This window comes from Inquilinus sp. OTU3971 (assembly GCF_038440215.1).
On record NZ_JASATH010000034.1, the window covers coordinates 1 to 49,687 of the forward strand.

Annotated in this window: 33 protein-coding genes; 15 read left to right on the forward strand and 18 right to left on the reverse strand. The window is 70.6% G+C overall.

Annotation, left to right across the window (positions count from 1 at the left end):
* Positions 1–155: 155 nt before the first annotated feature.
* The 5 genes from glgB to AAHM41_RS11345 all read right to left on the reverse strand — a co-directional run bounded on the left by glgB (position 156) and on the right by AAHM41_RS11345 (position 11,316).
* A complete protein-coding gene (glgB, locus tag AAHM41_RS11320) occupies positions 156–2,348 on the reverse strand; it encodes a 1,4-alpha-glucan branching protein GlgB (RefSeq protein WP_342236639.1) in 2,193 nt (730 codons plus the stop codon).
* On the reverse strand, positions 2,341–5,631 hold the full coding sequence (gene treS, locus AAHM41_RS11325; protein WP_342236640.1) for a maltose alpha-D-glucosyltransferase: 3,291 nt from the start codon (positions 5,629–5,631) through the stop codon (positions 2,341–2,343). Before treS ends, glgB begins: the two co-directional genes overlap by 8 nt.
* Position 5,632: 1 nt before the next feature.
* Entirely contained in the window at positions 5,633–8,824 is a 3,192-nt protein-coding gene (locus AAHM41_RS11330) for an alpha-1,4-glucan--maltose-1-phosphate maltosyltransferase (protein WP_342236641.1), read from the reverse strand.
* Positions 8,825–9,102: 278 nt separating this feature from the next.
* Positions 9,103–10,308 (reverse strand): (R)-mandelonitrile lyase, encoded by a 1,206-nt coding sequence (locus AAHM41_RS40600; RefSeq protein ID WP_446719442.1) that lies wholly within the window; start codon positions 10,306–10,308, stop codon positions 9,103–9,105.
* Positions 10,309–10,407: 99 nt separating this feature from the next.
* Positions 10,408–11,316 carry a LysR family transcriptional regulator gene (locus AAHM41_RS11345; protein ID WP_342236642.1) on the reverse strand — a complete coding sequence of 303 codons (909 nt, stop codon included), beginning with the start codon at positions 11,314–11,316 and terminating at the stop codon, positions 10,408–10,410.
* A gap of 125 nt (positions 11,317–11,441) precedes the next feature.
* On the opposite strand from AAHM41_RS11345, the gene AAHM41_RS11350 reads away from it, so the two are divergent.
* Genes AAHM41_RS11350 through AAHM41_RS11360 form a run of 3 tightly spaced genes read left to right on the forward strand, consistent with a single transcriptional unit; the run spans position 11,442 to position 14,297 of the window.
* Positions 11,442–12,509: an alpha/beta hydrolase gene (locus AAHM41_RS11350; protein WP_342236643.1), complete on the forward strand. Its 1,068-nt coding sequence runs from the start codon at positions 11,442–11,444 to the stop codon at positions 12,507–12,509.
* A 32-nt stretch (positions 12,510–12,541) separates the two neighbouring features.
* On the forward strand, positions 12,542–13,282 hold the full coding sequence (locus tag AAHM41_RS11355; RefSeq protein ID WP_342236644.1) for an SDR family oxidoreductase: 741 nt from the start codon (positions 12,542–12,544) through the stop codon (positions 13,280–13,282).
* A gap of 31 nt (positions 13,283–13,313) precedes the next feature.
* Positions 13,314–14,297 (forward strand): aldo/keto reductase, encoded by a 984-nt coding sequence (locus AAHM41_RS11360; RefSeq protein ID WP_342236645.1) that lies wholly within the window; start codon positions 13,314–13,316, stop codon positions 14,295–14,297.
* A gap of 7 nt (positions 14,298–14,304) precedes the next feature.
* Here AAHM41_RS11360 and AAHM41_RS11365 read toward each other — a convergent pair whose 3' ends face one another.
* From AAHM41_RS11365 to AAHM41_RS11375, 3 genes are read right to left on the reverse strand one after another with little or no spacing between them, the layout of a single operon-like run.
* The gene (locus AAHM41_RS11365) at positions 14,305–14,874 is read right to left on the reverse strand and encodes a PqiC family protein (protein ID WP_342236646.1); all 570 of its coding nucleotides are present in this window, start codon (positions 14,872–14,874) and stop codon (positions 14,305–14,307) included.
* Entirely contained in the window at positions 14,874–16,556 is a 1,683-nt protein-coding gene (locus AAHM41_RS11370) for a PqiB family protein (protein WP_342236647.1), read from the reverse strand. The genes AAHM41_RS11365 and AAHM41_RS11370 overlap by 1 nt, the downstream gene beginning before the upstream one ends.
* Entirely contained in the window at positions 16,549–17,769 is a 1,221-nt protein-coding gene (locus AAHM41_RS11375; RefSeq protein ID WP_342236648.1) for a paraquat-inducible protein A, read from the reverse strand. Before AAHM41_RS11375 ends, AAHM41_RS11370 begins: the two co-directional genes overlap by 8 nt.
* 401 nt (positions 17,770–18,170) lie before the next feature.
* Here AAHM41_RS11375 and AAHM41_RS11380 point away from each other — a divergent pair, with 401 nt between their 5' ends.
* The gene (locus AAHM41_RS11380; protein ID WP_342236649.1) at positions 18,171–18,659 is read left to right on the forward strand and encodes a hypothetical protein; all 489 of its coding nucleotides are present in this window, start codon (positions 18,171–18,173) and stop codon (positions 18,657–18,659) included.
* Positions 18,660–18,725: 66 nt separating this feature from the next.
* On the opposite strand, the gene AAHM41_RS11385 is transcribed toward AAHM41_RS11380, so the two are convergent.
* The gene (locus tag AAHM41_RS11385) at positions 18,726–19,310 is read right to left on the reverse strand and encodes a Crp/Fnr family transcriptional regulator (protein ID WP_342236671.1); all 585 of its coding nucleotides are present in this window, start codon (positions 19,308–19,310) and stop codon (positions 18,726–18,728) included.
* 88 nt (positions 19,311–19,398) lie between these two features.
* Here AAHM41_RS11385 and AAHM41_RS11390 point away from each other — a divergent pair, with 88 nt between their 5' ends.
* Positions 19,399–19,824 (forward strand): DUF3574 domain-containing protein, encoded by a 426-nt coding sequence (locus tag AAHM41_RS11390; RefSeq protein ID WP_342236650.1) that lies wholly within the window; start codon positions 19,399–19,401, stop codon positions 19,822–19,824.
* A gap of 8 nt (positions 19,825–19,832) precedes the next feature.
* Positions 19,833–20,522 carry a DUF924 family protein gene (locus AAHM41_RS11395; RefSeq protein ID WP_342236651.1) on the forward strand — a complete coding sequence of 230 codons (690 nt, stop codon included), beginning with the start codon at positions 19,833–19,835 and terminating at the stop codon, positions 20,520–20,522.
* A gap of 323 nt (positions 20,523–20,845) precedes the next feature.
* Here AAHM41_RS11395 and AAHM41_RS11400 read toward each other — a convergent pair whose 3' ends face one another.
* Positions 20,846–21,256 (reverse strand): hypothetical protein, encoded by a 411-nt coding sequence (locus AAHM41_RS11400; protein WP_342236652.1) that lies wholly within the window; start codon positions 21,254–21,256, stop codon positions 20,846–20,848.
* 441 nt (positions 21,257–21,697) lie between these two features.
* Here AAHM41_RS11400 and AAHM41_RS11405 point away from each other — a divergent pair, with 441 nt between their 5' ends.
* Positions 21,698–22,573 carry a hypothetical protein gene (locus AAHM41_RS11405; protein WP_342236653.1) on the forward strand — a complete coding sequence of 292 codons (876 nt, stop codon included), beginning with the start codon at positions 21,698–21,700 and terminating at the stop codon, positions 22,571–22,573.
* Between the two features lie 3 nt (positions 22,574–22,576).
* Here the strand turns inward: AAHM41_RS11405 and chrA are convergent, their stop codons facing one another.
* The 6 genes from chrA to AAHM41_RS11435 all read right to left on the reverse strand — a co-directional run bounded on the left by chrA (position 22,577) and on the right by AAHM41_RS11435 (position 33,134).
* Positions 22,577–23,809: a chromate efflux transporter gene (gene chrA / locus AAHM41_RS11410; protein ID WP_342236654.1), complete on the reverse strand. Its 1,233-nt coding sequence runs from the start codon at positions 23,807–23,809 to the stop codon at positions 22,577–22,579.
* Positions 23,810–23,896: 87 nt separating this feature from the next.
* On the reverse strand, positions 23,897–28,012 hold the full coding sequence (locus AAHM41_RS11415; protein ID WP_342236655.1) for an NAD-dependent epimerase/dehydratase family protein: 4,116 nt from the start codon (positions 28,010–28,012) through the stop codon (positions 23,897–23,899).
* 414 nt (positions 28,013–28,426) lie between these two features.
* Entirely contained in the window at positions 28,427–29,371 is a 945-nt protein-coding gene (locus AAHM41_RS11420) for an NAD-dependent epimerase/dehydratase family protein (protein WP_342236656.1), read from the reverse strand.
* A 425-nt stretch (positions 29,372–29,796) separates the two neighbouring features.
* Positions 29,797–30,813 carry a fumarylacetoacetate hydrolase family protein gene (locus AAHM41_RS11425; RefSeq protein WP_342236657.1) on the reverse strand — a complete coding sequence of 339 codons (1,017 nt, stop codon included), beginning with the start codon at positions 30,811–30,813 and terminating at the stop codon, positions 29,797–29,799.
* Positions 30,810–32,120: a homogentisate 1,2-dioxygenase gene (hmgA, locus tag AAHM41_RS11430; protein ID WP_342236658.1), complete on the reverse strand. Its 1,311-nt coding sequence runs from the start codon at positions 32,118–32,120 to the stop codon at positions 30,810–30,812. Before hmgA ends, AAHM41_RS11425 begins: the two co-directional genes overlap by 4 nt.
* Positions 32,121–32,195: 75 nt before the next feature.
* Positions 32,196–33,134, reverse strand: coding sequence for a LysR family transcriptional regulator (locus AAHM41_RS11435; protein ID WP_342236659.1), 939 nt, complete (start codon positions 33,132–33,134; stop codon positions 32,196–32,198).
* Positions 33,135–33,226: 92 nt separating this feature from the next.
* Here AAHM41_RS11435 and AAHM41_RS11440 point away from each other — a divergent pair, with 92 nt between their 5' ends.
* Complete coding sequence (locus AAHM41_RS11440) at positions 33,227–34,033, forward strand: NAD(P)H-dependent oxidoreductase (protein WP_342236660.1); 807 nt, start codon at positions 33,227–33,229, stop codon at positions 34,031–34,033.
* Here AAHM41_RS11440 and AAHM41_RS11445 read toward each other — a convergent pair.
* Positions 34,030–35,373, reverse strand: coding sequence for a lysine N(6)-hydroxylase/L-ornithine N(5)-oxygenase family protein (locus AAHM41_RS11445; RefSeq protein ID WP_342236661.1), 1,344 nt, complete (start codon positions 35,371–35,373; stop codon positions 34,030–34,032). The genes AAHM41_RS11440 and AAHM41_RS11445 overlap by 4 nt on opposite strands.
* Positions 35,370–36,440 carry a GNAT family N-acetyltransferase gene (locus AAHM41_RS11450; RefSeq protein WP_342236662.1) on the reverse strand — a complete coding sequence of 357 codons (1,071 nt, stop codon included), beginning with the start codon at positions 36,438–36,440 and terminating at the stop codon, positions 35,370–35,372. The genes AAHM41_RS11445 and AAHM41_RS11450 overlap by 4 nt, the downstream gene beginning before the upstream one ends.
* Before the next feature lie 359 nt (positions 36,441–36,799).
* Between AAHM41_RS11450 and AAHM41_RS11455 the strand changes: the two genes are divergently transcribed.
* From AAHM41_RS11455 to AAHM41_RS11485, 7 genes are all read left to right on the forward strand, one after another.
* Entirely contained in the window at positions 36,800–37,042 is a 243-nt protein-coding gene (locus tag AAHM41_RS11455) for an MbtH family protein (protein WP_342236663.1), read from the forward strand.
* Between the two features lie 4 nt (positions 37,043–37,046).
* Positions 37,047–37,814: a thioesterase II family protein gene (locus AAHM41_RS11460; RefSeq protein WP_342236664.1), complete on the forward strand. Its 768-nt coding sequence runs from the start codon at positions 37,047–37,049 to the stop codon at positions 37,812–37,814.
* The gene (locus AAHM41_RS11465) at positions 37,811–38,809 is read left to right on the forward strand and encodes a TauD/TfdA family dioxygenase (protein ID WP_342236665.1); all 999 of its coding nucleotides are present in this window, start codon (positions 37,811–37,813) and stop codon (positions 38,807–38,809) included. Before AAHM41_RS11460 ends, AAHM41_RS11465 begins: the two co-directional genes overlap by 4 nt.
* 21 nt (positions 38,810–38,830) lie before the next feature.
* The gene (locus AAHM41_RS11470; protein WP_342236666.1) at positions 38,831–40,507 is read left to right on the forward strand and encodes a cyclic peptide export ABC transporter; all 1,677 of its coding nucleotides are present in this window, start codon (positions 38,831–38,833) and stop codon (positions 40,505–40,507) included.
* Between the two features lie 8 nt (positions 40,508–40,515).
* On the forward strand, positions 40,516–45,042 hold the full coding sequence (locus tag AAHM41_RS11475; protein ID WP_342236667.1) for a condensation domain-containing protein: 4,527 nt from the start codon (positions 40,516–40,518) through the stop codon (positions 45,040–45,042).
* A complete protein-coding gene (locus AAHM41_RS11480) occupies positions 45,039–48,212 on the forward strand; it encodes a non-ribosomal peptide synthetase (RefSeq protein WP_342236668.1) in 3,174 nt (1,057 codons plus the stop codon). Before AAHM41_RS11475 ends, AAHM41_RS11480 begins: the two co-directional genes overlap by 4 nt.
* Before the next feature lie 5 nt (positions 48,213–48,217).
* The coding region (locus AAHM41_RS11485; RefSeq protein WP_342236669.1) for a condensation domain-containing protein at positions 48,218–49,687 on the forward strand (1,470 nt) is incomplete at its 3' end.

The window sequence follows — 49,687 nt, forward strand, 5'->3', positions numbered from 1 at the left end:
AAGGGCTCATACCAAGGGCTGTCAATATTGACCCGTCATGGCGAGCCCCGCAGGGGCGTGGCCATCCAGCGGTACCGGCCCCTGGATGGCCACGGCGCTTCGCGCCTCGCCATGACGGGGAAGGGACCGGAGAGCCAATCTCAAAGACCGCCGCTTCACTCCCCGCGCAGCACGGTGGTGGAGAGCGGCGGCAGGGAGATCATCAGCCGGTCGCGGCCGTCCGCCTCGCGGATCGCCACCGGGGGCCGCTCGGCGGCGATGCCGCCGCCGCCATAGATCCGCGCATCGGTGCTCAGGATCTCCCGCCACTGCCCGGCGCGCGGCACCCGGATGCCGTAGTCCGGCCGCGCCACCGGGGTGAAGTTGCACACGACCAGGATCGGCGGGTCGCCCTCCGCGCCCAGCCGCAGATAGGCGAAGACGCTGGCCTCGGCGTCGTCGGCCACGGTCCAGGCGAAGCCGGCGGGCTCGGCATCGCGCCGGTGCAGCGCCGGCTCGGCCCGGTAGATCCGGTTGAGGTCGCGGACCAGGCGCTGCATGCCGCGATGCAGCGGGTCGTCGAGCAGGTGCCAGTCCAGCTGGGCGTCGTGGTTCCACTCCCGCTCCTGGCCGAACTCTCCGCCCATGAACAGCAGCTTCTTGCCCGGCGAGCTCCACATGAAGCCGAAATAGGCGCGCAGATTGGCGAAGCGCTGCCAGGTGTCCCCCGGCATGCGGCCCAGCAGCGAGCCTTTGCCGTAGACCACCTCGTCATGCGACAGCGGCAGCATGAAGCGCTCGCTGAAGGCGTAGAGCAGGCCGAAGGTCATCGCGTTGTGGTGGTATTTGCGATGGATCGGGTCTTGCGCCATGTAGCCGAGCGTATCGTGCATCCAGCCCATGTTCCATTTGAAGGAGAAGCCGAGGCCGCCCTCCGACACCGGCGCGGTGACGCCCGGCCAGGCGGTCGATTCCTCGGCGATCACCACGGCCCCGGGGTGGCGCTCGGCCACCAGCGCGTTCAGCCGGCGCAGGAAGGCGATCGCCTCCAGGTTCTCGCGCCCGCCATGGGCGTTGGGGATCCATTCGCCCGGGTTGCGGCTGTAGTCGCGGTACAGCAGCGAGGCCACGGCATCCACCCGCAGCCCGTCGAGATGGTAGCGGTCCAGCCATTCCAGCGCGCTGGCCAGCAGGAAGGCGACCACCTCGGTGCGGCCGAGATTGTAGATCCAGGTGTTCCAGTCGCGGTGGAAGCCCTCGCGCTCATCCTCGTGCTCATAGAGGGCAGTGCCGTCGAAACGGTGCAGGCCGTGGGCGTCGCCGGGGAAATGCGCCGGCACCCAGTCCAGCAGCACGCCGACGCCGGCCCGGTGGCAGGAATCGACGAAGCGGGCGAAGGCCTCCGGCGGGCCGAAGCGGGCGGTTGGCGCGAACAGGCCGAGTGGCTGGTAGCCCCAGCTGCCGGTGAACGGGTGCTCGGTGATCGGCATCAGTTCGAGATGGGTGAAGCCCATGCCGGCGACATAGGGCACCAGCCGCTCCGCCAGCCCGTCCCAGCCGAGCGGCCGGCCGTCCTCGCCGTGCAGCCAGGAGCCGGCATGCAGCTCGTAGATCGAGACCGGGGCGGAGGCGGCCTGCCGCTCGGCCCGGCCCTGCATCCACTCCGCGTCGGTCCAGCGGAAGGGCAGCGGCAGCGGCACCACCGAGGCGGTGCGCGGCGGCTTCTCGGTCTCGCGCGCCAGCGGGTCGGCCCGCTGCGGCAGCGCATGGCCATGCCGGTCCACCAGTTCGAACTTGTAGAGATCGCCGTCGGCGACGCGGGGGATGAACATCTCCCACACCCCGCCGTGATGACGCAGCCGCATCGGGTGGCGCCGCCCGTCCCAGCTGTTGAACTCGCCGACCACCGAGGCGCGGCTGGCATTCGGTGCCCAGACGGCGAAGCGGGTGCCCTCGACCCCGTCGATCGTCACCACCCGGCTGCCCAGGCAGCGCCGCACCGCCTCCGGGTCTCCCGCGGCCAGGGCGTGTAGGTCCGCATCGCCCAGCAGCACGCCGAAGCCATAGGGATCCTCGGCCTCCTGCACCGCGCCGCCGGGCCAGGTGATGCGCAGCAGATAGGGCTCGTCCTCGTTCAGCACGCCGGCGAACACCCCGGCCGGGTGGACAGGCTTCAGCCTCGCCAGGCGGCGGCCGTCCGCTCGCGCCACCGCCTCGACCCTGTCGGCATTCGGCAGGCAGGCGCGGACCGCGATGCCGTCCCCGGTCGGATGGGGACCGAGCACCGCGAAGGGATCGCCATGGCGCCCCGCCGCGATCGCGTCGATGGCGGCGGGATCGAGGCCGGTCGGCAGCGCGATATCAGGCATGGGTCAGAACCTTCGCTTCGACGGCGAGCTGGTCGAGAAGGGCGGCCAGGCCGCGGATCGGCAGTCCGATCCAGCCGGGGCGGTTCGCCGCCTCGTAGCGGATCTCGTAGGCCGCCTTCTGCAGCGAGAACAGGGCGATCAGCGCCGCCTCCGCCTCCGGCGTCGCCCAGGGATGCGGCGCCGCTCGGGCGACCGCGCGATAAGCCTCCAGGAAGGCCTGGGAGGCTTCGGCCCGGTACCGCTGCAGCAGGGCGGAGCGCTGCTCCCGCATCGCCTCGGGGATGGAGTCGTGGGTGGCGTCGTCGGCCGTGGCGGCGGCGTAGTCGATCGAGCGCAGCAGGCCGGCGACGTCGCGCAGCGGGCTCGATTTGTGCCGGCGCTCGGCGATCGGCCGGGTCGGCTCGCCCTCGAAATCGATCAGATAGGCGTCGCCCTGCGCCACCAGCACCTGGCCGAGATGGAAGTCGCCATGGACCCGGCTCTGCAACGACCCCCGCCCGGCGCCGGCCAGGCCCTCGACCAGCCGGGCCAGCCCGTCCTGGCCGGCCAGCAGCCGCTTCGCCGCCGCCTCGGTCGCGCCATCCGGCCAGTCGGGCATCGCCGCGATCGTGGCGATGGCACCGTCGATCTCGACCCGCGCCTCCTCGATCCAGCCGCGGACCGTCTCGGCATCCACCGGTTCGGGTGCGAAGGCGGGGTCATCGGAAGGCTGGGCCAGCACGGTGTGGATCTCGGCCAGCCGCCGGCCGATCGCCGCGGCGAAGCCGGCCTCGTCGGCAAAACCGTCACCGTCGGCGGCGCCTTCGGTCAGCGTCATCTCGTCGACCGTTCGGCGCAGATTGTCCAGGCTCCAGCTCCAGCCATCGCCCTGGTTGCGAACGAAGCCCTGGACGATCGCCAGCGTCCGCGGCTCGCCATCGGCGCCGATCCGCACCACCTCGCCGAATAGCGGGGCGATGTTGGCGGCGCCGTGCTCGGTCAGGTACCGTCCCATCTCGGCTTCGGGGTGGATGCCGGGGCGGATCCGCCGGATCACCTTGAGCACCAGCTTGTCGCCGAGGACCAGCGAGCTGTTCGACTGCTCGGCGGCCAGCCACTGGATCTCGATATCAGGCTGCAGTTCGAATCCTTCCATCCGCGTCGTCGGCCGGAACCGGATCTCGCCATCGTCGGTGGGCAGGGTGCGATCGGTCCGCAGCCCGTCGATCAGGGCCAGCGGCAGGTCGCGCAGGGAGAAGGCGTCGGTCAGGAAGCCGACGCGGCGGCCGCGCCGCACCCGGGCGACGGCCAGCTGCTGCTGCAGCGCCGGCAGGCCATTATCCTCCCAGGCGATGCCGAGCGGCACCTGATAGCAATCGGTCGTGCCGCCGGCGGTCGCCTCCACCTGGGCCAGCATCAGATCGGTCCCGGGCAGCGGCGTCGCCTTGGCGATGCGGACCTCGTCGATGCGCCGGTCCTTGGCCGCGAACCAGCGGCGCTTCGGCAGATAGGCTGGCAGGCTCTCGCTCTCCAGGATCTGCCGCGACGCCGAGGACAGCACGTCGGCCAGCCCATCGCGCAGCACCAGGGTGACGAATTCCGGCATCTGCTCCGGCGGCTCCTGATGCCAGCGCGGAGCGGTGGCATCGGCGTGCAGGTGGAACCAGTAGAAGCCGTAGGGGGGCAGGGTCAGCAGATAGGTCAGCTGGCCGATCGGCGGGAACACGGTGTCGCCGGTCAGCTCGACCGGCGACCGGCCCTCGAAATCGGCGAGGTCGAGCTCGACCGCCTGCGGTGCGCGCGACAGGTTGGCGACGCACAGGATGGTCTCGTCTTCGAAGCTGCGCAGATAGGCCAGGATCTTGCGGTTGCCGGGATAGAGGAAGCGCAGCGTGCCGCGGCCGAAGGCGCGGTGCCGACGGCGCAGCGCCAGCATCCGGCGGGTCCAGTTCAGCAGCGAATGCGGGTCGCGGGCCTGGGATTCGACGTTCACCGCCGGAAAGCCGTAGAGCGCATCCATGATCGCCGGCAGCACCAGCTTCTCCGGATCGGCGCGGGAGAAGCCGCCGTTGCGGTCGGGCGACCATTGCATCGGCGTGCGCACCCCGTCGCGGTCGCCGAGATGGATGTTGTCGCCCATGCCGATCTCGTCGCCGTAGTAGAGGACGGGCGTCCCCGGCATCGACAGCAGCAGGCTGTCCATCAGCTCCATGCGCCGGCGGTCGCGTTCCAGCAGCGGCGACAGGCGGCGGCGGATGCCGAGATTGATCCGGGCGCGCCGGTCGGCGGCGTAGGTTTCCCACAGATAATCGCGCTCGCTGTCGGTCACCATCTCGAGCGTCAGCTCGTCATGGTTGCGCAGGAAGATCGCCCATTGGCAGGTCTCCGGGATTTCCGGCGTCTGGCGCAGGATGTCGGTGATCGGGAACCGGTCCTCACGCGCGATCGCCATGTACATCCGCGGCATCAGCGGGAAGTGGAACGCCATGTGGCATTCGTCGCCGCGGCCGAAATACTCCTGCGTGTCCTCCGGCCACTGATTGGCCTCGGCCAGCAGCATGCGGCCCGGGTAATGCGCGTCGAGATAGGCCCGGATCTGCTTCAGCACTGCGTGGGTCTCCGGCAGGTTCTCGTTCGAGGTGCCCTCGCGCTCGACCAGATAGGGGATGGCGTCGAGGCGCAGCCCGTCGACGCCGAGGTCGAGCCAGAACCGCATCACCCGCAGCACCGACGCCAGCACCCGCGGATTGTCGAAGTTCAAATCCGGCTGGTGCGAGTAGAAGCGGTGCCAGAAATAGGCTCCGGCCACCGGGTCCCAGGTCCAGTTCGACGTCTCGGTGTCGCAGAAGATCACCCTGGTGCCGGCATAGGCCTGGTCGGTGTCGGACCAGACGTAGAAGTTCCGGGCGGCGGAGCCGGGCTTGGCCCGCCGCGCCCGCTGGAACCAGGGGTGCTGGTCGGAGGTGTGGTTGATCACCACTTCGGTGATCACCCGCAGGCCGCGGCGGTGTGCCTCGGCGATGAAGCGGCGCGCATCGGCCAGGGTGCCGTAATCCGGATGCACCTCGGTGTAGGCGGCGATGTCGTAGCCGTCGTCGCGCCGCGGCGAGGGGTAGAAGGGCAGCAGCCACAGCGTGTCGACGCCCAGGCTGGCGATGTAGTCCAGCTTCGAGACCAGCCCCTTGAAGTCGCCGATCCCGTCGTCGTTGGCATCGAAGAACGACTTCACATGCAGCTGGTAGATGACCGCGTCCTTGTACCAGGTCGGGTCGTCGAAGCCGGGGGCGGGCGAACGCTTGAGCATGTCACACCTCCTGCGCCGGTCGGACGCGCCAGATCGCGAAGGGAAGGGCAGGGTCGAGGCGGATGTGCTGGATCTTGCCGTGCCAGGTGAACGCCTCGCCGGTCATCAGGTTCTCGGCCGCCAGGGCGCCGTGGTCCGGCAGGCCCCATTCCCACAGGGGGATCTCGATATCGGCCTCCTGCGGCCGGTGCGGGTCGAGATTGACCGCGATCAGCAGGACGTTGCCGCGGTCCGGCGTCGCCTTGCCGTAGTACAGGATGCTGTCGTTGAAGGCGTTGTAGAAGGTCAGGCCGAGATGGCTCTGCAGCGCCGGGTTGGCGTGGCGGATCCGGTTCAGCCGGGTGATCTCGGCGATGATGTTGCCGGGCCGGTCCCAGTCCCAGGCGCGCAGCTGGTACTTCTCGCTGTCGAGATACTCCTCCTTGCCCGGGACGGCCTGCGCCTCGCACAGCTCGAAGCCGTTGTACATGCCCCACAGCCCGGACAGCGTGGTCGCCAGCGCGGCGCGAATGAGAAATCCGGAGCGGCCGCTGGTCTGCAGGAACTGCGGGTTGATGTCCGGCGTGTTGACGAAGAAATGCGGCCGGAAGAAATCCTTCGGCGCCGTGGTGGTCAGCTCGGTCAGGTAGCTGGTCAGGTCCGCCTTGCTGTTGCGCCAGGTGAAGTAGGTGTAGGACTGCGAGAAGCCGATCTTGGCCAGCCGGTACATCACCTTCGGCCGGGTGAAGGCCTCGGCCAGGAACACGACACCCGGGTCGCGGCTGCGGATGTCGGCGATCAGCCACTCCCAGAACGGGAAGGGCTTGGTGTGCGGGTTGTCGACCCGGAACAGCCGCACGCCCTCGCCGACCCAGAAGGCGACGATGTCGCGCAGGGCCCGCCACAGCTCGGGCAGCGCCGCCTCGGCGTAGAACTCGACATTGACGATGTCCTCGTACTTCTTCGGCGGGTTCTCGGCGTAGCGGATGGTCCCGTCCGGCCGCCAGCCGAACCAGCCGGGATGCTCGCGCAGCCAGGGATGGTCGGGGGAGCATTGGATGGCGAAGTCCAGCGCCAGCTCCAGCCCGTGCTCCGCCGCCGCGTCGCGCAGCCGGCGGAAATCCTCGATGGTGCCGAGCTCGGGGTGGATCGCATCATGGCCGCCCTCGGCCGCGCCGATGGCATAGGGGCTGCCGGGATCGTCCGGCCCGGCGGTCAGGCTGTTGTTGCGGCCCTTGCGGTTCTTCCGGCCGATGGGGTGGATCGGCAGCAGGTACAGCACGTCGAAGCCCATGGCGCGGATCGCCGGCAGCCGCGGGATCACGTCGTCGAAGGTGCCGTGCCGGTTCGGGTCGCCGCTCTGCGACCGCGGGAACAGCTCGTACCAGCTGGCGAAGCCGGCGGCGCGGCGCTCGGCATCCACCGCCTGCGGCGGGTCCTGGCGGATGGCGAAGGGCCGCCGGTCGGCCCTGGCCATCAGCGCCGCCGTCTCCGGCGCCTGCAGCAGCGCCAACCGATCCGCGGGCACGGCACCGGCGAAGCCGGCCAGCAACGCGTCCAGCTCGGCCCGGATCCGGCCGCGGGCGGCGTCCTTGGCCCGTTCGACCAGCAGCCGGCCTTCCTCGATCTCGACGGTCAGGTCCAGCCCGGCCAGCTGCTTCTTGCGCAAATCGGACAGGTAGGTGCCGAACACGTCGCGCCAGGCCTCGACGGCGAACAGATAGCGCCCGACCCGCTCCAGCGGGAACTCACCGGCCCAGCGGTCGTTGCCGGCCGGCGCCATGCGCTGCTCGCGCCAAGCCCGCTCGTCCTCCGGCCGCCACAGCAGGGCGACGGCGGTGATCTCGTGCCCGTCGGTGATCACGTCGGCCTCGACCCGTAGGCTCTCGCCGGCCGTGCGCCTGACCGGGAAGCGGGGATGGCCGGGGGAGGGGGAGACAGCCTCGATCGCCACCCGCGGCGCGCGGACCGCCCGGCCCAGGTCCAGCTCGGCAACGCGCGACGGGGCGGCGGCGACCGGCGCGGCGCGCGGCGCCTCCAGCACCCGGGTCTCGCCGGCATCGAGCGTGACCGGGCCGTCCAGCCCGGCGGGCGAATCGCCCAGCTTGTCCGTGAACGGGCCGAATTCGCCGCCGACGCCGCGCAGCACCGGCGCCGGCTGCAGCGTGGCGGGGCGGTGCAGGTCGGTATTGGCCAGGATCAGCTCGGCCCGGTCCGGCGCTCCGCCGGCCTCGGTCCGCAGCAGGGCGACCACCGTGGCCTCCGGGCCGCTCAGGCTGCGCAGTGCGGCGGCCTTGCCGTCGGACCGGCCCAGGGCCGCGACCGTGGCCGCGATCTCCTCGCTCAGGTCGAATGGCGCCGTCTCGCGCGCCCAGCGCAGCTCGGCTTCGGCCGTGCCGATCGGGGTCTCGCGGGCGGCGAGCTCGAAGCCCATCGGCAGCAGCAGCCCGTCGCCCGCGGCGGCGGCCAGCCGCAGCGATCGCCGGTAGGCGCGGCGCAGCAGCGCCGGGTGCCGGACGATGGCGGCCAGGCGCGGGCCGGCGGCCGGCTCGGGATAAGTGATGACCGGCAGCACTGGTGCCGCCAGGTCGGGCGGCGACCGGCGCCAGGTGTCGATCAGCCCGCCGGCGGAGAGTGTGGCGTCGAAGCCGTTGTCCCGCAGCAGGGCCTGATCCACGGCAGGATCGGCCCAGGCGCCGAACCAGATCTCGGCGGCCTCCTGGCGGGTCCCGGCGATGACGCCCGCCCATTGCCGAGCCTCGGCCGCGTCGGAGACGCCGCAGACGAATCCGCCGATGCCCGCCTTCACCAGGGCCGCCAGCGCGCGCGCCAGCCCGGCATCCTTGCGCAGCACGACATCGCCCCGCTCCGGCACCCGGCGCGGGTCCGGCGGCTCATCGTCCGGGGTCGTGTGTCCGCCTCTCGCGGCCGCGGGCAGGATCCGGCCGGCGAGGTCGAGGACGACGCCCAGCCCATGGCCGCGGCAGGCCGCGACGACGGCATCCAGCCCGGCCGATCCCCAGGACTCCGGCGACGCCGTGATCATGACGTGGCCGAACCCCATCCGCGCGACATGCGGAAGAATGGCGCTCAGGAAGCTGGACGGGATCGCCTCGGGCCCGGTCGGGACGGCGTAGAGGTGGCGCGGCTGGCGTCGCGGTCCGGGCGGGCTGTCGTGGATTTGCCGACGCGACCGAAGTGCCTGTGCGGGCATTGCCCACCCTCCCGACAGTGGCTTCTGTCGTGGTGAACGGGAGTCGCGTCGTAGGGGTTCCTGTCTTTCCGGGACCGCCGCGCCTGCCATGGCGGAGTGGCTGGTTAACGGTGACGGAAAACAGCGAGTCGCTCTTGCGGGCTGTGATTCTATTTTTAATTGTCATGCCCGGGCTCGACCCGGGCATCCAGGAGATATCGAGGCCATGCTGGCCCCTGGATCGCCGGGTCAAGCCCGGCGATGACAAGAAATGAATGGCCGGGCCACCGCCGCGGCGGTCAGCGGGCCCGGTACTGCGCGTCGGTGACGTGCTCCAGCCAGTCGACGCTCTTGCCGTCGAGCGACTCCGAGACGGCGACATGGGTCATGGCCGTGGTCGCCGTGGCGCCGTGCCAGTGCTTCTCGCCGGGCGGGATCCAGACCACATCGCCGGCGCGGATCTCCTCGACCGGGCCGCCCTCGCGCTGCCCCCAGCCCTGGCCGGCGGTGACGATCAGCGTCTGGCCCAGCGGATGGGTGTGCCAGGCGGTGCGGGCGCCGGGCTCGAAGCTGACGATCGCGCCGCCGACCCGTGCCGGATCGGTGCGCTGGAACCGGGAGGCGATCCGCACCGTGCCGGTGAAATACTCCGCCGGGCCGGGCTGGGCGGGGGTCGAATCGTGGCGAACGATGTCCAATGTCGTGCTCCCTTGCGTCTCGGGACCCTCGCCCGGCGGCAGCCCGCGCGCCTCGAACACCGATTTGGCGACCGGGATCGCGGACATCGCCCTGGGCCAGCCGGCATAGAAGGCGAGATGGGTGATGACCTCAGACAACTGCGCCCGGGTCAAGCCGTTGTCCATCCCCCGGTTCATATGGAAGGTCAGCTGCTCGGCCTGGCCGGCCGCGATCAGGGCGGCGATCGTCGCCAGGCTGCGGTCCCGCGGCGTCAGGTCGTCGCGCCGCCACAGGTCGCCGAACAACACGCCGTTGGTGTAGCCGGCGAGGGCCGGGGCGACGGTGCCGGCCATGGCCTCGACGGCGGCGGCGCGCCGCGCTTCCGCGGCCTCGTCGATCGGCAGCGGCTCGTCCGAAGGCGGTGTAAGCTGGTCGGGCCCGATGCCGCGCTTTTCGAACACCTCCTTGGCGACGCCGACCGCCGACATCGCGTTCGGCCAGCCGGAATAGAACGCCAGATGGGTGATGATCCCGGTGATCTCGCGCCGCGTCACGCCGTTGGTCAGCGCCCGGTTGAAATGGCCCGTCATCTGGCGGGTGTGGCCGCCGGCGACCAGCGCCGCGACGGTGACGATGCTGCGGTCGCGGGGGGCGAGATCGGGCCGCGCCCAGAGATCCGCGAACAGGATCTCGTCGGTGTAGTCGGCCAGAGCCGGGGCGACGGCCCGGACATCGGCCGGGGCCACACGCGGGGCCGGTTTCCGCTGCTCCGCCTGGGCCGAGGCGGCCAGGGACAGCATGGCGAGCGTGGCGGCGAACAGCTTCATCGGTCACCCCTCTTCAGACGTTCGGTCGTCCCGGAGATGGGCGGGACGGCGCTTGGTGATTAGGGGCCGGAAGCTGCAAGGTGCTATCGATCGGGCTCATCAATGCGGGCGTGGCTGGCCCCGATAGCGCAACGTGTCGATCAGCAGGGACAGAGCCGGGGAGCATTGCCGGCGGCTCGTGTAGTACAGGTGATAGCCGGGGAAGGGCGCGCACCAGTCCTCCAGCACATGGATCAGCCGCCCCGCCGCGATGTGGTCCCGCACCTGGTCCTCGGGCAGATAGGCCAAGCCGAGCCCGTCCAGCACGGCGTTCAGCCGCAGGGTGCCGGTATTGAACACCAGTTGTCCTTCGACCCGCACCTTCAACTCGCGCCCGTCGCGCTCGAACTCCCAGGCGTACAGCCCGCCATAGGTGGGAAGGCGCATATTGATGCAGTTGTGGGCCGTCAGGTCCTGTGGCGTGCGTGGCGGCGGCCGCCGCGCGAAATAGGCCGGCGACCCGACCACCGCCATGCGCATGTCCGGGCCGATGCGCACCGCGATCATGTCCTTCGCCACCTGCTCGCCGAGGCGGACGCCGGCGTCGTAGCGCTCGGCGACGATATCGGTCAGTCCGTAATCGACGATGATCTCGACCCGGACGTCCGGATAGTCCGGCAGCAGCTTCGCCACCGCCGGCCACAGGATCGTATCGGCCGAATGCTCGCCCGCGGTAATGCGCACGGTGCCGGCCGGCTTGTCGCGCAGCGCGCTCAGCGCCGCCAGCTCGGCCTCGATCTCCTCGAAGCGCGGGCCGAGGGCCTGGATCAGGCGCTCCCCCGCCTCGGTCGGGGCGACGCTGCGCGTGGTGCGGGTCAGCAGCCGCAGGCCGAGACGCTCCTCCAGCCCGCGGATGGTGTGGCTCAGCGCCGACTGCGACACGCCCAGCTGCGCCGCGGCCCGGGTGAAGCTGCGCTCGCGCGCGACCGCCAGGAAGGCGAGGAGGTCATTGAGGTTCTCGCGCGGCATTCATGAGCTCCCTTCATAGGTTCATGCCAATTCTACCATCTAATCGCATACCGCTGCGCTTCCCAGATTCCCAACGAACGCAGCGGGATTGACGGGATGAGCCTATGATATCGAAGCCTTGGATCTTGTTCGCCGCCCTCCTGTCCGTGTCCATCGGCGTCGTTCCGTCGCTGAGCGCCATGGCTCTCGCAGACGAGAAGCCCGTGCCCCTTGTCATTCAGGAGCAAGGCAGCTTCGCCGTCGGCGGAACCACGATCAGCGCTCCGGGCACCTATGATCCCTATAAGCCCTCGCCTGCCGGGCAGACGTTTCACGGCGATCATGCCTATGTGTTCTATCAAGTCCCGGTCGGCGCGCGGCCGCTCCCTCTCGTGCTCTGGCACGGCGCCGGCCAGTTCTCGAAGACCTGGGAGACCACGCCGGATGGTCGCGAGGGTTACCAGACTATCTTTTTGCGCCGCGGCTTCGGCGTCTATGTGATCGATCAGCCCCGGCGCGGCGATGCGGGGCGCAGCACCCAGCCGGTCACGATCGCGCCCACGCCCGACGAGCAGAGATGGTTCGACATCTTTCGCGTCGGCATGTGGCCGAACCTCTTTCCCGGCGTCCAATTTCCACGCGATCCGGAGTCGCTGAATCAGTATTTGCGCCAGATGACGCCGAACACGGGTCCGTTCGACGTCGAGGTGGTCTCGGACGCGACCGCGGCCCTGTTCGACAGGATCGGACCCGGGGTTCTCGTCACCCACTCGCAGGCCGGCGGACCGGGCTGGCGCACCGCGATCAAAAGCAGGAACGTGCGTGCGATCGTGGCTTACGAACCGGGCAGCGGCTTCGTCTTCCCGGACGGCGAAGCGCCTTCGCCGATGCAGAGCGCCAACGGTCCGCTGCAGGCGGAGAGCATCTCGCTGTCGGAGTTCCAGCGGCTGACGGAGATCCCGATCATCGTCTTCTACGGCGACAACATCCCCGACAAGCCTGTGGCCGAGCCGGGGCAGGACCAGTGGCGCGTGCGTCTGGAGATGGCGCGGCTCTGGCGGGATGCCGTCAATCGCCACGGCGGTGACGTGACCGTGGTGCACCTGCCCGAGATCGGCATTCGCGGCAACACGCATTTCCCGTTCTCGGACCTGAACAATCTCGAAATCGCAGACCAGATGTCGAAGTTCCTCGAACAGAAGGACCTGGACTGATCTGCCTCTCGAAGCACTGGAGAGAGAGACCGATGACAGAAGGCATCGCAGGCAAGGTGGTCGTCATCACCGGGGCCAGCAGCGGGTTGGGGGAAGCCACGGCCCGCCGCTTGGCCCGTGATGGCGCCAAGCTGGTGCTGGGCGCGCGGCGCCTGGAGCGGCTGCAGGCGCTCGCGGACGAGCTTTCGCTGGGCCGCGACGCCGCCGTGCAGACCGACGTCACCAAGTTCGAGCAGGTCCAGCATCTCGTGGACCGGGCGGTGCAACTGCATGGGCGGATCGACGTGATCGTCAACAACGCCGGGCTGATGCCGCACTCGCCGCTGGAGCGCGGCAAGGTGCAGGACTGGGAGCGCATGATCGATGTGAACCTCAAGGGGGTGCTCTACGGCATCGCTGCCGCACTGCCGCACATGAAGGCGCAGCGCAGCGGCCACATCATCAACGTCTCGTCGGTCGCCGGCCATAAGGTGCGCCCCGGCAGCGCCGTCTACGCCGCGACCAAGACCGCGGTGCGGGTGATCTCCGAGGGGCTGCGGCAGGAGGTCAAGCCCTACGACATCCGGACCACCGTGATCTCGCCGGGCGCGGTCCAAAGCGAGCTGCCCGGCAGCATCACCGAACCGGACGTCGCCGAGGGCATTCGCTCGTTCTACGAGAGCACCGCCATCCCCGCCGACTCCTTCGCCAACATGGTGGCCTTCGCCATGAGCCAGCCGGACGACGTCGACATCAACGAGATCCTGTTCCGGCCGACCCGGCAGGAGATCTGACCGGTCGCAGGCCGATCCAATGGAGAAAGACATGCAGAAGCGCAAACTGGGCCGCGGCGGCCTCGAAGTGTCGGCCCTCGGCCTCGGCTGCATGGGGCTCAGCTTCGGCTACGGCCCGGCGGTCGAGACGGCGGCGGGGATCGCGCTGATCCGCAAGGCCGTCGACCTCGGCGTCACCTTCTTCGACACCGCTGAGGCCTACGGCCCCTTCGCCAATGAGGAGCTGGTCGGCGAGGCGCTCGCCCCGGTGCGGCACCAGGTGGTGATCGCCACCAAATTCGGCTTCAAGGACGGCAGCGCTCCGGCCGGCCCGGACAGCCGGCCGGAACGCATCCGGCAGGTCGCGGAGGCTTCGCTCAAGCGGCTGAAGACCGACGTCATCGACCTGTTCTACCAGCACCGCGTCGACCCCAACGTGCCCATCGAGGACGTCGCCGGCGCGGTCAAGGATCTGATCCGGGAGGGCAAGGTCCGGCATTTCGGCCTGTCCGAGGCCGGCGCCCAGACCATCCGGCGGGCCCATGCGGTGCAGCCGGTCGCGGCGCTGCAGAGCGAATACTCGCTGTGGTGGCGCGAGCCGGAGGCGGAGGTGCTGCCGGCCCTCGAGGAGCTCGGCATCGGCCTGGTCCCGTTCAGCCCGCTGGGCAAGGGCTTCCTCACCGGCGCGATCAGCGACAGCACGACCTTCGACAGCGGCGACTTCCGCAACATCGTGCCGCGCTTCTCGGCCGAGGCGCGCAAGGCGAACCAGGTCCTGGTCGACCTGCTCGGCGCCATCGCCGCCCGCAAGCGGGTGACCTCGGCCCAGATCGCTCTCGCCTGGCTGCTGGCGCAGAAGCCCTGGATCGTGCCGATCCCCGGTACCACCAAACCGCACCGGCTGGAGGAGAATGCCGGCGCCGCGGCGGTCGAGCTGACTGCCGACGAGCTGCGCGACATCGACGACGCCCTCTCCGGCATCGCAGTGCAGGGCGCCCGCTACCCGGAGCATCTGCAACGGCTGGTCGGCCGCTGAGTGGCGTCTACCGCATCCCCTGGGCGATGCGGTCGGCGAGCTCGCCCAGCGCGTCGCTCATCGCCCGGACCTCGGCGGCGATGCTGTCGTCGGCCGGGCGGCGGGTGATACGGGCGGTCTCGGTCTTGGCCCGGCCACCGGATTTGCGCCGCAGCCGCCACTGCGCCTCCAGCACCACGGTGCCGTCGGAATCCGGGTCGAAGCGGCCGACCGCCAGCTCCACCGTCTGGGCCTCGTCGCCGGACAGGGTGCGGCTGGTGGTGACGACCGACCCGCTCGGCAGCCGCGCCGTCAGGTCGTCAGCCAGCACCCGTTGCACCATGTTGGCTAGCGGCTCGCCCCAGCGTTCGAACTCGTCGACGCCGAGCTGGACCGCGCCCGAGCGGCGGACGATCTGCGGCCGGTCGAGATATTTCGGGATATCGACCAGCGCGACCGAGGCCGTCACCGGCCGGCCCCCGACCGAGGCACCCGGCACCGTCACCAGGGTGTAGACCTTGGGCGGCGTCGAGGAACAGGCGGCAAGCGCCGTCCCGGCCAGCAGGGCGGTGAGGGCGGCGCGGCGGGACAGGATCATCAGTTGAACCCTTCGGTCTTGCCCCGGATCAGCGCCTCGGGGTGCTGCTCGAGATAGTCGGTCAGGACGCGGACCGAGCGCAGCGTGTCGTCGACCTGGCTCATCAGCCGGGTCAGGTCGCGCTTGAAGGTCGAATCCGCGCCATAGCCCTGGTTCATCGAGCCCAGCGTGCCGCTCAGCCGCTGCACCGCCTGCTGCGCCGTGGTGAGCAGCGGCGGCAGCTTTTGCATCACCGGGCCGAGATCGGTGTTGGCCTGGCCCAGCAGCTGCTGGGTCGAGGACAGGGCGCCGGAGAGCGAGCGCAGCGACTCCGTGATCTCCGGCGCGGCCGCGAGGGTCTCGAAGGATTTCAGCGTGGCGTTAGCCTGTTCGATCAGCTGGTCGAGCGGCAGCGCCGAGACTTTGTCCAGGATGCCGTTGATCGAGCGCATGGCGCTGTCGAGCTGTCCCGGCACGCTCGGGATCACCGGATAGCGGTCGCCCGCGCCCAGCTCCGCCGGCGGCGCGTCGGGATCCATCTCGAAGGTCACCACCATCGCGCCGGTCAGCAGGTTGCCGGTCTTCAGCTGCGCCCGCAGCCCGCGCCGGACCAGCCCCGCCACATTGGCGCCGGTGGCGAAGCTCCGGTCGGTGCCGACCAGCTCGATCCGCTGCGGCTCCACCTCGATCGTGACCGGGATCCGGGCCACGCCCGCGGCGGCATCGTATTGCAGCCGGACATCGGTGACCTGGCCGATCTTGATGCCCTGCCATTCGACCGGGGCGCCCGGCGCCAAGCCGCCGACCGAGCCGTCGAAATAGACCAGATAGGGCAGGCGGATCGTGTATTCCGACTCCTGCATGCTGGTCTGGTCCTTGTAGAGGGCGAAGCTGGTGCCGGCCTTTGCCGGTTCTCCGGTCCGGGCGGTGCTCGGGGTGTCGAAGGCGATGCCGCCGGCCAGCACCGCCTGCAGCGATTCGATCTGCAGCCGGAAGCCCTGCGGCCCGGTGGTCAGCGAGATGCCGGCGGCATTCCAGAACCGGGTGCCGGAATAGACCTGCTTGTCATAAGGAGCACGGATGAAGGCGTGGATCTTCACCCCGGCCTCGAGATTCGAGGAGTCGAAGCCCATCACCTGGCCGACCTGGACGTCGCGGAAATAGATCGGCGAGCCGGCGCCGATCGACCCGATCCGGTCGGCGGTGAGCATGAACTCGGTGCCGGGCATGTCGGCCCGCACCACCGGCGGGTCTTCGAGACCGGTGAACTGGTGTTCGCCGGCGCCCTGGCCGGGGTCGAGCTCGATATAGGCGCCGGAGACGATGGTGGAGAAGCCGGTCAGGCCGCCCGAGGCCGACAGCCGCGGCCGCACCACCCAGAACCGGGTGCCCTGGCGCAGATGCGGCGCCGCCTCCTTGGTCATCTCGGCGGTGACCTCGACATGGCTCAGATCCTCGGTCAAAGCGAGGCTCTTGACCGTGCCGAACACCACCTCCTTGTGCTTGATCAGGGTCTTGCCGGCCTCCAGCCCGTCCGCGGTCTGGAAGCTGATGGTGATGGTCGGCCCTTTCTCGGACAGGGTGATCCAGGCGAGGTAGACGCCGACCAGCGCCGCCACGATCGGCACCAGCCAGATCGGCGACAGGCGGCGCTTGCGGTCGATGCGCGGCGCGGCCGGCGCCGGATGATCGGTCTCAGTCACGGTTTTCCCCCGCCGCGTCCCACATCAGGCGCGGATCGAATGACATCGCCGCGATCATGGTGATGATCACCACGGCGGCAAAGCACACGGCCCCGACTCCCGGCTCGATCGTCGCCAGCTCGCCGAGCTGAACCAGCGCGACCAGGATCGAGATCATGAAGATGTCGATCATCGACCAGCGGCCGACCGCCTCGACGATGCGGTAGATCACGGTGCGGTTGCGCAGCTGCCCCGTCTTGCCGCGCTGGGTCGTGACCAGCAGATAGATCAGCCCGGCCAGCTTCAGCACCGGCACGGTGATCGAGGCGAAGAACACCAGCGCCGCCAGTGGCCACATGCCGGAATCGGCCAGCTCGATCACGCCGCTCATGATGGTGTCCGGTGCGCCGCTGCCCAGTGAGATCACCGTCATCACCGGCAGCAGGTTGGCGGGGATGTAGAGGATGATCGCGGTCACCACCAGCGCCCAGGTCCGGGTCAGGCTCTCCGGCCGGCGGCGGTGCAGCGCGGCGCCGCAGCGCGGGCAGTCGCCATGGCTGCCGGGCGGCAGGTTGGAGACCAGGCCGCAGCCATGGCACAGGGCGGTGGGCCGGCGCGGATCGGCCGGCGGCGGCGTCGGCACCAGGCCGCGGCGCTCGAACGCCCGCCACACCGTCTCGGTGTCGAGGGCCGTGCCGGCGGCGATGATCGCCAGCATCAGCCCGCCGACCGAATACAGGCCGGGCCCGACCACGATGGTGGCGAGGTCGATCAGCTTCACATAGGCGACGAAGACGCCGAGCATGTAGACCTCGATCATCGCCCAGGGGCCCAGCAGGTCGGCCCAGCGGTATAGCCGCGGCAGCCAGCGCGGCGGGCGCCTGAGGCGCAGGCCGCCCAGCACCAGGAACAGCGTGCCCAGCCGCAGGCCGGGGGCGACGAACATGGTCAGCGCCACCACCCCCGCCAGCTCCCACAGCCCCTGCTGGTAGAGGGAAAAGACCCCGGTGACCAGGCTGGCGGTCTGCGTCCGGCCGGAGATCTGCAGCGAGATGAAGGGCAGGAAGTTCGCCATCAGGAACAGCACCAACCCGGCGCAGGCATAGGCGAAGGCGTGGTCGAGCGAGGTGGAGCGGAACTTGTGAATCGTGGCGCCGCAGCGCACGCAGCGGGCGGCGGTGCCGTCCGGCAGCACCGGCACGGCATGGCCCAGGCCGCATTCATGACATTCCATCAGGCGCGAAGCGCCCGGATCATGAGCCGGCCCGAGGGCCGGCACGGGACCGGATCGGCCTGCGGCGTTCAACTCAGATCCACTCGGCGCCAGGCATCCGCCCCGGAAGCATCCCCTGACTTACCATGCCCGTTCATTCCTCCAATGTCATCAAAGCCTTGGCAAGGGACGCTGTGACGAGGACTGGAATTCTACCAGAATGAATTCGATGCGGTTCCGGAATAATTCCAGTGTCATAATATTATATGGGCGGGGTCCGGCAGCCAGCGTCTTAAAGTCATTGAACATTCTGTATTTTCTGCCCAGAATACCGGCAGATCGCAAGAAGTTTTCGGGCCATCAAGCTGCGAACGGCGTCGCGCCGAGAATTCAGAAAATGATATAACAAGAGGGGGAAAGATATGGCACTCGGTTTCTTCAGAGCTCACCGCTCCCGGATCGTTCTCGCCGCCGCGCTCCTGGCGCTGGCAGCGTGCTCGAACCAGGGCGGCAGCAGCGGCACCACCACCGAGACAGTCAAGAACCAGACTCCGGCCGGCACGGTCGAGATGAGCCAGGTCCAGGCTGCCTTCATCGGCAGCGGCAACACCGGCGACGGCACCCTGCGGTTCCGCGGCAGGTCCTATCCATTCACGGTGTCGGGGCTGGGCATCGGCGGCATCGGCGTGTCGACGCTCGAGGCCACCGGCGAGGTCTACGACCTGGCCAAGGCCGACGATTTCGAAGGCGCCTACGTCCAGGGCCGCTACGGCTTCGCCATCGGCGAGGAGAGCGGCGGCGCCCTGTGGCTGAAGAACGACAAGGGCGTGGTGATGCGCCTCAAGACCAAGCGCACCGGCCTGATGCTCAGCCTCGGCGGCGACGCCGTCGTGATCACCCTGAAGCGATAGGCTTCCGGAAGAGAAAGCCGTCATTGCGGCCGCGGCCTCGAGCCGGGGTCGCAATGACGATGTCGGTCAGATTTCTTCGGTCTCGGCGATGTCGGCCAGGCGGTCGCGGTCCTGCAGCACCAGGGTGCTGCCCTCGCGGCCCAGGATACCTTCGCCGATCCAGCGGCCGATCTGGACATTGACCTTCGACCGGCTGGCCCCGATCAGGAGGCCGAGGTCGCGCTGCGACAGGGTCCGCGGCAGGCGCACCGCATGGCCCGGCGGCGTGCGCCCGGCCTCGGTCTCGCCCAGCGTCAGCAGCAGCCGGGCCAGGCGCGCCGGCAGGTTCAGCAGCGCCACGCCCTCGAGCTGGTCGCTGGTCCGGCGCAGCCGGGTGGTCAGCAGCTGCATCATCTGCAGGCAGGCCTCGGGCGACTGCTTCAGCATGCGCCGCAGGTCGCGCCCGTCGATGATCCGCAGCCGGCATTCGCCCAGCGCCACCGCATCGGCGCTGCGTCCGCGGCCGTCCAGCGCCGAGACCTCGCCGAACATCTCGCCGGCGCCGAGGATGCCGAGCAGAATCTCCCGCCCCTGGCGCGAGATCAGGCGCAGCGCCACGCGGCCGGACAGGACGACCATGATGCTGTCGCCCGGATCGCCGCGCAGGAAGATGGTGTCGCCGTCGTCGGGTGGCCGAGGCGGTCGGGATCATCCGCGCCGCGGCGCGGTCGGTGTAACCGACAAACTGAGGGATCGCATCATGCGCAAACGACTGGTCCTCGCCCTGCTGTGCATTGCCCTGCCGTCCGCGGCCCTGGGCCAGGAGGCGGCCGATGCTGCGCTGTGCCGCAGCATCGGTGGCGACGGCGTGCTGCAGGCCGAGCTGCTGTTCGGCCGTAACATCGAAGGCCGGGCCAACGTGTCCGACGCCCAATGGTCGGACTTCCTGGGCCGGGAGGTCACGCCGCGCTTCCCGGACGGGCTGACGGTGTTCGAGGCCGCCGGCCAGTGGCACGACAGCGTGACCCGGCAGGTGGTGCGCGAGCCGTCCTATGTCGTCATGATCCTGGCGCCGAACACGCCGGACACGCTGGCCCGGCTGTCGGCGATCCGGGCCGCCTATGTCAGCCGGTTCCGCCAGCAATCGGTCGGACTGACCCTGGCCCCGACCTGCGTCGACTTCTGAGGCCGGCGATGGCCAGAGCGGGCATGGCCGGTCGGGCCGATACGGCGGCCGCGGGCTGGCGCGACGTCTACGACGCCTGGTTCCCGGCGGGGCTGGAGCATGCCGACCTCGAGGCGCAGCGCCGGGCGGTCAGCCGGTGGTTCCGCGGCCGGGCCGATCCGGCGCTGCCGGGCCTGGCTCCGCTGGTGGCGGCGGCCCGTGCCGGGCGGCTCAGCCATTGGACCGCCACGCCGGTCGGCCGGCTGCTGCTGATCCTGCTGGCCGATCCGATCGCGCGAACCCTGCTCGCCGGCCGGCCCGAGGCCTTCGCCGGCGAGGCGCTGGCCCTGCGGCTGGCGGAGGAGGGGCTGCGTTCCGGCCACTACGAGGCCCTGGCCAGGCCCTGGGAGAAGATCTTCCTGATCCTGCCGCTGGCCGGGGCCGAAGGTCCGCGCCACCCGGCACGGCTGGAGCGGGCGGCGGTGCTGGCCGAACGGGTGGTAGCGACGGTGCCGGGGCCGCAGCAGCCGCTCTACTGGTTCGCGCTCGGCCAGATCCGCGCGCATCAGGACCAGATCGCCCGCTTCGGCCGCTTCCCGCACCGCAACGCCCTCCTCGGCCGGCCGTCGACCCGGGCGGAGCTGGCCTATCTGCATCCGGCGGAATTCGGCGGCCGGACACCGGCGGCCCTGCCCGGGTGGCGGCTTTCGCGCTGCTGATCCCATTTGGGGCCGGCCGCTATCCGCTACGCAGAATGAACCTCTCTCAACATGTCAGTTTGAGCGTTTTTGCAGTCGAGGAGGGCTCCTGCCATGTCAAGCGCCCAGCCCTGTCGGCGCGTGAGAGCGGAATTTCCGTGTGTCGCGCTTCGCGGCCAGTCTCTGATGGCTCAGATGCGCGAGGAGCGGACCTAATGGAGACGTGTGGTATCGGCGTGCGTGTCCGCAAGGGGTAAGGAGCGGAAATAGGGGCGGCCGCTCCCCAGCCCCGCTGCGGTAACAAGAAGGTCAATACCATGGCGGCGAAGCGCCTACCCCGCTGATTACCGCCGGCGGAGGGCGCTATACAGCGCGGCGCCGAACGAGACGATGAATGCGCCGGTCACGACGACCCAAAACAGGCCCGACCAGCTCAGGTAGTGAATCACGACACCGGCGCCGGCGATACCCACGCCCATCGCCCCGAAGCCGACGAGAACCTGGTTCCCTACGTTCTCCGTCTGCCTCGACTGAACCCGGCGGCGATTGGCTTCGGCAGTGACCTGCTGCCTCGCAAGCTCGTCGACCTCTTCTGCGGTGAGCTTGCGACCGCCCGGGACGGAAATCGGCGGATCCTGGTCTGGCACATAGCGGTTGCCACCGGTGGCCGGGTCAAAGTCATAAGACGCACGCTTGTCACGATTTCCAAAATACAAGTAAACGCCGAAGCCAGAAAGTAAAATCGCCACTTCCAAAAAGAATAAGATATCCTGAACATCATAATTCTAAATGTATGTTCTTTTGAGATACATAATTATAGAACTTATCAATATTGCAATAGAGGGAACTAATCTATACCATCGAAATCTCGATTCGTGCCTATTGCGGTTGAAATTTCTACTTTCCGTCTGCATTGCCCATTCAAAATTGGATTATAAAAAGCGATTCCGCCGATCCAGTATCCTATCATTCTGCCATGCTGTCGGATGGCGGCAAAGAGCCGATAGCGGACCAGCGGAGAGGCGCGGCGTCGACACCGTGTATTCTGTCAGCATCGGAGGCCGGACGTTCGGCAGCCCTGGCGGAAGCATCCCCATGGGTCGAACGCGGCTTTTCGAGCCACTTCCGGGGCGGGCCGAGTTGTAAACGCAAATGTTCATTGCGTTAACCGGCGCGATTCGTTCATGATACGTTCCATGGAGCCCGCAGCAGCTGATCTCGACGTCCAGGCCTATTGCCGCAGCCTCGCGCTGCAGCAGATCCGGATGCTCACCCGCCTGGCCGAGATCGCCATGCAGCTCGCCGAGGCCGAAGGCGTCCGCGCCGTTGAAGCGCAGGCCAGGGCCGCCCAGACCCGGACCGCCGAGCCCAAGGCCGACGCGGCCGCGGTGGAAGCGGCCAGGGCCGAGGCGCAGGAGGCTGGGATGGCCTTCAGCCGCTTCTCCAACTCGGTGCAGCGCTCCCTGGCCCAGCGCGCCCGCGCCGCCGACCGGCTCTGCGCCCGCGACAAGGCCGAGGCCCCGGACCGCGAGGCCGCCCGCAAGGCCCGCCGCGACCGCCACCGGGCCGAGGTCGAGGGCACCCTGCGCTTCATGATCGGGGACGAATTCCCGGATGAGGCCCGCATCGACGCCCTCCGCGGCGAGCTCGGGGAGCGGCTCGATGAGCTCTATGAGGACGAGAGGGTCCGGGTCGAGGACCGGCCGGTCGGCTCGGTGATGGCCGGGCTGGCCTGCGGCCTGGGCATCGCCGAGGAATGGCGGCGCTGGGCGCCCGGCTGGCCGAGAATGCCGCGCCCGGCCCGGCCGGCCGGCAGCGGGGCCGAGGTCGAGGCCGAGCGGGCCCGGCGCCGCGAGGCCGCCGTCGCCGCCGTCGAGCGGGCCTTCCCCGAGATCGACCCGGCCCGGATCCCGGGGATCAGGGCCGGGCTGGCGGTCCGGCTGCAGGAGGCCGACGTGGTCGAGTGGCTCGACACCGAGGCCATTTTCACCATCGCCGATCGCCTCGCCCGCTCCCTCGGCATCGACCACTTCCTCTGCCTCGAAGACCCGGACGCCCCCGACACCGGGTGACGATCAGGGCCCGATCAGCGGCAGCGCGGCTCCCGCCGCGGCCAGGCCGAGGACGACGGTCCAGGGCGGCGCCTTCCACACCGTGAGAGCCAGGAATCCGGCCAGCGCCAGGGCGAAGTCGCTCGGGGCCAGCACGGCGCTGGTCCAGACCGGGCTGTACAGCGCCGCGCCGAGGATGCCGACCACGGCCGCGTTGGCGCCGCGCATGGCGCTCTGCGCGCCCGGGCGCCGGCGCAGCGCGTCCCAGAAGGGCAGGGCGCCGTAGAGCAGCAGCAGCCCCGGCAGGAAGATCGCGGCCAGCGCGACCGCGGCGCCGGCGACGCCGTTCGGCGCCGGCCCCATCATTGCGCCGAGCCAGGCGGCGAAGGTGAACAGCGGCCCCGGCACCGCCTGCGCCAGGCCATAGCCTTCGAGGAAGGCCGCGTTGCTGACCCAGCCGGGCGGCACCACCTCGGCCTGCAACAGCGGCAGCACCACATGTCCGCCGCCGAACACCAGCGCGCCGGAGCGGTAGAAGGCGTCGAACAGCGCCAGGCCCTGGCTTCCGGTCGCCGCCGTCAGCGCCGGCGCGGCCAGGAAGATCGCGGCGAACAGCGCCAGGGCGATGGCGCCGCCCCGGCGCGACACCGGCAGGCCCAGCCGGCCGGCGGGGGCGGGGCCGCCGTCGCGGCAGAGCCGAAGGCCGGCGACCGCCCCCAGCGCGATCGCGCCGATCTGGCCGAGCGACCCGCCGGCGAAGACCGCGACCGCCACGGCCGCCAGCGCGATCGCCGCGCGCTCGCGGTCCGGCGTCAGGCTGCGGGCCATGCCCCAGACCGCCTGGGCGACGACGGCGACCGCGACCAGCTTCAGTCCGTGCAGCACGCCCTCGGCGACCGGGCCGGCGAGGACGCCGGCGCCGAGCGCGAGCAGGCACAGCAGGCCGGCCGAGGGCAGGGTGAAGCCGCACCAGGCGGCGAGCCCGCCGAGCAGCCCTCCGCCGCGCAGCAGGCCGAGGGCGAAGCCGACCTGGCTCGACGCCGGCCCCGGCAGGAACTGGCATAGCGCGACGAGATCGGCATAGCCGGCCTCGTCGATCCATTTCCGCCGCGCCACCAGCTCGTCGCGGAAATAGCCGAGATGGGCGATCGGCCCGCCGAAGGAGGTCAGGCCGAGCTTGAGGAAGACCCAGGCCACCTCGGCCGGCGAGGCTCGGCTTGGCTGCGCGGCCGTCTCGGCGTCGTCTGGGGCGGTCATCGCGGCCTTCGCTGCTGTCTCGGGCGGGCCCCACCGATAGGTGAGTCCCGCCGGGACCGTCAACCGCGGATGCTTACCCTTACCCGCCTATTCCGCGGCGGTGCCGCTGTAGGTCGCTCCCGGCTGGGCCGGCCGCTTCACTTGGCTCTGCGGCCTGGCCTTGCGGGCCTCGGCCAGGGCGACCTCGAGCTGCCGGCGCGCCCCGGCATGGGACGGCTCCAGCTCGACCGCCCGGCGCTGCACCAGGGCCGCCTCGTCCCAGCGCTTCTGGCCGGCGAGCAGGTTGCCGAGATGGCGGTGCAGCGCCGCCTCCTCGGGTGCCAGCTTGATCGCCTTGCGCGCGGTCGAGACCGCCTTGTCCGCCTGGCCGAGCGCGGCGAAGGCGGCGCTGAGCTGTCGCAGCGCGCCGGCATGGCCGGGGTCGAGGTCGATGGCGCGGCGCAGCTCGACCACCGCGTCCTTCCAGCGCTTCCAGCCGGCCAGGAGGTTGGCGAGATGGCGATAGAGGCCGGAGTCGTCGGGCGACAGCTCGATCGACCGGCGTGCCGCCGCCTCGGCCTCCTCCGTCCGGTCGAGCGCGGCCAGGGCGGTGCTGAGCTGGCGCTGGGTGCCGGCATGCGACGGCTCCAGCGCGGTTGCCGTCTCCAGCGCCCTGACCGCCTCGGCCCAGCGCTTGTCGGAGATCAGCAGCGCGGCCAGGGCGCGGTGCAGATGCGGCCCCTCCGGATCATGCTCCAGGGCCCGCCGGCAGGCGGCGATCGCCCGCGGCATCCGGCCCAGCTGCGACAGCACGGTGCTGTGCAGGTGATGCAGCCGGGAATGGTCCTCGCCCTTGGCGATGGCCTCGGCGATCAGGCGCTCGGCCGCTTCGGCCTTGCCCGCCGAGATCAGGTAGCCGGCCCGCGCTGTCGTGGCATTGGCGCTGCCGGCGAAGTGCCGGCCGATCTCCTCGATCGTCGCCATCGCCTCCCCGGCATGGCCGCAGCGCAGCAGGACGCCGGCGACCCAGGAATACAGCCCGACCAGGTCGCGCTGGCGGTCGAAGGCGGTGCGGATGGTGTTGGGCGGATGGCCCAGCAGCTCGCGCGCCACCGCCGCGGCCTTCTCCTGCTCGGCCCTGGCCTGCTCGGGCTTGCGCAGATCGGTCAGGATCTCGGCCAGCAGCAGATGCAGATCCGGGTCGATACGGCTGTTGCGGATGGCCTCGCGCACGGCGTTCAGGGCGCCGTCCGGGCGGCCCCTGGCGCGCAGGATCCGCCCGAGCTGCTCCCACATCGACGACCGGGTCGAAGCCCGCAGCAGCAGCTTGCGCTTCAGCTTCTGCACCAGCTCGGGCGGGGTCGGGTCGCGGTCGTGATCCGGCTCCGCCTCGAACAGGCGGATCGCCATCCGCTCCGCTTCCTCCGCCTCGGCCAGGCTGCCGCCCGCCAGCAGGCAGCGCGCCAGGCTGTGATGGAAGTCGGAGCGCTGCGGATCCAGCGCCAGCGCCTTTCGCCAGAACGAGACCGCCTCCGCCGCCCGGCTCGTCGTCATCAGCATGGTGGCGGCCAGCGCCTGGGCCTCCGCCAGGTCGGCCGGGGCGCGGGCGATCCACTCCCGGGCCAGCGCCCGGCCCTCGCCGTAGCGGCCATGGCCCCAGAACAGCTTGAACAGCAGCTCGGCCGCGTCGACCGACTCCGGGTCAAGCGCCAGCGCGGTGCGCAGGCTGGCGACGGCGTCGTCGATCGCACCGGTGTGCTGGGCCGACCGGCCCATCTGGACATGGTACAGCGGGTCGGCCTCGCGCAGGCGCTGCGCCTCCCGTTCCAGGCCGGCGGCCTCGTCCTCGCCGCCCTGCGCGCGCAGCAGCTCGCCGAGATGCAGGAGAGCCGCCGGATGGCCGGGCAGCAGCTCTGCCGCCCGGCGCGCCTCTGCGACCGCCTCCGTGATCCGGCCGCCGCGGGCCAGGGCCTCGCTCCGCACCCGGTGCTGATAGGCCGTGACCTCGGCCGGCCGGGCAGGGGCCTCGACCGGCGGCTCATCCTCCCCGTCGGGGAAGACCCGGGCCAGCGTCCGGCGCAGATCCTCGTCGATCTCCAGCCCCGCGCCGTCGCCGTGGAGCAGCTCGGTCCGTTTGGCGTCGGTCAGGTTCGCATCGACGTCCCAGCTGGTGTTGATCGGCTTGAAGTGGCGCAGGCCGACCTTGAAGCCGGCCTCGTCCGGGACCATGCCGATGACGTTGTGGATCGCCCATTGCACGTCCTCGGGCGACTTGGCCGGCACCACCGCCCATTTCTCGGTGCAGGCGTCCAGGCGGCCCGCTTTCTTGTAGAAGAAGTGCCTGTGCCGGCGCTGCCGGGGCAGGGGCTCGGTCGCGAAATTGTGGATCCACCAGCCGTCGAAGCGGATGAAGCCGGTGTCGGACTGCTCGGCGATCTCGAACACGCTCTGCCCGTCGCGGGTGACGGCCAGCTCGTCGATGTCGGCGTTGACGACGCTGGCGGCCGTCCGGAAACAGCGCAGCCGCGCATGCTCGAAGGCCGCGGCCTGGCCGTAGAAGGAATCCCAGATGCTGTAGGACAGCGGCCGGCGGCCGTCGAACACGCCCCATTTGTACGGCCAGGGGATGGTCAGCACCTCGATCGACGGATCGATCGCGCGCAGCGCGTCGTCGAGCTCGCGGACGTCGTAGGCGGTGGAGGCGTTGTCGTACAGGACGACGCCGTTGCAGCCATGGCCCCGGGCGTAGTAGCGGATCCAGTCTTGGATCCAGGCGATGTCGTTGTCCTGGCTCATCGCATAGATGCAGCGCCGGCCGGCGAAGAGCCCGCTCAGATTGGGCTGCGGCGCCAGGAAGGCGCGGCCCAGGCTGGTGTCGGCGATCAGCCCGGTGGTGCCGGGCGGCACCGGGACGGTGACCAGGTCGACCCAGCGCTTGTGCCGCACCTGGAAGGTGCAGGGCTGCATCGAGGGCAGGGCGGTGAAGCTGAAGCCCAGCTCCGTCTCCAGGTTCAGGAGCGGCGGCCCGACCAGCCGGATCGCCTCGCCCGACGCGTCCCAGAACACGTCGCAGAACACGGTGGTGAAGTCGAAATCAGCCTCGTAGCCGGCATGCCGCAGGGTGGGCGGCCGCGGCGGCATGCGGATCGGGTCGTGGCTGAAATCCAGGATCCAGGGAGTCAGCTGCGACAGGCGCCGGGGCGAGCGCGCGCCGCCGCGGCGGAGGACCGGCTGGTCCCGGCCCTCCGCGTCCCCCGTCGCCGGCATCGCGGCCGGCTGCGGCACCTCTGCGACGACCTCGACCGGGCGAGCCTGTTCCGGCTCCGCCTCGGCGGCATAGGCCTGGATCAGGCGGCGCAGGCCGTCCTCGACCGAGATCTCGGTGCGCCAGCCCAGCAGCGCTTCCGCCCGCGCCGGGTCGCCGCGGAAATGCGCCACGTCGAAGTTGCGGGGCGGTGCCGTGCGGATCTCGACCGGGATCAGCGCGGCGGTCCGGGCCATCTCGGCCAGCTCGCCCAGCGACACGGCGCGGCCGCTGACGAAATGGATCGGCGGCAGTGCCCGGTGGCCTTCCTTGAGGCACTCCACCAGCAGGGCCAGGCCACGGCCGACATCATCGACATGGGTGAAGTCGAAGGTGTTCTCGGCGCCTTCGATCGAGATCGTGCCACCGGTCGCGGCCGCCCGGGCGAAGGCCGGCACCACCCGGTCGCGGTGGTCGGCGGTGGAGCCGAAGACGTTGGAGAAGCGCACGATCACCGTGGCCAGCCCGGCCTCGCGGGCGCGGCCGACCGCAGCCTCGGCGGCGGCCTTGGAGCGGCCGTAGATGTTGACGGGTTCGAGCGGCGCGTCCTCCGGCACCGGCAGCGTCGCCGAATCGCCATAGACCTCGCGGCTGCTGGCGTAGACCACCCAGGGCCGGCGGCCGGCCGGCTGCTCCAGCGCGACCTGCAGCACCGCCTCGGTGCCGTTCACATTGATGTCCCAGCACAGCTCCGGATTGCGCTCGCCGGTGATGACGCGAGAGACGGCGGCGAGGGAGACGACGCCGTCGCAGCCGGCCATGGCCTGTCGCAGCTGGTCCAGGTTCCGGATGTCGCCATGGCCGGGCGTCCCGGCCTCATAGGCGCTGTCGAAAGCGACCGGCTGGTGCCCGGCCTCGGCAAAGCGCCTCATGATCTCGGTGCCGATCAGCCCACGCGAGCCCGTGACAAGGATTCTCATGAAGGTCGGCGTTCCCATGCTCGAAGGCGGCAAGACCGCGCTCGCGCCTTCAGGTTCCACGCATCCGGACCGAAATTCCGCGATGAAATCTTGGTGTCGCTCGATGGGTGGTCGCTGGAGCAACCGTTTTGCCACGAAACCTTGATTTCGTCAGAGTTTCGGCCGGAAGATTTTGAGGTTCGAATTCAATCTTCGAGAGTTCGCTGTGTCAATAAAGTTTTTGTAAGGTGTTGTGGGATGATTTTCTCAGGAGATGAATTTGAAATCTTCCTGGCCGAGGACGCCGGCATCGATGTGCGGGGCGGCCGTCGATCTCAAACGAAAAGGCCGGCCACGCGTCACGTGGCCGGCCCTCCGAGGATCTTCCTGCGGCTGAAGTCTACGAGACCCTGCCGCGAAACTGGCCGAGGCCTGCTACTTCGCCGGTGCTTTCGCAGCGACCTGGGTCTGTTGTCTGGCTGCATCGGCGGCATAGGCGTGGATCAGCCGGCGCAGGCCGTCCTCGACCGAGATCTCGGTGCGCCAGCCCAGCAGCGCTTCCGCCCGTGCCGGGTCGCCGCGGAAATGCGCCACGTCGAAGTTGCGGGGCGGTGCCGTGCGGATCTCGACCGGGATCAGCGCGGCGGCCCGGGCCATCTCGGCCAGCTCGCCCAGCGACACGGCGCGGCCGCCGACATAGTGGATCGGCGGCAGCGCCCGGTCGCCATCCTTCAGGCGCTCCACCAGCAAGACCAGGCCGCGGCCGACATCATCGACATGGGTGAAGTCGAAGGTGTTCTCGGCGCCTTCGATCGAGATCGTGCCACCGGTCGCGGCCGCCCGGGCGAAGGCCGGCACCACCCGGTCGCGATGATCGGCGGTCGACCCGAAGACGTTGGAGAAGCGCACGATCACCGTGGCCAGCCCGGCCTCGCGGGCACGGCCGACCGCAGCCTCGGCGGCGGCCTTGGAGCGGCCGTAGATGTTGACGGGCTCGAGCGGCGCGTCCTCCGGCACCGGCAGCGTCGCCGAATCGCCATAGACCTCGCGGCTGCTGGCGTAGACCACCCAGGGCCGGCGGTCGGCCGGCTGCTCCAGCGCGACCTGCAGCACCGCCTCGGTGCCGTTCACATTGATGTCCCAGCACAGCTCCGGATTGCGCTCGCCGGTGATGACGCGGGAGACGGCCGCGAGGGAGACGACGCCGTCGCAGCCGGCCATGGCCTGTCGCAGCTGGTCCACGTTCCGGATGTCGCCATGGCCGGGCGTCCCGGCCTCATAGGCGCTGTCGAAAGCGACCGGCTGGTGCCCGGCCTCGGCAAAGCGCCGCATGATCTCGGTGCCGATCAGCCCACGCGAGCCCGTGACAAGGATTCTCATAAGGGATTTCTCTCAAACCGTTGTCCGATACGATGCCGGCGAATGAGTGCCGACCGGGTCCTGGTCAGGCTGTTCCGACCCTGGCTTCTGCTGTCTGCCTTGGCCAGTCTACGCAGGCAAAGAGCAGAACTCTACTTCCGTGAATCATATCCCCCTCCTTCATCAGAGCGCGCGAGAAATCCTGGTTACTGAGATTCCGCGCGCCATGCCCCCAAATCCGATAGTGAAGTCTCGATACAGTTCGCCAGGTGAGCGGCAGACAACCTGTCCGTTTCGAAAGAAATTCCTCTGAGGTTGGATTTCAAGCTTTCTGTGCTTGGGGTGTCAAACGATTTTTGTGAGTTTTATGGGCTTTTTTGAGGCGAAAGAAGGGTCTCGCTCAAGATGGAACCGGACGCAGCCACGAAAGCGCAACGCCGCCTCCGTTACCCGGCAATCTCCTCGACCGTCTGCTCGATGGCGCCGAAGATCGAATGGCCCTGGGCGTCCTTCATCTCGATCCGCACGGTGTCGCCGAAGCGCAGGAACGAGGTGTGGGGCGCGCCGGACAGGATGGTCTCGACCATGCGCAGCTCGGCCAGGCAGGAATAGCCGTGGCCGCCGTGAAGGATCGGCTTGCCGGGCCCGCCGCCGGCGTCGCGGTTCGACACGGTGCCGGAGCCGATGATGGTGCCGGCGCCGAGCGGCCGGGTTTTCGCCGCATGGGCGACCAGGGTCGGGAAGTCGAAGGTCATGTCGACCCCGGCATCGGCCCGGCCGAACGGCGCGCCGTTCAGCTCGACCAGCAGCGGCCGGTGCAGCTTGCCGCCCCGCCAGGCGTCGCCCAGCTCGTCCGGCGTCACCGCCACCGGCGAAAGGGCCGAGGACGGCTTGGATTGGAAGAAGCCAAAGCCCTTGGCCAGCTCCGCCGGGATCAGGTTCCGTAGGGACACGTCGTTGACCAGCATGACCAGCTTGATCGCCCTGGCGGCGTCGTCGCGGCCCGCGCCCATCGGCACGTCGCCGGTGACCACGGCGACCTCGGCCTCCAGGTCGATGCCCCAGGCCTCGCTCGCCATCCGGATCGGATCGCGCGGGGCCAGGAAGGTGTCGGACCCGCCCTGGTACATCAGCGGGTCGGTCCAGAAGCTCTCCGGCATCTCGGCGCCGCGGGCCTGCCGCACCAGCGCGACATGGTTCACATAGGCCGAGCCGTCGGCCCATTGATAGGCGCGGGGCAGGGGCGACAGGGCCTGGTGCTCGCGGAACCGGTCGCTCGGCACGGCGCCGAGCTCCAGATCATGGGCCAGCGCCTCCAGCCGCGGCCGCAGCAGGTCCCAGTCGTCCAGGGCGCGCTGCAGCGTCGGGGCGATGCCCCCGGCCACGGTGTAGCGGGTCAGGTCGCGTGAGACGACGACGAGGCGCCCGTCGCGCGACCCGTCCCTCAGGCTGGCGAGCTTCATCGGCCGGTATCCTCCCGTGTGTCGAAGTTCTTCTCCAGCCCGCTCCAGCAGGCCGGGTAGTCATCCTGCAACGTCGGCAGCTCCGCTGCATAGCGTGTCAGCTGCTGCGGGAACCGGGTCTCGAACATGAAGGCCATGGTGCCGGTCAGCTTCACCGGCTTCAGCTCGGCCGTGCTGGCCTTGGCGAAGGCATCGGTGTCGGGCCCATGCGGCAGCATGCAGTTGTGCAGGCTGATGCCGCCGGGCAGGAAGCCCTCCTCCTTGGCGTCGTAGCGGCCATAGATGAGGCCCATGAACTCCGACATGATGTTCATATGGTACCAGGGCGGCCGGAAGGAGTGCTCGGCCACCAGCCAGCGCTCCGGGAAGATCACGAAGTCGACATTGGCCGTGCCTGCCTCGCCTGACGGCGCGGTCAGCACCGTGAAGATCGACGGGTCGGGGTGGTCGAAGCCGATGGCGCCGACCGGGGAAAAGGTCCGCAGATCATACTTGTAGGGGGCGTAGTTGCCATGCCAGGCGACGACGTCGAGCGGCGAGTGGCCGATCATGGTCTCATGGAAGCCGCCGCACCATTTCACCACCACGCGGTGCGGCGTGTCCGTCTCCTCGAAGGCGGCGACCGGGGTCTTGAAGTCGCGCGGATTGGCCAGGCAGTTGGCGCCGATCGGGCCGCGGTCCGGCAGGGTGAACTTGGCGCCGTAATTCTCGCAGACATAGCCGCGCGACGGGCCGTCCACCAGCTCGACCCTGACCTTGGTGCCGCGCGGGATCACCGCGATCTCGGCCGGGCCGATCTGCATGACGCCCAGCTCGGTGACCAGGCGCAGCGAGCCCTGCTGCGGCACGATCAGCAGCTCGCCATCGGCGTTGATGAACACCTCGTCGACCATCGATTCGGTGACCAGGTAGACATGCGCGGCCATGCCGGCCTGGGTGAACACGTCGCCGGCCGTGGTCATGGTCCGCATGCCGGTCAGGAAGGTCAGGGGCTCGTCCGGGATCGGCGTCGGGTCCCAGCGCAGCTGGCCCAGCGGCAGACCGTGGCGGATGACATGCGGCGCCGTCTTCCAATGCGGCAGCTCGATCTCGCGGAACCGGCCGACATGCCTGACCGAGGGCCGCAGCCGGTACAGCCAGGACCGCTCATTGGTGCCGCGCGGCGCGGTGAAGGGCGAGCCGGAGAGCTGCTCGGCATACAGCCCGTAGGCGCAGCGCTGCGGCGAGTTCTGGCCCTGGGGCAGGGCGCCCTCCAGGGCCTCGGTCTCGAAGTCGTTGCCGAATCCCGGCATGTAGCGGAGCGTCATCGCATCCTCCCGGCCTCGTCATTCCATCTCGCCCGGATATTTGTTTCATTTGAAACGAATATCAATGCCAAACTGTCAGCGCGGGCGGTCCGGCCGCGGCGTCTCGACCCCCGGGATACCGCCGATCCGCTCGGCCAGGAAGTCGACCAGCAGCCGGACCCGGGCGATGCCCGCCCGCTCCGGCACGATCAGCAGGCTCAGGGGCACGGGCGGCGGCTCGTGGCCCGGCAGGATGACCTCGAGCCGGCCGGCCGCCAGCAGGTCGTCGACCAGCCAGCGATGGGCCGGCCCGATGCCGCGCCCGGCGGCCAGGGCCTCGCGCGCGGCAAGGCCGTGATCGACCCGGAACCGCCCCCCGAACGGCACCGCATGGCGCTCGCCATCCGGCCCCTCCAGGGTCAGCGTGTCGCTGCCCGCGATGTTCGTCATCCGGATGCCCTCATGGCCGGCGAGGTCCTGCGGCACAGCCGGCCGGCCCCGCGCCGCCAGGTAGGCCGGCGCCGCCACCATGAGCCGCCGGGACCGGCCGAGCGCACGCAGCTTCATCGAGCTGTCGGTCAGCGGCCCGAGGCGCAGGGCGATGTCGACACCCTCGCGCACCAGGTCGACGCGCTCGTCGGTCAGGCTGAGGTCGACCTCGATATCGGGGTAGCGGTCCTGGAAGGCGAAGATCAGGCGGCTGACCTGCAGCACCCCGAAGGCGGCGGTGCAGGAGATCCGGATGGTACCGGCCGGCGCCCCGCGCGTGGCCCGCGCCTCGTCCCCGGCCTGCTCGACCAGGCGCAGGATCTGGACGCAGTCGGCGTAGTAGCGGCTGCCCTCGTCGGTCATGGTCACGCGCCGGGTGGTGCGGCTGAGCAGCGGCACGCCGACCGCCTCCTCCAGCTCCCGCAGATGCCGGGTGATGGTCGACTGGCCGACCGCAAGCTCGCGCGCCACCGCCGACAGGCTGCCGCGCTCGGCGACGCGGACGAAGCTGCGCATGCGCTCGAGCGAGACGTCCGGCCTATCCATTTATCGGCACAATCATATCCATTCCCGACATATAGCGGATCAACCGAGGACTGGCCACCTCAGGGGTCGGTTTCCTTGAAAGGATCGCTACCATGAAGGTGCTGCTTGTCTTCGCCCATCCCGAACCCCGCTCGCTCAACGGCGCGCTGCGCGACGTCGCCATCCGCGAGCTCGAGGAGCAAGGCCATGAGGTGCGGGTGTCGGATCTCTATGCCGATGGCTGGAAATCCGAGGTCGACCGGGCCGACTTCCCTGCGATGGCGCCCGAAGCTCGGCTGAAGGTGGCCGGCGCCTCCGCCGAAGCCTTCGCCGCCGACGCGCTGACCGAGGACGTCAGGGCCGAGCAGGAGAAGCTGCTCTGGGCCGACATGCTGATCCTGCAGTTCCCGCTGTGGTGGTACAGCATGCCGGCGATCCTCAAGGGCTGGGTCGACCGGGTCTATGCCTACGGCTTCGCCTATGGCGTCGGCGAGCACAGCGACCGCTACTGGGGCGACCGTTTCGGCGAAGGGACGCTCGCCGGCAAGCGCGCCATGCTGATCGTGACGGCTGGCGGCTGGGAGGAGCACTACGCCCCGCGCGGGGTCAACGGGCCGATCGACGACCTGTTGTTCCCGATCAACCACGGCATTCTCTACTACCCGGGCTACGACGTGCTGCCGTCCTTCGTGGCCTATCGGGTGGATCGTCTCGACGAGGCCGGGTTCGAGGCCGTGGCCGAGCGGCTGCGCGAGCGGATGCGGACGATCGCCACCACCCCGCCGATCCCGTACCGGCAGCAGAATGGCGGCGACTATCTGATCCCGAGCCTCCAGCTCCGTCCCGGCCTGGGCGATCCGGCTGCGGCCGGCTTCGCGCTCCACCTGGACGGCGCCGGCAAGCGGGCTGCGGCAGCCTAGTCGTCGTTGACGGCGAGGCGGCGCAGCGGGACGGGGGCGTGCAGGTCGGGCGGGACGCCGCGCCGGCGCTTCGCCGCCAGCAGTGATTCCGCGATCTCCTGCGACCGCACCGCCAGCACCGACAGCAACGTGTCGCTGAGGCCGTGCGAGGTCTCGGACTGGCCCTGCAGATGGACCTGCGGCCGGAACTCCGGCCGGGTGCGCAGCCGGTAGTCGCGGTCGACCGCGAAATCCTCGATCCAGGGGGCCAGCGCCGACAGCAGGCGGCGCCCGCCGTCGCGCTCGTAGCCGGTCGCCAGCACCACCGCGTCATAGCCGCGCCGCGCCGCGGTGCCGGCGAAGCCGTCGCGCACCGTCAGCTCGACCGTCTCCGGACCGGCCTCGGCCTCGGTCACCTCGCAGCGTCCGCACAGCGCCAGCCGAGCCGGCCCCTGCACCTTCTGCTGGTACAGGACGCCGTAGATCCGCTCGATCAGGTCGGCATCGACCACCGCGTAGTTGGTGTTGCGGAACTCGCGGATGATCGCGTCGCGCTGCGCCTCGCCCTGGCCGAAGACGTAGTCGGTGAAGCCCGGGTTGAAGATCTCGTTGACGAAGGGGGTGTCGTCGGCCGGCTTCAGCGCGTGGCCACGATAGATCAGGTCGATGCCGAGTTGCGGGAAGCGGCCATGCAGGTCGAGCGTGATTTCCGCCGCGCTCTGGCCGCCGCCGATCACCGCCACGCGGGCGGAGGGGCGGCGCGCCAGGCCCAGCCCATGGATGCGGTCGAGATAGAAGGAGGAGTGCAGGATCCGCGGTTCGCCGCGGAGCGTGGCGAAGACCGCCGGGATGCGCGGGCTGCCGCCGGTGGCGACGACCAGGTTGTGCGTCCGCCGCACGGTCTCGCCGCCCGACGCGGTGCGCGACCGCACGCGCAGGCTGGTGACAATGCCCTGCGCCGTCTCCGGCTCGACCGCCGTCACCTCCTCGCCATAGCTGCAATGCCCGGCGAAGCGGGCCGCGACCCAGCCGAGATAGTCGTTGAACTCGACCCGGCTGGGAAAGAAGGTCTTGCGGTTGATGAAGGCCTCCAGCCGGCCCTTCTGGTGCAGGTAGTTGACGAAGGTCAGCGGGCTGGTCGGGTCCCGCAGCGACACCAGGTCCTTGAGGAAGGAGATCTGCATGTCGCTGTCCGGCAGCAGCATCCCGCCATGCCAGGTGAAGCCGGGCTGTTTCTCGACGAAGTGATGGCTCAGCGCCGCGCCGCGCTGGCGCAGCGCCTCGTCCAGCGCGATGGCCAGGGCCAGGTTCGACGGGCCGAAGCCGACGCCGACGACGTCGTGGATCGCGTCCTGGCTCATGCGTGCGGCACCGGCTGCTTGGAGGAGGCGGCCGGCAGCCACAGCCGGTCGAAGAAGAAGCGCTCGCGCAGCAGCATCACCAGCGCCGCCCGCTTGTGCGGGAAGTCGAAGGTCTTGATCCGGACGAAGCCGGAGGTCTCGAGGTTGCGGATCTGCTGGTGGTGCGCCGCCGCCGGCTCGCCGACGATGCGTTGGGTGCGGCAGTCGTCGAGCAGCATGTAGTGCGTCAGCGAGGGCAGCCAGGCGCTGATGAAGCTGCGGCCGCGATAGGCATCCTCGCCGACCACGACATGCCAGCCGCGGTCGTAGTCCTGGACGTCGTAGAACGGCGCCAGGCGGTTCTCGCGGGCCCAGTAGATCTCGAAATAGGCGAAGGGCACGCCGTCGAAGGTCGCGATCAGCGGCACCATATGCGGGTCGGCGATCAGCCCGGACAGGTAGCGGCGATGCTTCTCCAGGTCGCCGTCCTCGTTCCAGAAGGCGGCGACTCGCGGGTCGTTCATCCATTTATGGAGATGGCCGAGATCATCCTCCACCGTGGCGGCGCGGAAGGCGATGGTCTGCTCCAGCCACGGGATGTAGCGGGCATAGACCGTGCCCTGCGGCTTCGGCGGCCGCTGCGGGTGGCGCTTGCCGTCGGTCATCACCTGGCGCTGCGGAAAGGCCGGCAGGTCGGGCCGGCCGTGCCATAGCTCGGCCTGCTGCATGAACAGCTCCGGCAGCACGGTCAGCGGGGCGTCGGCGGTCTCGACCGCGACTCCGCGCCGACGCAGCACGTCGGCCAGCGCGCCGGCGCCGTCGCCGAGGTCCAGCGCCAGCCACTCCAGACCGGGCTGCCAGGCGAAGGCGGATTCGATGGCCGCGTTCAGGCCGCGGAGGGCGGCGTCACCCGACCCGGCCGGACCGGTCAGCGCCAAGCGCCCCTCGGCCAGGCGCAGGGTCAGCGGCGCGGCGCTGGTCTGCCACACCGTCAGCGAATCACCCTGGCGCGACGTCGTCACCGGGGCCCGGGTGGCGGCGTAGGAGAGGAAGGTCGTGCCGGGCTGGGGAATGGGTATGGCGTCCATCGTCTTCTCCTTGCGCGGCCGCAGGACTCTGCCGGCTCGGGCATGCCAGCGGCCGCCGGCAAGCGGGCGGATTCGTCTCGTCTGGTCGGGTCGCCGCTTCCCGGACGAGGGGCAGGGAAGGGCGAAAACGGGCTTGACTTGCAATGCAACTGCAACTCATTATCATTCATAGCCAGAAGGGAACGGGAAGTCCAGGCACGTTGTCGGCTCCCCAGTTTTCTCTTCAAGCCAACGGAAAGCGCTGAAGACCAAATCAAGATGCCAGGCCGACGCAACTCGGCGGGGCGTCGCGTGGTCGCGTCTGCATAATCCGTAAAATTTTCTCTATCTCTGCATGCGATATCGGCAAGGAGAGCCTGATGGCCTTCGATCGGGACGACACCGTCTTTCACGTCGTGGTCAACCACGAGGAGCAATACTCGATCTGGCCCGACTACAAGGAGATCCCAGAGGGCTGGACCGCCGTCGGCAAGACCGGCCCGAAGGCGGAGTGCCTGGCCTATATCGCCGAGGTCTGGACCGACATGCGGCCGCTGTCCTTGCGCCGGCATATGGACGGCCCGGCCGCGGCGGACGCCCCCCAGGCCGACGCCGCGCAGTGACTGCATGAGCGCCGTCGCCGCCCGGCTGTTCTGCCTGCCCCATTCGGGGGCCAGCGCCATGGTCTATGGCCGCTGGCGCCGGGCGCTGCCGTCCTGGCTGGCGGTGCATCCGGTCGAGCTGCCCGGCCGCGGCGCCCGCACTGGCGAGCCTCTGTCGACCGACCCGATCCGACTCGCCGCATCATTGGCGGGGGAGATCGAGGGCCTGATCGACGGGCCCTACGCCCTGTTCGGCCACAGCCTGGGCGGCCTGCTGGCCTTCGAGCTGGCGCATGCCCTGCTGGAGCGCGGTGCGCCGCCACCGCTGGTGCTGTTCGCCTCCGGCAGCGAGGCGCCGGCGGTCCGCGACGACCGCGACCTGGCCCGGCCGCGCAGCGATGCCGAGCTGATCGCCGATCTGCGCGGCTACCGCGGCACGCCGGAGGAGGCACTGGCGGATGACGAACTGATGGCCGTCGTGCTGCCGGTGCTGCGCGCCGACTTCCTGATGGCCGGCACCTACGCCTACCGGCCGCGCCCGGCGCTGCCCTGCCCGGTGCATGTCCTCGCCGGCACCGGCGACGATCTCGACCGTCCGGCGCTCGAGGCCTGGGGCCGGGAGACGCGCTGCGACTTCGTCCTCGACCTGTTCGAGGGCGACCACTTCTTCATCCACTCCCGTCAGGCGGAGGTGCTGGGCGTCCTCGACGCCGCCCTGTCGCGACGGATGAACGGCGGCCCGGCCGCCCTGTTCCGCGCCGGCGGATCGCCCGCCGGCCGGACGCTTCAGTGAGTGCCCATGCCATGGATGCCGTGACCACCGCCATGCTGACGATCCGCCCGCTGCGCGACGGCGGGCCCCTGCCGCTGCTGGTCGAGCCCGCTGCCGGCGGCGCGCCATCGCTGATCGAGGCCCTGCCGGAGATCCGGCCGATCGTCGACCGCCATCTGCCGGTCGAGGGCGGCGTGCTGTTCCGCGGCTTCGCGCTGGACGGCGCCGACGCCTTCCGCGGCTTCGCCGCCGGTTTCGGCCATCCGCTGCTGACCTACGAGTTCGGGTCGACCCCGCGCAGCAAGGTGACGCAGGGCGTCTACACCTCGACCGAATACCCGCCGCATCAGCACATCCCGCTGCACAACGAGCAGGCCTATACCCGGGACTGGCCGATGAAGATCTGGTTCTACTGCCAGCAGGCGGCGCCGGAAGGGGGCGAAACGCCGATCGCCGACAGCCGCGCCGTCTACCGCGCCATGCCGCCGGCCCTGCGCGACCGCTTCGCCGAGAAGGGGCTGATGTATGTCCGCAACACCGGCAACGGCCTCGACGTCTCCTGGCAGCAGGTGTTCGGCACCGAGGATCGCGGCGAGGTCGAAGCCTATTGCCGCGGCCACGGCATCGACTGCGAGTGGAAGCCGGATGGCGAGCTGCGCACCCGCCAAATCTGCCAGGGCACGATCGCCCATCCGGTGACCGGCGAGATGCTCTGGTTCAACCAGGCCCATCTGTTCCACGTCTCGAACCTGGAGCCGGAGGTGCGGTCGACGCTGCTGGAGCTGGTCGACGAGCCGGACCTGCCGCGCAACGTCTATTACGGCGACGGCTCGCCGATCGAGGACGAGGTGTTGGCCACCGTTCGCGAGGTGCTGGAGGCGAACAAGATCAGCTTCCCCTGGCAGGCGGGCGACGTGCTGATGCTCGACAACATGCTCACCGCCCATGCGCGGTCCCCGTTCAAGGGGCCGCGCAAGGTCATCGTCGCCATGGCGGAAGCGCACGGTCTGCACTGACGCTCCGAGCCGGAGAAAGCCGTGTCGCTTCTCGGAATGCTGATCCGCGGGTCGCGGGTCCTGTTCGCGGCCGCCATCCTCGCCAGCCTGACCTGCGGGGTGGGCGGCGCCCTCCTGGTGCTGCTGATCAACCGCGCCCTGCACGCGCCGGCCGAGACGCTGGCGCAATGGCTGCTGCCCTTCGTCGCCGCGGCGCTGCTGGTGATGGTGGCGCAGGTCGCCTCGCGCGCCCTGTTCGCCCGGCTCGGCCAGCGCGCGCTGGGCGGGCTGCGGCAGCACATCGCCGAGACGGTGGTGGCGGCGCCCTACCGGCGGCTCGAGGTGGTCGGCCGGGCGCGGATCCAGTCGCTGCTGACCGACGACGCCTCCGCCATCGCCACCTTCTGCATGGGCCTGCCGATCCTGGTGACGAACGGGGTCGTCATCCTGGGCGTGCTGGCCTATCTCGCCACCCTGTCCTGGACCTTCCTGCTGCTGGCCGCCGTGGTGCTGGCGCTCGGCTCGATCGGCCACCAGCTCAGCTACGGCCGCGTGCTCTCGCATTTCCGTGAGGCGGGCCGCGACCAGGACCGTCTGTTCGGCCATTTCGAGGCCCTGAACGGCGGCGCCAAGGAGCTGAAGCTGAACCGCGGCAAGGCGCGCCGCTTCCTCGACGCGGTGCTGGCCGAGGCGATCGACGCGGTTGCCCGCAGCCGGGTCCGCGGCCTGTCGCTGCTGGCCTTCGCCGATGGCTGGGGCCGGCTGCTGTTCATGGCGACGATCGGCACGGCGCTGTTCGCGCGGATCTGGATCGCGCCGGGGGATGCCGGCGTCGTCTCCGGCTATGTCATCGCCTTCCTTTACATCATGGGCCCGCTGGAAGGGCTCTTGGCCAACATCCCGCATCTCGGCATGGCCCGGGTGGCGCTCGGCCGCATCGGCGACACGCTGACGGAGCTGGAGGCGGGGAAGGAGGACCGGGAGTCTGTCCCGGCCGGGCGCGAGGTCACGCTGGCGCTGGAAGGCGTCACCCACGGCTACTATGACGAGCGCGAGGACGAGGTCTTCACCCTCGGCCCGGTCGACCTGACGCTGCGGCCCGGCGAGATCACCTTCCTGGTTGGCGGCAACGGCAGCGGCAAGACCACGCTGGCGAAGCTGGTCACCGGCCTTTACGCGCCCGAGTCCGGCACCATCCGCGTCGATGGCCGGGCCCTGGCGACGCCGGGCGGCGCGGCGCACCGGCAGCTGTTCTCGGCCGTGTTCTCCGACTTCCACCTGTTCGAGACGCTGCTGGAGGCGGCGGACGGGTCGCTCGACGACCGCGCCAACACCTGGCTGCGCCAGCTCCATCTCGACCACAAGGTCGCGGTCACGGGCGGCGCCTTCTCGACCCGCGACCTGTCGCAGGGCCAGCGCAAGCGTCTGGCGCTGGTGGCGGCCTGCCTCGAGGACCGGCCGGTGATGGTGTTCGACGAATGGGCGGCCGACCAGGACCCGCAGTTCAAGGACGTGTTCTACCGCGAGGTCCTGGCCGAGCTGAAGGCGCGGCGGAAGACGGTTCTGGTCATCACCCATGACGACCGCTGGTTCTCGCTGGCCGACCAGCTGGTCAAGCTCGACCGCGGCCAGGTGGTCGAGCGCAGCGGCCCCGCCGCGGCCGCGCCGGCGCCTCTGCGCGCCAACGGCCACGATCTCTCCCTCTCGCCGGTGTCATGAGGTTCGCCGTGAGCGACGCTGCCTTCGATCTCCGCCCGCGCCGCGACGCCGCTGCCCCGCTGGCCCTCGACTATGCCGATGCCGAGACGCTGATCGAGCTGCTGCGCCGCCGCGCCGCCGTGGATGACGGCGGGCCGGCGCTGCGCTTCCTGACCGACGGCGAGACCCTCGGCGACACCCTCGACTATCGCACGCTGGACCAGCGGGCGCGGGTGATCGCGGCGCATCTGCAGTCCGTGGCGGCGCCGGGCGACCGGGCGCTGATCCTGTTGAACAGCGGGCCGGATTACGTCGCCTCCTTCTTCGGCTGCCTTTATGCCGGGGTCATCGCCGTGCCGGCCTATCCGCCGGAGGGCATGAGCCGCCACCATGTCGAACGGCTGCAAGGCATGGTGGCGGATGCCGGCGCCCGCCTGCTGCTGACCGACCGGTCGCACCGCGCCTCGGTCGAAGCCCTTTGCATCGGCCGGGACGGCGTCGACGTGATCGCCGTCGACACCCTGTCCTCCACGTTGGCGGAAGCTCAGCGGCCGCATCCGACCGAGGGCGGCGACATCGCCTTCCTGCAATACACCTCGGGCTCGACCGCGAACCCGAAGGGCATCGAGGTCACCCACGCCAACCTGATCGACAACCAGCGGATGATGGTGCACGGCATCGGCGTCACCGCTGACGACGTGCTGGTCTCCTGGCTGCCGCTCTATCACGACATGGGGCTGATCGCCGGGCTCATCCTGCCCTTCTTCGCCGGCATCCCGCTGGTGCTGATGGCGCCGCAACATTTCCTGGCCCGGCCGGCGCGCTGGCTGGAGGCGGTCCACCGCTACGGCGGCACCATCAGCGGCGGCCCCGATTTCGCCTTCCGCCTGTGCTGCGATCGGGTCAGCGACAAGACGCTGGCCGGGCTGGACCTGCGGTCCTGGCAGTTCGCCTTCTGCGGGTCCGAGCCGGTGCGGGCGGACACCATGGCCGATTTCGCCGCCCGCTTCGCCCCGGCCGGCCTGCGCCGCGAGACTCTGGCCCCCGCCTACGGCCTGGCCGAGGCGACGCTGACCATGTCCTGCAGCCCGCGGCCGCACGCTTATGTCACGCTGCGCGTCGACCAGGAGGCGCTGGCGGCGCACCGGGTGGTGCCGAGCGGTCAGGGCATCGAACTGGTCAGCAGCGGTCGACCGATCCGGCCGCACCAGCTGCGCATCGTCGATCCCGAGACGCTGGAGTCGCTCGGCGAGGGCGCGGTCGGCGAGGTCTGGGTGACCGGCGGCAGCGTCACCCGCGGCTACTGGCGCAACCCGAAGGCGACGCGCGAGGCCTTCCTCGATCGCGGCGAGGGCGTCTGGCTGCGGAGTGGCGACCTCGCCTTTCTGCACGAGGGCGAGCTGTTCATCACCGGCCGGCGCAAGGATGTGATCATCATCCGCGGCCAGAACCGCTACCCGCAGGATATCGAGAAGGCCGTCGAGGCCGGAGTGTCGGGGATCCGCAAGGGCCGGGTCTCGGCCTTCGCGGTCGAGCATGACGGCCGCGAGAGCATCGGCGTTGCGGTCGAGATCGGCCGCGCCACGCAGCGCAAGGTGGCGCCGGAGGCGCTGGTCGAGGCGATCGACCGCGTCGTCGCCGATGAACAGCAGGAGCCGGCGGCGCTGGTCGCACTGCTCGAACCCGGCACGCTGCCGAAGACCACCAGCGGCAAGCTGCAGCGCTCCGCCTGCCGCGATCGGCTGGCCTCGGGCGAGTTGCAGGCCTGGCACCTCTACCGCCGCCCGTCGGCCGGCGACGGCGCGCAGGACCGGGAGCCGCCGCGGGACGGGACCGAGCAGCGCCTCGCCGTGATCTGGACCGAGCTGCTGGATTGCGGCCCGATCGGCCGCGGCGACCAGTTCCTGGCCCTCGGCGGCCATTCGCTGCTGGCGATGCAGGCGATCGACCGGATCCGGGCCGAGTTCAGCGTCGAGCTGCCGCTGCGCGAGATCTTCGCTCCGCGCAGCCTGGCCGAGCTCGCCGCCCGGCTGGACGCGGCGCCGCGCCAGGCGCCGGAGGCCGGGCTGCCGCCGGTCACGGCTGTGCCGCGGCAGGCGGAGATGCCGCTGTCTCTGGCACAGCAGCGCCTGTGGCTGGCCGAGCGCCTGGCCGGGGAGGCGGCGCGCAGCGCCTACAACCTCACCGGCCAGCTGCGCCTGACCGGCCCGCTGTCGCGGCCGGCGCTGGACCGTGCCCTCGCCGGCCTGCTGGCGCGGCATGAGATCCTGCGCACCGCCTATCCGGAAGATGCCGACGGCGTGCCGGTGGCTCGCGTCGACGCCGAAGCCATCCTGTCGCTGCCGGAGATCGACCTCTCGGCGCTCGACCCGGCCCGGCGCGAGGCGCGGCTGGCCGAGATCGAAGCGGAGGAGGCGCGGCGACCCTTCGACCTGGCGGCGGCACCGCTGCTGCGCGCCACCCTGCAGCGGCTGGGCCCGGCAGAGCACAGCCTTCTGCTCGGCCTGCACCACATCGTCGCCGACGGCTGGTCGATCGGCGTGCTGATCGACGATCTGGGCGCGCTGTACCGCGCCGCGCTGGAGCACGGCCCCGCCGACCTCGCGCCGCTGCCGGTGCAGTATCTCGACTACGCGCTGTGGCAGCGCCGCCTGCTGCAGGGCGAGGGGCTGGAGCGGCAGAAGGCGTTCTGGCGCGACCGCTTGGCCGGCGTCCCGCATCGGCTGGAGCTGCCGGCCGACCATCCGCGCCCGGCCGTGGCATCCCAGGCCGGGGACAGTGTTCGGTTCAGCCTGCCGGGCCCGCTGGTCGCGCGGCTTGAGGCGCTGGGCCATGCCCGCGGCGGCACGCTGTTCATGGTGCTGCTGGCGGCGTTCGAGGCCCTGCTGCACCGGCTGACCGGCGCCACCGATTTCGTCGTCGGCACCGACGTCGCCGGCCGGCCGCGGCGCGAGCTCGACCGGCTGGTCGGCTTCTTCGTCAACGTCCTGCCGCTGCGCGCCCGGCCGGCCGCGGCGCTGCCCTTCGCCGAGCTGCTGGACCGGGTGCGCGAGGACTCGCTGCAGGCCTTCGAGCAGCCGCTGCTGCCCTTCGACCAGATCGTCGAGGCCGCCGGCACGGCGCGCGACCGCGCCCGCAACCCGCTGGTGCAGGTGCTGTTCGTGCTGCAGAGCGCGCCGCGCGGCCGCTTCGGCGTCGACGGCCTGACGGCGGAGCTGCGGCCCGCCCAGGCCCACGGCTCGAAATTCGACATGGCGCTGTTCCTCGACCCGCTCGGCTCCCGCGCCGCGCAAGGCCTCGAAGGCGAATGGGTCTTCGCCACCGACCTGTTCGCCCGGCCTCGGGTCGGTCGGCTGGTGGCCGCCTGGACCGCGCTGCTGGAGCAGATCGCCGAAACCCCGGACCGCTCGCTGAGCGGCTTCACACTTCCCTCACTGGAGGAGTCCGCGATGTCGTCGTCCGCGTCGCCGTCCGAAACCACCGCCCGCATGGGCGCCAAGCTGGACAAGCTGAAGAAGTTCGCGTCCCCCGCGGCCCGACCGGCCGCCGCCGCGCCGGCGCGCGAGCTGGTGCGGACCTCGTCGCTGACCCCGGGTGCGATCTTCCCGCTGGTGGTCGAGCCGGCCAGCGCCGATCTCGACGCCGTGGCCTGGGCCGCGGCGCATCGCGACCAGGTCGAGGCCTGGCTGCGGCGCCATGCCGGCCTGCTGTTCCGCGGCTTCGGCCTGACCACGCCGCAGGAGTTCGAGGCCTTCGCCGAGGCGCTGCAACCCGGCCTCTACGGGTCCTATGGCGACCTGCCGAAGAAGGAAGGCGGCCGCAACACCTACCGCTCCACGCCGTATCCGGAGCGGAAGATGATCCTCTATCACAATGAGAGCTCGCACCTGCCGCGCTGGCCGCGCAAGCAGTGGTTCTTCTGCGAGCAGCCGTCGCCGGTCGGCGGCGCCACCCCGATCGTCGACTGCCGCGAGATGCTCCGGCGCCTGCCGGCGGAGCTGGCGGAGCGCTTTGCCCGCCTCGGCCTGACCTATGTCCGCACCTTCACCGAGAATCTCGACGTCGACTGGCGCGACTTCTTCAAGACCGACAGCCGCGAGGAGGTCGAGGCCCGCTGCCGCGCCGCCGGGGTCGATTTCGCCTGGATCGGCCAGGATGAGCTGCAGACCCGCACCCGCTGCCCGGCGGTGATCACCCATCCGCTGACCGGCGAGCGCTCCTTCTTCAACCAGGTCCAGCTGCACCACACCCGCTGCCTCGACGCCGATGTGCGCGAGGACCTGCTGGCCATGGTCGGGCCGGAGCGGATGCCGCGGCAGGTGTTCTACGGCGACGGCTCGCCGATCGAGGACGAGGTCATGGACCTGATCGGCGAGCTGTACGAGGCCTGCGCCGTGCGTTTCGACTGGCGCCGCGGCGACGTGGTGATGCTCGACAACATGCTCGCCGCCCATGCCCGCGACCCGTATGAGGGGCCGCGCCGCATCGTCGTGGCGATGGGCGACATGGTCGACCGCAGCAGCCTCGGCGACATCGGGCAGGGGGGCGCGCGATGACCGACCTCGCCCTCTCCGCCGGGGCGGAGACCTGGCCGCTCGGCCCCGAGCAGCGGGTCGCCACGGAGCATCCTGAGGCCGCCTCCATCCTCGTCGTCGGCATTGCCGGCGATCTGGACGAGCCGCGGCTGCGCGCGGCGCTGCTGCGGGTGGCCGGCCGGCACGAGATCCTGCGCACCGCCTTCGTCGCCGTCCCCGGCTTCCGCGGCCTGCGCGCCCGGCCACTGGAGGCGCCGGCGGAGCCCGCCTGGTCCGTGCTCGACCTGCGCGGCCGAGCCGACGCGGCTGAGGCCATGGCGATGGACCTGGCGGCGCAGAAGGGCTTCGATCTCGGCTCCGGCCGGACGCTGCGGGCCATGCTGGTTCGCCTGGGCGACGCGGTATGGCGCCTGGCGCTGCTGGCCTCGCCGCTGGTGGCCGACCGTGGCGCGCTCGACCTGATCCATCGCGCCCTGCGCGACGAGTACGCCGGCGCCGCCGTCCCGGCGAATGAGGACGGCGTCGCCTACGCGCAGTACGTCGAATGGCGCGCCGAGATGGCGGCCGACGAGGACGCCGCCGAAGGCCGCCGCTACTGGCAGGACCATCTCGGCCCCTCGGCGCCGCCGGCATTGCATCTGCCCTATCGCTGTCCCGATGCCGGCGCGGTCACGCCGGCCAGCCGCGAGGCCGTGGTCGACACTGCCGTGGCGCAGCGGCTGACAGATCTTGCCGCCGCGCGCGGCATCAGGCTCGACGCTGTGCTCCAGGCCGCCTGGTGGGCGCTGCTGGCCCGCATCGCCGGGCGGGCCGAGCTGGTGGCCGGCTGGCAGCATGACTGCCGCCGCGACTATGACGCCTTCGCCGAGACCGTCGGCCCGTTCGACAAGGTGTTGCCCTTGCGGCTGGCGGCCGATCCGGCCGAGCCCTTCGCCGCCTTCCTGGACCGGCTCGCGCCGGTGCTCGACAGCCACCGCGGCTGGCAGGAGCATTGGCCGGTCGAGGCGCCGGGCCGCAGCGACCATCTCGTCGCCGGCTTCTGGGTCACCGGCCCCGCGGCCGATGGCGGCGCGTGGCGCCTGGTCTCGGCGGACGGGCCGCAGCCCTTCGAACTGGCGCTGCGGGCCGATCTCGCCGAAGACGGCAGCCTGCGCGCCGTCGCGTTGCATTGGGACGGCGACCGCTACGACGATGCGGCGATGGGAATCCTGCTGGAGCAGGTCGTGACCCTGCTGTCCGAGCTGCCGGACCAGTTGGACACGCCTCTCGGCACCCTGTCGCCGGTGGGCGACGCGGAGCGGGCGCGGCTGCTGGGCTTCGACGCCACGGCCGAGGCTCCGGCACCCGGCCCGTCGCTGCCGGCGCTGATCGCCCGATGGGGCCGCGAGACCCCGACGGCGCTGGCCCTGGCCGGCGGCGGCATCACCCTCGACTATGCCGGGCTGAATGTGCGGGTCGACGGGCTGGCCGCCTGGCTCGTCGCCCATGGCGTCGGCCGAGAGACCGTGGTCGCGCTCGACATGGCGCGCTCGGCCGACATGGTGGTGGGGCTGCTCGCCGTCTGGCGCGCCGGCGGCGCCTATCTGCCGCTCGACCCGCAATGGCCGCAGGCGCGCCGGCAGCTGCTGCTCGACCAGGCCAAGCCGGTGCTGGTGCTGACCGACGCCGCCGAGCCGGTCGTCTCCGACACCGTGCCGGTCCACACGCTGGCCACGGTGCTGGCGGAGCCCGCCTCGGCGGCGCTGCCCGACTTCGGCGACGATGACCGCGCCGCCTATGTGCTGTTCACCTCCGGCTCGACCGGCACGCCGAAGGGCGTGGTGATCGAACACGGCCAGCTCCGCACCTATGTCGAAGCCGTGAGTGAGGCGCTCGGCCTCGCCGGCTGCCGGCGCTTCGCCCTGACCTCGACCGTCGCGGCCGATCTCGGCAACACCGTGCTGTTCGGCGCGCTGCGGCATGGTGCGTGCCTGGCGGTGGCGGACGAGGCCGAGATGGCCGACGGTGCCGCCTTCGCCGGCTTCCTGCGGCGGCACGACATCGACTGCGCCAAGCTGGTGCCGTCGCATCTGGCGGCGCTGCTCGACGTGCCGACCCCGGTGCTGCCGGCCACGCTGATCCTGGGCGGCGAGGCCACGCCGAAGTCGCTGGTCGACCGGATCCTCGCGGCGGCGCCGCAATGCCGGGTGTTCAACCATTACGGCCCAACCGAGACCACGGTCGGCGTGCTGGTGCATGCTCATGACCCCTCGGCCCCGGCCTGGGCCGGCGAGGCCCTGCCGCTGAGCCGCCCGTTGGCCGGCAGCGAGGTACTCGTGCTCGACGCCGCGGGCCGTCTGGCGCCGACCGGCGCGGTGGGCGAGCTCCATATCGGCGGGGCGCAGCTTTGCCGCGGCTACCTGCATGGCGACCCGGCCGGCGTCTTCGTCGACCACCCGTTCCGCGAGGGCCGGCGGCTCTACCGCAGCGGCGACCTGGCCCGGCACCTGCCGGAGGGCTCCCTGCAGGTCGTCGGCCGGGCCGACCACCAGGTGAAGATCCGCGGCTTCCGGGTCGAGCCGGGCGAGGTCGAGGCCGCGCTGCAGGCGCTCGACGGCGTCCAGCAGGCGGCGGTCGTGGTCCATCGGCCGGAAGGCGGGGAGGCACGTCTGATCGGCTTCGTCACCCTGGCCTCGGGTGAAGGCGACGCCGCGGGGCTGCGCCCGGCTTTGGCCGCGCGCCTGCCCGGCCCGATGGTGCCGGCTCAGATCGTGGCCTTGGACCGGATGCCGCGCCTGGCCAACGGCAAGATCGACCGCCGCGGCCTGCCCGATCCGGCGACCCTGGCCGAGACCAGCGCGAAGGTGGCGCCGCGTGACGCGGTCGAGACCGTGCTGCGCCAGGTGGCGGCGGAGCTGCTGGAGCGGCCGGCCGAGGCGATCGGCGTCACCGACGACTTCTTCGACATCGGCGGCAACTCGCTGCAGGTGATCAAGCTGGTCGCCCGCATCCGCAAGCTGTTCCAGCTCGAGGTGCCGCCCGGCATCGTCTTCGACCATCCCAGCATCGCCGCCCTGGCCCAGGCGCTGCGCGGCCATGCGGCGCCGGGTCGGATCGACCAGATCGCCACCCTCCGCCTCAGCCTCGACGGAATGAGCGAGGCGGAGCGGGCGGCGCTGCTGGAGAAGGCGCGGCAGGCCAAGGCTCCTTGAGCAACATGAACGACATCGACAACGACGCCCTGCTCGCGCTGCTGCTGGACGACGAGACGTCGGATCCGGATGCGATCCGCCCGCGCGACAGCGGGGCTCCGGCTCCGCTGTCCTTCCAGCAGCAGCGCCTGTGGTTCCTGCAGCACTACGATCCGGAGGGCGCGGCCTACAATTCGGTCCGCGCGCTGCGGCTGCGGGGGCGGCTGGACGTGCCGGCGCTGGAAGCCGCGTTCCGCCGCCTGGTCGAGCACCACGCCGTGCTGCGCACCCGCTTCGAGGGCGGGGAGGGCGACCCGCGGCAGGTGGTGCTGCCGCAGGTCGATGTCGCGATCGAGCACGCCGTGCTGCCCGCGGCCGAAGCGCCGGGCGCTGAGCAGGCGCTGTCCGCCTGGCTGCAGGCGCGGGTGCGCCGGCCCTTCGACCTCGCCCGGCCGCCGCTGCTGCGCGTCGTCCTGGCCCGGCGCGGTGAGACGGCAGGTGGCAATGGGGGGGACGGCGACTGGGTGCTGCTGCTGGTGATGCACCACATCGTCGTCGACGCCTGGTCCGCCGCGGTGCTGGTGCGCGACCTCGCCCAGGCCTATGGCGAGGCGCTGCGCGATCCCGCCCGCCGGGGCCGGCCGCTGCCCGCCCAGGCGCTCGACTATGCCGATTACTCCGCCTGGCAGCGCCAGCGCTTCGCCGGCGACCGCCGCGATCAGGCTCTGGCGCGGTGGAAGGAGTATCTCGGCGGCGACGTGCCGGTGCTGGCGCTGCCGACCGACCGGCCGCGCGACACCGAGGGCAACCGCCCCGGCGGCCGCATCGATTTCGCGCTGCCGCCGGACCTGGCCCGGTCGGTCCAGACCCTGTGCCGGGAAGAGGGCTGCACACCCTTCGTCGTGCTGCTCGCTGCGTGGCAGCTGCTGCTCGGCCGCCTCTCCGGCCAGTCGGATTTCGCCGTCGGCGTGCCCAACGCCGCGCGCGGTCGGGCCGAAATCCAGGATCTGCTCGGCTTCTTCGTCAACACCCAGGTCTACCGCGTCCGGCTCGACCCGCGCCTCAGCGTCCGGGCGCTGTGCCGCCGGCTGCGTGGCGAGGCGATGGCCGCCCTCGACCAGGCCGACGTGCCGTTCGAGCTGCTGCTGGACGGGCTCGGTATCGCCCGCGACGCGCGGTACACGCCGCTGTTCCAGTCGCTGTTCAACTTCCGCACCACCCGCGACGCGGCGCTCCTGGCGCTGGACGGGGTGACGGCCGAGCTGATCGACATCGACACCGGCAGCGCCCAGTTCGACCTGTCGCTGGACGTGGCGGCGGACGGTCGCAGTATCGACTGCCAGCTCGAATACGATGCCGCGCTGTTCGACCGCGCCACTGTGGCCCGCTGGAGCACCCATCTCGTCACGCTGCTGCGGCAGATGACGGTCCGGCCGGAGGTCCCGGTCGAAGCCCTGTCCCTGCTGGCGGAGTCGGATCTCGCGCAGCTGGCGGCG

What these genes read in the sequence shown, in the direction of transcription:
- AAHM41_RS40600 (WP_446719442.1), bottom strand. Translation starts at nt 10,308, where the DNA reads ATGAAGCTGTTCGCCGCCACGCTCGCCATGCTGTCCCTGGCCGCCTCG.
- AAHM41_RS11460 (WP_342236664.1), top strand. Translation starts at nt 37,047, where the DNA reads ATGAGCGCCGTCGCCGCCCGGCTGTTCTGCCTGCCCCATTCGGGGGCC.
- AAHM41_RS11435 (WP_342236659.1), bottom strand. Translation starts at nt 33,134, where the DNA reads ATGGATAGGCCGGACGTCTCGCTCGAGCGCATGCGCAGCTTCGTCCGC.
- AAHM41_RS11345 (WP_342236642.1), bottom strand. Translation starts at nt 11,316, where the DNA reads ATGCCGCGCGAGAACCTCAATGACCTCCTCGCCTTCCTGGCGGTCGCG.
- AAHM41_RS11365 (WP_342236646.1), bottom strand. Translation starts at nt 14,874, where the DNA reads ATGATCCTGTCCCGCCGCGCCGCCCTCACCGCCCTGCTGGCCGGGACG.
- AAHM41_RS11405 (WP_342236653.1), top strand. Translation starts at nt 21,698, where the DNA reads ATGGAGCCCGCAGCAGCTGATCTCGACGTCCAGGCCTATTGCCGCAGC.
- AAHM41_RS11395 (WP_342236651.1), top strand. Translation starts at nt 19,833, where the DNA reads ATGGCCAGAGCGGGCATGGCCGGTCGGGCCGATACGGCGGCCGCGGGC.
- chrA (WP_342236654.1), bottom strand. Translation starts at nt 23,809, where the DNA reads ATGACCGCCCCAGACGACGCCGAGACGGCCGCGCAGCCAAGCCGAGCC.
- AAHM41_RS11420 (WP_342236656.1), bottom strand. Translation starts at nt 29,371, where the DNA reads ATGAGAATCCTTGTCACGGGCTCGCGTGGGCTGATCGGCACCGAGATC.
- treS (WP_342236640.1), bottom strand. Translation starts at nt 5,631, where the DNA reads ATGCTCAAGCGTTCGCCCGCCCCCGGCTTCGACGACCCGACCTGGTAC.
- AAHM41_RS11355 (WP_342236644.1), top strand. Translation starts at nt 12,542, where the DNA reads ATGACAGAAGGCATCGCAGGCAAGGTGGTCGTCATCACCGGGGCCAGC.
- AAHM41_RS11480 (WP_342236668.1), top strand. Translation starts at nt 45,039, where the DNA reads ATGACCGACCTCGCCCTCTCCGCCGGGGCGGAGACCTGGCCGCTCGGC.
- AAHM41_RS11455 (WP_342236663.1), top strand. Translation starts at nt 36,800, where the DNA reads ATGGCCTTCGATCGGGACGACACCGTCTTTCACGTCGTGGTCAACCAC.
- AAHM41_RS11375 (WP_342236648.1), bottom strand. Translation starts at nt 17,769, where the DNA reads ATGGAATGTCATGAATGCGGCCTGGGCCATGCCGTGCCGGTGCTGCCG.
- glgB (WP_342236639.1), bottom strand. Translation starts at nt 2,348, where the DNA reads ATGCCTGATATCGCGCTGCCGACCGGCCTCGATCCCGCCGCCATCGAC.
- AAHM41_RS11440 (WP_342236660.1), top strand. Translation starts at nt 33,227, where the DNA reads ATGAAGGTGCTGCTTGTCTTCGCCCATCCCGAACCCCGCTCGCTCAAC.
- AAHM41_RS11390 (WP_342236650.1), top strand. Translation starts at nt 19,399, where the DNA reads ATGCGCAAACGACTGGTCCTCGCCCTGCTGTGCATTGCCCTGCCGTCC.
- AAHM41_RS11450 (WP_342236662.1), bottom strand. Translation starts at nt 36,440, where the DNA reads ATGGACGCCATACCCATTCCCCAGCCCGGCACGACCTTCCTCTCCTAC.
- AAHM41_RS11330 (WP_342236641.1), bottom strand. Translation starts at nt 8,824, where the DNA reads ATGCCCGCACAGGCACTTCGGTCGCGTCGGCAAATCCACGACAGCCCG.
- hmgA (WP_342236658.1), bottom strand. Translation starts at nt 32,120, where the DNA reads ATGACGCTCCGCTACATGCCGGGATTCGGCAACGACTTCGAGACCGAG.
- AAHM41_RS11445 (WP_342236661.1), bottom strand. Translation starts at nt 35,373, where the DNA reads ATGAGCCAGGACGCGATCCACGACGTCGTCGGCGTCGGCTTCGGCCCG.
- AAHM41_RS11380 (WP_342236649.1), top strand. Translation starts at nt 18,171, where the DNA reads ATGGCACTCGGTTTCTTCAGAGCTCACCGCTCCCGGATCGTTCTCGCC.
- AAHM41_RS11425 (WP_342236657.1), bottom strand. Translation starts at nt 30,813, where the DNA reads ATGAAGCTCGCCAGCCTGAGGGACGGGTCGCGCGACGGGCGCCTCGTC.
- AAHM41_RS11360 (WP_342236645.1), top strand. Translation starts at nt 13,314, where the DNA reads ATGCAGAAGCGCAAACTGGGCCGCGGCGGCCTCGAAGTGTCGGCCCTC.
- AAHM41_RS11415 (WP_342236655.1), bottom strand. Translation starts at nt 28,012, where the DNA reads ATGAGAATCCTTGTCACGGGCTCGCGTGGGCTGATCGGCACCGAGATC.